General features: G+C 66.8%; 46 protein-coding genes and 1 riboswitch. Of the genes, 25 read left to right on the top strand and 21 right to left on the bottom strand.

Annotated features, from left to right (window positions below; all coding sequences use genetic code 11):
* Positions 1-82: 82 nt before the first annotated feature.
* The 3 genes from V3B48_RS17325 to V3B48_RS17315 all read right to left on the bottom strand — a co-directional run bounded on the left by V3B48_RS17325 (position 83) and on the right by V3B48_RS17315 (position 5,180).
* Positions 83-898, bottom strand: a complete 816-nt coding sequence (locus tag V3B48_RS17325; protein ID WP_121504411.1) for a hypothetical protein — start codon at positions 896-898, stop codon at positions 83-85.
* A gap of 206 nt (positions 899-1,104) precedes the next feature.
* On the bottom strand, positions 1,105-1,839 hold the full coding sequence (locus V3B48_RS17320; RefSeq protein ID WP_049421780.1) for a basic secretory protein-like protein: 735 nt from the start codon (positions 1,837-1,839) through the stop codon (positions 1,105-1,107).
* On the bottom strand, positions 1,836-5,180 hold the full coding sequence (locus tag V3B48_RS17315; protein WP_329894134.1) for a GH92 family glycosyl hydrolase: 3,345 nt from the start codon (positions 5,178-5,180) through the stop codon (positions 1,836-1,838). The genes V3B48_RS17320 and V3B48_RS17315 overlap by 4 nt, the downstream gene beginning before the upstream one ends.
* A gap of 421 nt (positions 5,181-5,601) precedes the next feature.
* Between V3B48_RS17315 and V3B48_RS17310 the strand changes: the two genes are divergently transcribed.
* The 4 genes from V3B48_RS17310 (at position 5,602) to V3B48_RS17295 (ending at position 8,895) form a co-directional block, all read left to right on the top strand.
* Positions 5,602-5,799 carry a zinc-finger domain-containing protein gene (locus V3B48_RS17310; RefSeq protein ID WP_005410967.1) on the top strand — a complete coding sequence of 66 codons (198 nt, stop codon included), beginning with the start codon at positions 5,602-5,604 and terminating at the stop codon, positions 5,797-5,799.
* A gap of 15 nt (positions 5,800-5,814) precedes the next feature.
* Positions 5,815-6,930, top strand: coding sequence for a glycosyltransferase (locus V3B48_RS17305; protein ID WP_279912275.1), 1,116 nt, complete (start codon positions 5,815-5,817; stop codon positions 6,928-6,930).
* Positions 6,911-8,242, top strand: a complete 1,332-nt coding sequence (locus tag V3B48_RS17300; RefSeq protein WP_253143935.1) for an O-antigen ligase family protein — start codon at positions 6,911-6,913, stop codon at positions 8,240-8,242. The genes V3B48_RS17305 and V3B48_RS17300 overlap by 20 nt, the downstream gene beginning before the upstream one ends.
* Positions 8,243-8,445: 203 nt before the next feature.
* Positions 8,446-8,895 (top strand): transposase, encoded by a 450-nt coding sequence (locus tag V3B48_RS17295; RefSeq protein ID WP_121504416.1) that lies wholly within the window; start codon positions 8,446-8,448, stop codon positions 8,893-8,895.
* Positions 8,896-9,041: 146 nt separating this feature from the next.
* Here the strand turns inward: V3B48_RS17295 and V3B48_RS17290 are convergent, their stop codons facing one another.
* On the bottom strand, positions 9,042-9,959 hold the full coding sequence (locus V3B48_RS17290) for an LpxL/LpxP family Kdo(2)-lipid IV(A) lauroyl/palmitoleoyl acyltransferase (RefSeq protein WP_049398382.1): 918 nt from the start codon (positions 9,957-9,959) through the stop codon (positions 9,042-9,044).
* Positions 9,960-10,019: 60 nt separating this feature from the next.
* On the opposite strand from V3B48_RS17290, the gene waaA reads away from it, so the two are divergent.
* Both waaA and V3B48_RS17280 read left to right on the top strand, forming a co-directional pair.
* A complete protein-coding gene (gene waaA / locus V3B48_RS17285; RefSeq protein ID WP_049398381.1) occupies positions 10,020-11,318 on the top strand; it encodes a lipid IV(A) 3-deoxy-D-manno-octulosonic acid transferase in 1,299 nt (432 codons plus the stop codon).
* A gap of 229 nt (positions 11,319-11,547) precedes the next feature.
* Positions 11,548-12,765, top strand: a complete 1,218-nt coding sequence (locus V3B48_RS17280) for an amino acid transporter (RefSeq protein ID WP_253143937.1) — start codon at positions 11,548-11,550, stop codon at positions 12,763-12,765.
* Between the two features lie 100 nt (positions 12,766-12,865).
* Here V3B48_RS17280 and V3B48_RS17275 read toward each other — a convergent pair whose 3' ends face one another.
* From V3B48_RS17275 to V3B48_RS17265, 3 genes are all read right to left on the bottom strand, one after another.
* Positions 12,866-14,224 (bottom strand): TolC family outer membrane protein, encoded by a 1,359-nt coding sequence (locus tag V3B48_RS17275; protein WP_049460783.1) that lies wholly within the window; start codon positions 14,222-14,224, stop codon positions 12,866-12,868.
* 16 nt (positions 14,225-14,240) lie between these two features.
* Positions 14,241-14,888, bottom strand: a complete 648-nt coding sequence (locus V3B48_RS17270; protein WP_049398378.1) for a protein-L-isoaspartate O-methyltransferase — start codon at positions 14,886-14,888, stop codon at positions 14,241-14,243.
* Between the two features lie 136 nt (positions 14,889-15,024).
* Positions 15,025-15,705, bottom strand: coding sequence for a TetR/AcrR family transcriptional regulator (locus V3B48_RS17265; RefSeq protein WP_049398377.1), 681 nt, complete (start codon positions 15,703-15,705; stop codon positions 15,025-15,027).
* A 119-nt stretch (positions 15,706-15,824) separates the two neighbouring features.
* Between V3B48_RS17265 and V3B48_RS17260 the strand changes: the two genes are divergently transcribed.
* Positions 15,825-16,955 (top strand): efflux RND transporter periplasmic adaptor subunit, encoded by a 1,131-nt coding sequence (locus tag V3B48_RS17260; protein WP_125895090.1) that lies wholly within the window; start codon positions 15,825-15,827, stop codon positions 16,953-16,955.
* A 4-nt stretch (positions 16,956-16,959) separates the two neighbouring features.
* Positions 16,960-20,121, top strand: coding sequence for an efflux RND transporter permease subunit (locus V3B48_RS17255; protein ID WP_285301548.1), 3,162 nt, complete (start codon positions 16,960-16,962; stop codon positions 20,119-20,121).
* 312 nt (positions 20,122-20,433) lie between these two features.
* Here V3B48_RS17255 and V3B48_RS17250 read toward each other — a convergent pair whose 3' ends face one another.
* Positions 20,434-21,339 (bottom strand): LysR family transcriptional regulator, encoded by a 906-nt coding sequence (locus V3B48_RS17250; RefSeq protein WP_329894133.1) that lies wholly within the window; start codon positions 21,337-21,339, stop codon positions 20,434-20,436.
* Positions 21,340-21,456: 117 nt separating this feature from the next.
* Between V3B48_RS17250 and V3B48_RS17245 the strand changes: the two genes are divergently transcribed.
* On the top strand, positions 21,457-22,230 hold the full coding sequence (locus tag V3B48_RS17245) for an SDR family oxidoreductase (RefSeq protein ID WP_121504421.1): 774 nt from the start codon (positions 21,457-21,459) through the stop codon (positions 22,228-22,230).
* Between the two features lie 164 nt (positions 22,231-22,394).
* Here the strand turns inward: V3B48_RS17245 and leuB are convergent, their stop codons facing one another.
* From leuB to ilvC, 9 genes are all read right to left on the bottom strand, one after another.
* Entirely contained in the window at positions 22,395-23,456 is a 1,062-nt protein-coding gene (gene leuB, locus V3B48_RS17240) for a 3-isopropylmalate dehydrogenase (protein ID WP_180838222.1), read from the bottom strand.
* Positions 23,446-24,024, bottom strand: coding sequence for a 3-isopropylmalate dehydratase small subunit (gene leuD, locus V3B48_RS17235; protein ID WP_125430798.1), 579 nt, complete (start codon positions 24,022-24,024; stop codon positions 23,446-23,448). The genes leuB and leuD overlap by 11 nt, the downstream gene beginning before the upstream one ends.
* A complete protein-coding gene (leuC, locus tag V3B48_RS17230; RefSeq protein WP_329894132.1) occupies positions 24,024-25,442 on the bottom strand; it encodes a 3-isopropylmalate dehydratase large subunit in 1,419 nt (472 codons plus the stop codon). The genes leuD and leuC overlap by 1 nt, the downstream gene beginning before the upstream one ends.
* A 60-nt stretch (positions 25,443-25,502) precedes the next feature.
* Entirely contained in the window at positions 25,503-26,282 is a 780-nt protein-coding gene (locus V3B48_RS17225) for a methyltransferase domain-containing protein (protein WP_329894131.1), read from the bottom strand.
* 10 nt (positions 26,283-26,292) lie between these two features.
* Complete coding sequence (locus tag V3B48_RS17220) at positions 26,293-27,879, bottom strand: 2-isopropylmalate synthase (RefSeq protein ID WP_032130450.1); 1,587 nt, start codon at positions 27,877-27,879, stop codon at positions 26,293-26,295.
* Positions 27,876-28,967, bottom strand: coding sequence for a threonine dehydratase (locus V3B48_RS17215; RefSeq protein ID WP_329894130.1), 1,092 nt, complete (start codon positions 28,965-28,967; stop codon positions 27,876-27,878). Before V3B48_RS17215 ends, V3B48_RS17220 begins: the two co-directional genes overlap by 4 nt.
* A 96-nt stretch (positions 28,968-29,063) precedes the next feature.
* Positions 29,064-29,315, bottom strand: coding sequence for an ACT domain-containing protein (locus V3B48_RS17210; RefSeq protein ID WP_014038403.1), 252 nt, complete (start codon positions 29,313-29,315; stop codon positions 29,064-29,066).
* Positions 29,299-31,035 (bottom strand): acetolactate synthase 2 catalytic subunit, encoded by a 1,737-nt coding sequence (gene ilvG / locus V3B48_RS17205; RefSeq protein ID WP_049462520.1) that lies wholly within the window; start codon positions 31,033-31,035, stop codon positions 29,299-29,301. The genes V3B48_RS17210 and ilvG overlap by 17 nt, the downstream gene beginning before the upstream one ends.
* Positions 31,036-31,074: 39 nt before the next feature.
* Entirely contained in the window at positions 31,075-32,049 is a 975-nt protein-coding gene (gene ilvC / locus V3B48_RS17200) for a ketol-acid reductoisomerase (RefSeq protein WP_032130453.1), read from the bottom strand.
* A 612-nt stretch (positions 32,050-32,661) separates the two neighbouring features.
* Between ilvC and ggt the strand changes: the two genes are divergently transcribed.
* Entirely contained in the window at positions 32,662-34,455 is a 1,794-nt protein-coding gene (gene ggt / locus V3B48_RS17195; RefSeq protein ID WP_239509230.1) for a gamma-glutamyltransferase, read from the top strand.
* Between the two features lie 549 nt (positions 34,456-35,004).
* Here ggt and V3B48_RS17190 read toward each other — a convergent pair.
* The gene (locus V3B48_RS17190) at positions 35,005-36,582 is read right to left on the bottom strand and encodes a BCCT family transporter (RefSeq protein ID WP_329894129.1); all 1,578 of its coding nucleotides are present in this window, start codon (positions 36,580-36,582) and stop codon (positions 35,005-35,007) included.
* A gap of 245 nt (positions 36,583-36,827) precedes the next feature.
* A riboswitch (TPP riboswitch) is annotated at positions 36,828-36,929 on the top strand.
* Positions 36,930-37,011: 82 nt separating this feature from the next.
* Here V3B48_RS17190 and thiC point away from each other — a divergent pair.
* From thiC to V3B48_RS17160, 6 genes are all read left to right on the top strand, one after another.
* The gene (gene thiC, locus V3B48_RS17185; protein WP_049461385.1) at positions 37,012-38,856 is read left to right on the top strand and encodes a phosphomethylpyrimidine synthase ThiC; all 1,845 of its coding nucleotides are present in this window, start codon (positions 37,012-37,014) and stop codon (positions 38,854-38,856) included.
* Positions 38,857-38,994: 138 nt separating this feature from the next.
* Entirely contained in the window at positions 38,995-39,666 is a 672-nt protein-coding gene (locus tag V3B48_RS17180; protein ID WP_032128402.1) for an ion channel, read from the top strand.
* 260 nt (positions 39,667-39,926) lie between these two features.
* The gene (locus V3B48_RS17175) at positions 39,927-42,251 is read left to right on the top strand and encodes a winged helix-turn-helix domain-containing protein (RefSeq protein WP_197616263.1); all 2,325 of its coding nucleotides are present in this window, start codon (positions 39,927-39,929) and stop codon (positions 42,249-42,251) included.
* Positions 42,252-42,366: 115 nt separating this feature from the next.
* Positions 42,367-43,266 carry a helix-turn-helix transcriptional regulator gene (locus V3B48_RS17170; protein WP_032128400.1) on the top strand — a complete coding sequence of 300 codons (900 nt, stop codon included), beginning with the start codon at positions 42,367-42,369 and terminating at the stop codon, positions 43,264-43,266.
* A gap of 49 nt (positions 43,267-43,315) precedes the next feature.
* Complete coding sequence (locus V3B48_RS17165) at positions 43,316-46,174, top strand: TonB-dependent receptor (protein WP_329894128.1); 2,859 nt, start codon at positions 43,316-43,318, stop codon at positions 46,172-46,174.
* A gap of 170 nt (positions 46,175-46,344) precedes the next feature.
* Positions 46,345-46,554: a hypothetical protein gene (locus V3B48_RS17160; protein ID WP_032128398.1), complete on the top strand. Its 210-nt coding sequence runs from the start codon at positions 46,345-46,347 to the stop codon at positions 46,552-46,554.
* 56 nt (positions 46,555-46,610) lie between these two features.
* On the opposite strand, the gene V3B48_RS17155 is transcribed toward V3B48_RS17160, so the two are convergent.
* Both V3B48_RS17155 and ppa read right to left on the bottom strand, forming a co-directional pair.
* The gene (locus V3B48_RS17155) at positions 46,611-47,732 is read right to left on the bottom strand and encodes an HDOD domain-containing protein (RefSeq protein WP_032128397.1); all 1,122 of its coding nucleotides are present in this window, start codon (positions 47,730-47,732) and stop codon (positions 46,611-46,613) included.
* Between the two features lie 152 nt (positions 47,733-47,884).
* The gene (ppa, locus tag V3B48_RS17150) at positions 47,885-48,421 is read right to left on the bottom strand and encodes an inorganic diphosphatase (RefSeq protein ID WP_005410935.1); all 537 of its coding nucleotides are present in this window, start codon (positions 48,419-48,421) and stop codon (positions 47,885-47,887) included.
* A gap of 184 nt (positions 48,422-48,605) precedes the next feature.
* Here ppa and V3B48_RS17145 point away from each other — a divergent pair, with 184 nt between their 5' ends.
* The 4 genes from V3B48_RS17145 to V3B48_RS17130 all read left to right on the top strand — a co-directional run bounded on the left by V3B48_RS17145 (position 48,606) and on the right by V3B48_RS17130 (position 53,909).
* Entirely contained in the window at positions 48,606-49,079 is a 474-nt protein-coding gene (locus V3B48_RS17145) for a hypothetical protein (RefSeq protein WP_032128396.1), read from the top strand.
* A gap of 72 nt (positions 49,080-49,151) precedes the next feature.
* The gene (locus V3B48_RS17140; protein ID WP_014038389.1) at positions 49,152-49,652 is read left to right on the top strand and encodes an RNA polymerase sigma factor; all 501 of its coding nucleotides are present in this window, start codon (positions 49,152-49,154) and stop codon (positions 49,650-49,652) included.
* A 104-nt stretch (positions 49,653-49,756) separates the two neighbouring features.
* Entirely contained in the window at positions 49,757-50,689 is a 933-nt protein-coding gene (locus V3B48_RS17135; RefSeq protein WP_164081246.1) for a FecR domain-containing protein, read from the top strand.
* A 301-nt stretch (positions 50,690-50,990) separates the two neighbouring features.
* Positions 50,991-53,909: a TonB-dependent receptor gene (locus V3B48_RS17130; protein WP_329894127.1), complete on the top strand. Its 2,919-nt coding sequence runs from the start codon at positions 50,991-50,993 to the stop codon at positions 53,907-53,909.
* A 96-nt stretch (positions 53,910-54,005) separates the two neighbouring features.
* On the opposite strand, the gene V3B48_RS17125 is transcribed toward V3B48_RS17130, so the two are convergent.
* Entirely contained in the window at positions 54,006-54,263 is a 258-nt protein-coding gene (locus tag V3B48_RS17125; protein WP_006390068.1) for a DUF2789 domain-containing protein, read from the bottom strand.
* Between the two features lie 106 nt (positions 54,264-54,369).
* On the opposite strand from V3B48_RS17125, the gene V3B48_RS17120 reads away from it, so the two are divergent.
* The 5 genes from V3B48_RS17120 to V3B48_RS17100 are packed head-to-tail and all read left to right on the top strand — an operon-like array spanning position 54,370 to position 57,322.
* Positions 54,370-54,957 (top strand): biliverdin-producing heme oxygenase, encoded by a 588-nt coding sequence (locus V3B48_RS17120; protein WP_049400694.1) that lies wholly within the window; start codon positions 54,370-54,372, stop codon positions 54,955-54,957.
* A 31-nt stretch (positions 54,958-54,988) separates the two neighbouring features.
* Positions 54,989-55,456: a YbaN family protein gene (locus V3B48_RS17115; protein ID WP_049400695.1), complete on the top strand. Its 468-nt coding sequence runs from the start codon at positions 54,989-54,991 to the stop codon at positions 55,454-55,456.
* Positions 55,443-56,171 (top strand): tonB-system energizer ExbB, encoded by a 729-nt coding sequence (exbB, locus tag V3B48_RS17110; RefSeq protein WP_285303304.1) that lies wholly within the window; start codon positions 55,443-55,445, stop codon positions 56,169-56,171. The genes V3B48_RS17115 and exbB overlap by 14 nt, the downstream gene beginning before the upstream one ends.
* Positions 56,172-56,180: 9 nt before the next feature.
* Positions 56,181-56,606, top strand: a complete 426-nt coding sequence (gene exbD / locus V3B48_RS17105; RefSeq protein WP_329894126.1) for a TonB system transport protein ExbD — start codon at positions 56,181-56,183, stop codon at positions 56,604-56,606.
* Positions 56,603-57,322: an energy transducer TonB gene (locus tag V3B48_RS17100; RefSeq protein ID WP_329894125.1), complete on the top strand. Its 720-nt coding sequence runs from the start codon at positions 56,603-56,605 to the stop codon at positions 57,320-57,322. The genes exbD and V3B48_RS17100 overlap by 4 nt, the downstream gene beginning before the upstream one ends.
* The last annotated feature ends 15 nt before the right edge of the window (positions 57,323-57,337 follow it).

The following is a 57,337-nucleotide window of genomic DNA, read 5'->3' as shown; positions in this document are numbered from 1 at the left end:
GTCCCAACCGACGCTGCGATTGCTGCGCCTCCCAGGCACGCGACCACGATCATCAGCCAGCGATTGCGTTTCGACTTTCCTTTCATTTCATTTCTCCTTTTCTTCGATTCGATATCTCGATATGCCATCGGTTCGATTCCCGTTGCTGGTCCGGTGAGAGTTGGCTCCAGAGCCGCTCGGCATAGCGAAGCCCCTTGCCGCCACTGGCCTGGCTGAATGCGCGCGCATAGGCGTGTGCGCGTGCTGCATCGCGAGGCACATGCAGGCCATCCTCAAAGGTGGCCGCAAGAAGCATCAGGGCATTGCTGTCACCCGAGTCCGCGGCTTCGTTGAGGAATCTCACTGTCGCTTCCTTGAATCGCTTGACGAGCTCTTCATCGAACATGGAGTGCTCATCGTCGAACTGATGAGACGCCAGTCCCGAGAACATCAATTTCGCAGTGGAGTCGCCGTCTGACGCCGCGTAGTAGGCGAGGTCATAGATGGAGTGTTCTGATTCAAGAGCGGAGCAGTCTGAGTCACCCAGAACGTTTTCCCGGAACTCACGCTGCTGGTCGGGAGTCAGTCCCGTCGGAATGTCTGTTTCCGCCAAGCTTGCGGCGTTTGTGCAACGCGCTATGTCCTGCGCCAGCAGAAGGGCCTGCTGGGGCGACAACGTTCGGCGAATTGCAATCAACTGAGTCCCGGCGGCGGCAACGCTTGCGGCCTGCGTCGTCTCGATCGCGGCATCTTTTCCGTTGATACGAACCCGTACGGTCTGCTGCTCTTGGGGGGCAACAGCGAGAACGCTCGGCGTGTTGCTTCTCGTCCAGATCGCGGTCGTGATCAGTGCAATGGCTGCTCCTGTCACCAGCACAACGACCGCTTTGCGCCTACCGACCTTGGTTCTGATTTTCATGCAAGCAAGGTTAGCGACCCTCGCTCAGTCACGATGTCGGTTGCTGCCGCGTGCTGTTGTGAACAGGCGCCTATCCGACTTGTCGGATTACTCCGCGTGAGATCGTAATGAGATCCCGTTGGGCAGGTCATGCCGGGCCATGCCAGGCGGGCGCGCAGCGCGGCGAAACAGGCGTTTCGCCGGGCAAGCCACGGTGCTACCTGCGGTCAGCGCTTGCCGCGCCGTGCCGGCGCCGGTGCATCCGAACGCGGCTTGGCGTACTGCGCCCACAGCGCCGGCAGTGCCTTGCCGGTGTGCTTCTGCCACAGCGCCGGTGCATAGCGGCCGTCGCGCAGGGCCTTGTCCAGTGCCAGCACCAGGCCGGGATGTTCCGCCTCCGCCCACTTCAGGAACGCACCGGTCACCCGGTAGCCGCTGTCGACGTTCTGCCCCTTCTCGACCTTCACCGGCAATGCCCAGCCAGCGGCGGCGTTGTCCATGCCGTAGCGGTCGCGCGCGTAGTCGGCGATGCCTTCCACCAGCCAGCCCGGTACCCGTGCATCGCCGTAGCCGGGATACCCCTGCACGATGTGCATCGCCTCGTGGGTGACCAGGTCGATGTCGTTCGGATGCTGCGCCAGCCAACCCGGATTGATGGTGATCGTCGCTGCCTGGTCCTTGTCGCCGACGAAGGCGATGCCGGTGTAGGCCGGATCGATCACGATGCGCACCATTGACGGCGCAGCGGGATGGAAGTCCGCACGTTCGCGCAGGTACGCGAAGAAGAACGTATCGATCACCCGCTTGCGCTGCGGTGCGGCCAGGGCGCCACGGGCGTCCTGGTAGTTCAGCGTCACGCCGTCGCGGGTCAGCTGCGTATCGAACGCCTGGGTCTGGCCGAAGCTTGAGAAGGACAGGGCAACAAGGGCCAGAGGCAGTAGACGGAAGCGCATGCAGCTCATTGTACGGTGCCGGCCGCCAGCAGTTCGATCTCCGCCAGCGGCAGCCGTGCCGGTGCCGCCAGGCGCAGGCGGTACTCGCTGTAACGACCGGGTTTGGCGATGCGGAACGGACGGGTCTGGCGGGCGGATTCGAAGTCTTCGCCGCTGCGCTGGTCGAGCACGGCCCAGCTGCCGCCACCGTTGCGCGCCTCCAGCGTCCACTCACCGCCCTGGATGCGGCCGTCACCGCTGGTCAGCGTGTACATCGTCGGGGTGCCCTCGGCCAGGCCGGTCAGCGCGATGGTTGCACCGGCGCCCAGACCCACCGTGGTGCCGGCATCGTCATCGACCAGCGCGGGCAGGGCACGGCCATCGGCCAGCGTCGCCTTCGCGCCGCTGCCGAGCAGGTCGTGCAGCAGCTGCGGGTGCTGGCCGCGCGCGGTCAACGAGCGCGGCACATCGTCCACGCCGCTGCCCCAGCGCGAGGGGCGGGGTCCCATCACGAAGTCGAGGGTCGCGCCCTTGGCGATCAGGTCGTGCGGCACCCAGGTCTTCGTCCACGGCGTACCGTTGATCTTCAGCGACTGCACGTAGACGTTCTCACGCGAGTTGTTGGCCGCGTTCACGGTCAGCACCGCGCCACCCTGCAGCTCCACCCGTGCATGCTCGAATGCCGGCGAGCCGATCACGTACTCCGGGGCGCCCATGCGCAGCGGGTACAGGCCCAGCGAGGCCAGTACGTACCATGCCGAGGTTTCACCGTTGTCCTCATCGCCCGGGTAGCCCTGGCCGATCTCGCTGCCGACGTACAACCGCGACAGGATCTCGCGCACGTGCTGCTGGGTCTTCCACGGCTGCCCGGCGTACAGGTACATCCACGGGATGTGGTGCGCCGGCTGGTTGCTGTGCGCATACATGCCCATGCGCACGTCGCGCGCTTCGGTCATCTCGTGGATGGTGCCGCCGTAGGAACCGGCCAGTGCCGGGTCCGCGGTTTCCGGCGTGGCGAAGAAGGTATCCAGCTTCGCCGCCAGCTTTTCGCGGCCGCCATACAACGCGGCCAGGCCTTCGCCGTCATGGGCGGCGGTGAAGGCGAAGGTCCAGCCATTGGATTCGGTGTAGTCGTGGCCCCACACGCGCGGATCGTAGGCCTTTGCGTCCACGCGCCAGCGACCATCGGCCTTGCGGCCCTGGAAGAAGCCTGCCGCCGGATCGAACATCGTCGCGTAACTGGCGGCGCGATGGCGGAAGTAGTCGGCCTCGGTGCTGTAGCGCTCGCGTGCGGCGGGCGCGGTCGCGCGCTTGGCCAGGGCATCGGCCATGTTGGCGATGCCAAAGTCATTGAGTGCGCCTTCCATCGTCCACGACATGCCTTCGTGCACGTCGGCACTGGCATAGCCGCGGAAGGTCGAACGGTTCATGCCCTTGCGGCCGACATGGCGGTCCGGCGGCACCACGGTCGCGTTCTTCAGCGCGGCGGCATAGGCCTCGGCCGGATCGAACCCGCCGATGCCCTTCAGCCATGCGTCGGCGAAGGCCACATCGGAGCTGGTGCCGACCATCAGATCGGCGTAGCCCGGCGACGACCAGCGTGCAATCCAGCCGCCGGCGCGGTACTGCTCGATGAAGCCCTGCACCAGCTGTCCGGCATCGTCGGGCGTGAACAGCGCATAGGCCGGCCAGGTGGTGCGGAAGGTGTCCCAGAAGCCGTTGTTGACGAATACCTTGCCGTCGCGCACGGCGGCATAGCTACGGGTCGCGCTGCCCTCGGTGTTGTCATCGCTGGCGCTGGCCTGGTTGGCGTAGCGCCACTCCGGTGCGGCGGCGCTGCCCACGTTCTCATGGCCGGAATTGGGGTACAGGAACAGCCGGTACAGGCTGGAGTACAGCGTGGTCTTCTGGTCGTCGCTGGCATCGCCGATGTCGAAACGGGCCAGGCGCGCATCCCACGCATCCTGCGCACGGCCGGCCACGCTTTCCAGCGTATCGGCTGCGGCGATTTCCAGGGCCAGGTTGTGCCGTGCCTGCTCCACCGAGATCAGCGAGGTGGCGAGGCGCATGGTCACCCGCCGGTCGCTGCCGGCATCGAACTTGATGTAACCGGTCGGTCGGCCGGTGTTGAGGCGCCCACTGCTGCGCCACGGCCTGTCGAAGCTGGCCACCACGTACATGCGACTGGCGCCGTTGGACAGCCCGCTGCGCGTATCGGTGTAGCCGGACAGTGTCTGCGTGGCAGCGTCCAGGGTCAGGCCACCGCGTGCATCGACATTGTCGAACAGCAGGTTGGCGTCGCCGCCCTCGGGGAACTCGAAGCGGAACAGCGCGGCATGATCGGTCGGCGCGATGGCGGCCGCGATGCCGTTGTCGAAGCGCACGTCGTAGCGATACGGGCGCGCGCTTTCATGGCTGCGCTCGAATGACAGCGCGCGCTTGCGACGGTCGGCCTCCGGCACGCCACGGCTGGCCGAGGGCATCACCTGGAAGGTCTGGCGGTCGCCCATCCACGGGCTGGGCTGATGGCTCAGCGCAAGCGCCTGCAGCTGCGGGCGGTTCTGTGCGTCGTTCTGTTCGTTCCAGCGGTACAGCCAGTTCAGTGCGCCGGCATCGGTCACCGGGGTCCAGAAGTTGAATCCGTGCGGTACCGCGGTGGCCGGGAAATTGTTGCCGCGCGAGAAGGTGCCGTTGGCCTGGGTGCCACGGGTGGTCAGCACCCAGTCGGAGACGCGCGCTGGCTGCTGACGTGGCACTGTGTCCAGGCGCACGTCATCGATCCAGCCCGAGACCGGTGCACCGTCGGCACTGGCCACGTCCAGTTCGATCGCCACCACTCGGCGGCCCTTCAGCGCGGGCACGTCGCCCAGCCGCACCGCCTTGCGCGCCCACTGCTGCGGATACAGCGTCTTCGAATCGCCCTGCGCGCGCGCACCGATGGCCACGCCATGCTGGTCGCGTGCAGCGCTGGCCGAAACGCGGCTGCCATCGTCCAGCAGCAGGTCCAGTGACACATAGGTCGAGGCCACGGTGTCCTTGCCGACGATCTCCGGCAGCACCAGCCACGACAGGGTGGTATCGGCCTCGATCGGCAGGTCGGTCTTGAACAGCTCGCGTCGCGCGCTGCCGCCTTCGCTGCTGTAGCGCAGTGCATGCAGGCCGCTGTAGCCCGCATTGCGCTTGGCGGCGTAAGGCGCCGCAGGGCCGTTGCCGATCGTGACCTGCAGTGCGCCTGCGGCCGGTGCCGGAGCCGGCTGGCCCGGTTCGAACGAGGTCTGCAGTCCCTGTGCCAGCACCGGCATCGCGGTAGTCGCACAGGCCAGGGCCAGGGCGAGCGGAAGCAGGGCGCGGCGTGGATCGGACAGGGTCATGCAAGGGTCTCCCGGAAGGGCAGGCGGCGGGCAGAACCCGCATCGGCGGACACCACGGACAGCATCGCTCCGCCCGCCGGGATGGCAGTGGAAGAAGCGATACCGGTCCGGTGGGGGCGGGCCATGCGATCGGGTCGGATTGGAGTGGGCCGGTTTACGACCTGGCCCGATCCTGCAACAGCCGTGGCAACCTGACAAGTGCCATTTAGTTCGATCCAAATGCGGGAAATATCGTTGTCGGTGGATTTTCGGCGTGAACCTGCAGGATCGATCGGGAATTTCCGCCGGCACCCCGTCCCGAGGTGGCATGCAAGGCCGCAGGGAATCGGCCCGGTACGCGCAAAGACCCGTTGCGGCGCAATGTCGGGGCGGCCCAGATGCTAGAATCACAGGCCTCGCAACCCGTTCATCGACATCCGCCATGAGCCATACCGCCACTGCGCCCGCCAACGCCGAGAAGCGCTACACCGTGCACCGCAGCGATCTGCCGCTGAGCTGCCCGACCCCGGAAATGGCGCTGTGGAACTCGCATCCGCGCGTGTACCTGCCGATCGAAGACGAGCCCAACGGCGAAGCGCAGTGCCCGTACTGCGGTTCCGTGTTCGTGCTGGCCGACTAAGCGGCCGCCCCTTCGATGCGCCGATTGACCGTGGTGCAGTTGCTGCCGGCGCTGCACTCCGGCGGTGTCGAGCGCTCGACCCTGGAAATTGCTGCGGCCCTGGTCGCTGCCGGCCATCGTGCGCTGGTGGTCTCCGCCGGTGGCCGCCTGGTGCAGCCGCTGCTCGATAGCGGTGCCGAGCACCTCACCCTTGATATCGGCCGCAAATCGCTGCTGACCCTGCGCCACCTGCCGACCCTGCGCCGCCTGTTCGCTGAAGTTGGCGCCGACATCGTGCATGCCCGTTCGCGGCTGCCGGCCTGGCTGGGCCTGTACGCGATCCGCGCGATGCCTGCCGCACAGCGCCCGCATTGGGTGACCACCGTGCACGGGTTGAACTCGCCCAGCCGCTACAGCGCGGTGATGACCAGCGGTGAACGCGTGATCTGCGTGTCCAACACCGTGCGCGACTACGTGCAGCGGCACTACCCGTCGGTTCCCGAAGCGAGGCTGCAGGTGATTCCGCGCGGCGTCGATGTCGCACAGTTTCCCCGCGTGGCCCGCGCCGACCGTCGGCCACGACTGGCGCTGGCAGCCGATTATCCGTGGCTGGCGCAGGTTGAGGGCCCGCTGCTGCTGCTGCCGGGGCGTGGCACCCGGCTGAAGGGGCATGCTCATGCGCTGCAGTTGCTGGCGGATGTACGCGCGGCCGGTGTGCCGGCACAGCTGTGGATGCTGGGCACCGATGAACCCGGCCGTGAAGTCTACGTGGCCGACCTGCGCCGGCAGGCGGCTGCTTTGGGCGTGACCGACGCCGTGCAGATCAGCACGCCGACCGCGCGTATCGCCCAGGCCTATGCGGCCAGCGATCTGGTGCTGCAGCTTTCGGACAAGCCCGAAGCGTTCGGCCGCACCGTGGTCGAAGCGTTGTCGGTCGGTCGCCCGGTACTGGGCTGGGACCATGGCGGCGTCGGCGAACTGCTGCAGCAGCTGCAGCCGGCCGGCGCCGTGCCGCTGGGCGATGCACGGGCGCTGGGTGAACGTGCGCTGGCCCTGCTGGCGCAGCCGCCGTCCTTGCCGACCCGCATCCCGTTTACCCTGCAGGCCATGCAGCGCGACACCCTCCGCCTCTATGCCGACCTCGCCGGCTGACCCCGCAACCCTCGTGCGCGAGGACCGCGCCGGGCGCTGGGCGCCCTGGTGGGTGCTGGCCTACGTGGCGCTGTGGCCGTTGCCGGGCGTCGCCGAAACCGTGCTGGGTCTTGGCGCGCTGTATGCCGCGGTGCGCATGATCATGCGCCGCCTGCAGCGCCGCCCGCACCTGCTGACACCCGCCGCGTGGGCGCTGACCTCGATCCTGTTCCTCGGTTACTGGCTGCCGCAGGCGTTCTCCGCCTTCGATGCGATCGATCCGGCGGCGTCGTGGACCAAGGCGGCCGCCGGCCTGCGCTACCTGCCCTTCATGTGGCTGGTGGCGATCGCCGTGGCCACGCCGGAACGCCGGCGGCTGACCTTCGGTGGCCTCGCATTGATTACCGCTGCGTGGACGCTGGATGCACTGGTGCAGGCGGTTGTGGGTACCAGTCCGTGGTTCTGGTCACTTGAGCAACTGAAGTTTGCAGTAAGCGGTCACGCGTTGTGCCCGGCCAGCGAGGCAGCATGGGTCGATCGCCTCAGTGGCGCGCTGGGGCCGTGCAACCTGAAGTTCGGCCAGGTGCTGGCCAGCCTTTCACCGTTCCTGTTGCTGCCGCTGGCGCGCCGCTTCGGCAATCCAGGGTGGGTCCTGGCTGCGGCGGCGCTGGGCTGCGTGCTGCTGCTGGCCGGCTCGCGCGCGTCGTGGATCACCTTCGCGCTGGTGCTGGCCTACAGCGGCGTGCGCCAGTTCGGCTGGAAGCGGTTGGTGCTGCTGGGGCTGGTCGCTGTCCTCGGAGCGGGTGTGCTGACCGCCAGCGTGCCGCAGCTGCGTGAGCGCTTCGCACGTACGGCGATGGCCTGGGAGGGGAGCGAACGCGGTGTCGACGAGGCGTTGTCGGGGCGCGCGCGGATCTGGGACGCCGCGGCCTGCATGATTGAAGAGCACCCGATCAACGGGGTCGGCGCGCGCGGTTTCCGCGATGCCTATCCGGCCTGCGTGTCTGGCGACGAACCGGCGGTGTGGGGCGATGCCCCGGCGTTGCATGCCCATCAGATCGTGCTGGAGATCCTGGCGGAAACCGGTGTGATCGGCCTTCTGCTGTGGTTGGCTGCGGTGGCCCAGGCCTGGCGGGCCTGGCGATACGCACCGGCCGCCGCCCGTGAGCGTGCGCGCCCGGCGATGCTGGCGCTGGCGGTCACCGTGTTCCCGCTTAACACGCACCTGGCCTTCTATTCCGCGTTCTGGGGTGGCCTGACCGTGCTGTTGGCCGCGTTGTTCGCCGGCAGCCTGTTGGCCCGCGAAACGGATGACACGCCGACGGTGGTGTGATCGTCCATCCACGCATGGCGTGGCTCTACTCCACGTACTGAACAAACGTCCCCATGGTGGATCCACGCCATGGCGTGCATGGGGCGGTCACCGAACGAACGTCGCCGTAGTAGATCCACGCCATGCGTGGATGGGGCTTTACCGACGCAAACACGCGCCAACCTCCACTAGCCGTGCCTCCGTGTGTATCGCACGCTGAGGCCATGGCCAGCCCAAGACTCCGCTACGGTCGTTACTCCTGCACCGGTAACGTCTATTCATTGACTACGGTAACCCTCGATCGTGAACCCTTCTTTGCCGATGCTTCCAACGTAGCGATTCTGGTTGAAGCACTGCGCTTCGTAGAGCGCAAGGGCGTGAGCCACAGCTTCACCTGGGTGGTGATGCCCGACCATCTGCACTGGTTGATGGAATTGCGCGGGGGAACCCTGGCCGAGTGCATGGCCCTGCTCAAATCACGCAGCAGCCGGCTGCTGAATCGGCGATTGGAGCGGCGAGGGTCGCTGTGGCAGCACGGTTACCACGATCACGCCGTACGCAGCGATGAATCCCTTCACGAGAAGGCGATGTACATCCTGGCCAATCCGGTCCGTGCGGGCTTGGCGTGCGTGATGGGGGAGTACCCGTACGCCTGGTGCCGCTGGCCGTTGTGAATCCCGGCACGGAATCGAAGAGCATCCACGCATGGCGTGGATCTACTTCAGAATGCCCCACGTCATTGAATCCACGCCATACGCGGATGAAGCCGCACAAGGCAGTAGATCCACGCCATGCGTGGATGAAGCCATCCCTCCCACCGCTACTTGTAGAAATCGCTCCGGCCGCCGGGCTGGCGCTTGAACCGCCGATGGATCCACAGGTACTGGTCCGGGGCTTCGCGCACCATCTCTTCGATGGCCTGGTTGACCCGCGTGGTATCGGCTTCCACATCCTCGCTGGGGAAATTCTCCAGCGGTGCGCCGATCTTCAGGAAGTACTTCCCGCCCTCGCGGCGGTGGAAGTACGGAATCACCGCGCAGCCGGTCATCCGCGCCAGCTGGTGGGTGGCGGTAATGGTGGATGCGGTATGGCCGAAGAACGGCACGAACACGGTGTCCTTGCCACGCATGTCCTGATCCGGCGCATACCAGAGGAAGCCGCCCTTCTTCAGGTGGCGCACGGTCGCGCGGATGTCCTCGTTGGCGAACATCGCCTTGGCATAACGCAGGCGGCCGAACTTCACCGCCCATTCGTACACCGGGTTCTTGTGCTTGCGGTACATGCCTGAAAGATCGACGTAGTCGCACAGCAGGCGGCCGCACATCTCCAGGGTCATGAAGTGGCCGGACACCAGCAGCACGCCGCGGCCTTCGGCCTGCATCTGCCGCAGATGCTCGAGGCCTTCGATCTTCACCTGCGGGCGGATGCGGTCGATGCTGCCCCACCAGGCGCGGATGCACTCGAGCACGCCCACGCCCAGCGCGTCGAAGCTGTCGCGCACCAGGCGCTGGCGCCAGGCTTCGTCCTTCTCCGGGAAGCACAGCTGCAGGTTGACCTCGGCGGCGCGACGGCGGCTGCCGAGCAGGCGCCAGCTGATCCAGCCGACGCCCCGGCCGAGCGCACGCTGCAGCATCCACGGCAGGCGGGCGATGGCGAAGGCGCCGAGCATGGCGGCGAACATCGGCCAGTTGCGGGGATCGCGCAGCGACGGGCGGACGGCGGTGGTGGCATCTGACATGGCGCCATTCTACCAACCCGGCTGCGTGTCTTTCCCGGGGGGCTCCCGTATCCTTGCCGCATGCGTAAAGACCCTGTCGAATGGATCCTGCGCGGCCTGTACTCGGCCGTGCTCTACATCCTGCTGCCGATCACCGTGTACCACCTGGTCTGGCGCGGTTTCCGGGTCCGTGAATACTTCCGGCGCTGGGACGAGCGTTATGCCTCGTATCCGCAGCCGACCGGCCAGCCGCGGGTCTGGCTGCACGCGGTCTCGGTGGGCGAGGTCAATGCCGCCGCGCCGCTGGTGAATGCCCTGCGCCAGCAGCGTCCGGACATCCGCTGGGTCATCACCACCATCACCCCGACCGGTTCGGAGCGCGTGCGCGCGCTGTGGGGAGACGCGCTGGACCATGTGTATCTGCCGTACGACGTACCGGGCAGTGTCAACCGCTTCCTCGGCCATTTCCAGCCCAGCCTGGCACTGATCCTGGAAACCGAGCTGTGGCCGAACATGCTGTTCGGCTGCCGCGACCGTCGCATCCCGGTCTACATCCTCAACGCCCGCCTGTCCGCGCGTTCGCTGCGCGGTTACCGGGTGCTGGCGGCGCTGATCCGCCGTGCGCTGCGCACGGTCACCTGCGTGGCCGCGCAGTCGCAGGACGACGCCGAGCGCTTCGTGCAGCTGGGTGCTGCGCGTGAACAGGTGCAGGCGCTGGGCAACCTCAAGTTCGATATCGCCACGCCGGATGTGCAGGGCTTCGTCGAGCAGTTCCACGCCTGCGTGCCCGCCGGGCGCCCGGTGTGGATCGCGGCCAGTACCCACGATGGTGAGGAGCAGGCGGTGATCGACCTGCATCGGCGCCTGCGCCAGCAGCACCCCGACCTGTTGTTGCTGTGGGCGCCGCGGCACCCCGAGCGCTTCCCGAAGGTGGAGGCGCTGGCGCGCGAGCAGGGCTGGAACGTGACGACCCGTCGCGCGAAGCAATGGCCGGAGGCCGGCACGGATGTATTCGTCATCGACACCCTGGGTGAGCTGATGCCGTTCTATGCCTGCGCGCAGGTCGCTTTCGTCGGCGGCAGCCTGCAGCCGATTGGTGGCCACAATCTGCTGGAACCGGCGGCGATGGGCACTGCCGCTGTGACCGGTCCGCACCTGCACAACTTCGCCGAGATCTCACGGCGCATGCGTGAGGCCGGTGCCTTGCTGATCGGCGAGGACGTGCAGGCGGTAGGTGACCTGCTGCAGCACCTGCTGGGCGACGCAGCGGCGCGCGAGGACATGGCCCGTGCTGGATGCACGCTGGTCAGCAATGGCCGCGGTGCCCTGCAGCGCACGTTGGCGCTGGTCGCGCCACATCTGCCGCCGCCGCGCAGCTGAGCCGGGCAGCAACACCGCCAGGGCGGACACTACGTGGACCGACTGACGTGATCGACTGCATCAATTCTGCTTAGCAACCGGATTCCTGTCGCAGCAGGACCGGATGCGTGGCTGCGAACGTGTTTGTGGTCACATCGCGATGCGCACGGTACGGATTCTGATACCGCCCTTTGGCGCAGGCTGCCAGCCTGCTGTCGACCGCGCATGGGCGGAATCAAGAGGGCTTGCGATGGACAGCGACAACCGCCGTGGCCGGCACGCGCTGCTGGGAATGGATCACTTCGCGTTGGTGGCGTTGACCCTGTTGCTGGGGGGCAGCGTGATCGCCCTGGTCGGCCAGTACACCGCCGCCCAGGCCGGCCCGGCCATCGTACTGAGTCTGCTGCTGGCCGCACTGGGCACAGCGCCGATGCTGTATTGCCTGCACGTGCTGAACCAGCAGCAGCCGGAAGCCGATGGCCTGTACGGCCCGCTGCGGGCCGCTTGGGGCCCGGCAGTCGCGCGCCTGCTGGGTGCTGTGCTGCTGCTGGAGCTGGTGGTGACCAGCGCCGGCGTGGCGCAGTCCATGGCGGGCCACGCGCGTGCGGTGTTTGCCAGTCGCGGTATTGAAACCGGCAGCGCATTGCCGGATCCGGTGATGGCCGTCACCAGCCTGCTGGTGCTGGGTGCGTTCGTGTTGCTGCCTCCGCGTCGCATCGCGCTGATGGTCTGCGTGCTGTTGACGGCAAAGATCGGTGTAGGGCTGTTGCTGCTGGCGCTGGCGGTCCGCCATGTGCACTACGCGAACTGGATTCCGTGGCTGCCGGACGCCACCGCGCCCTATCGGTTCGGACCTGGCGGTGTGCTGGCGGCAAGCGTGCCCTTGCTGGCGGTGTTTGCCAGTGTGGGTCTGGCATTGGGGTTTCCTGGGCGTGGCCCGCAGGTGCGTGCGCAGTCACCAGGGCTGCTGGCGGCCGCGCTGCTGCTGGCAATGCTGCTGCTGATCGTGCTGGCGGCGTTGCAGGCCGGCCTGGTCGAGTTCCCGGCATTGGCCAGTACGCGGCCGTTGTCGGTGGCATTGCAGGGCCATCCGCAGTTGCAGTGGCTGCTGCCGTTGCTGCCGCTGGCGGGCATGGCCGGGTTGGCAGCACTGCTGCTGGTGCTGTTGTCGTTGGCCACACATCTGGCAGCGCAGCTCTGGCCTGTGGCCGCGGATGAAGCGCCCGGGTTCCGGACGCGGCTGATACCGGTCACCGTGGTGCTGGCGGCGCTGCTGGCGTTGGGAACACCCGTCGATGCATTGCCGGTGCTGCCGGGCCCGGCCACCCTGCTGGTGATGGCGGCTTTGTGCCTGGCAGCACTGCGTGTGCGCGCGCCTATGCCGGGGGCTGCGATGGTGCTTGCGCCCCTGGCCGCGGCGCTGTGCGTGCTGGCCGCAGTGGAGCGGGCAGGCGCGTGGCCGGGCTGACGGCCGGCGGATCTGCGCCATGCCTGGGTGGGGCCGTACGCGCTGCCCACAAAAAAGCCACCCTCCCGGGTGGCTTCTTCGTTGCCGGCAGGGCGACGACTCAGTGCGTGGTCGTCGACGGGTTGCCCGCGTCCTGGGTCAGCAGGCGGTTCACGTCCTGCAGCTCGGCCACGTCCAGCGCACCCAGCGACTGGCTCAGCAGCAAGCGGTTCTGCAGGAAGGTGTAGCGGGCCTGTGCATAATCCAGCTGCGCCGAGAACAGGATGCGCTGGTTCTGGATCACGTCCAGCACGGTACGGGTACCGACTTCCAGGCCGACCTGCGACGCGTCATACGCGCTCTGCGCCGAGACCACCGCCAGGCGGCGGGCTTCCACTTCGCTGATGCCCTGCACCAGAGTCTGGTAGGCATTGCGGGTGTTGCGGTCCAGGGCACGCTTCTGCTGCTCGTAGCCATCCTGGGCGATGTCACGCTGGGCCAGTGCCTGGCGCACGCCGGACTGGGTGGCGCCACCGGCGAAGATCGGCACGCTCAGGGTCAGCCCGATGCTGTTGGTGCGTGCATCCGGCGACAACGAGCCGGCACCGGTGCTGTCACCCCAGGTTGCGCTCTTGCCCCAGCTGCCGCCCAGCGACAGGGTCGGGTAATGGCCGCCACGAGCGGCCTGCACGCCAGCCTCGGCGGCGCTGACCTTCAGTTCCTGGGCCTTCAGCGCCGGATTCTGGTTGGTGGCCTGGTGCACCAGCTCATCGATGTTGCCACGGTTGGCCGGCACTTCCGGGCGGAAGTCCGCCGGCAGGCCGCGCAGGTTGACCACCGGCTGGCCGGTCAGTTCGGTCAGGGCCTGGTAGTTATCGGCCAGGGTGTTCTGCGCAACGATGGTGTTGGCACGCGCCTGGTCGTACTGGGCGCGTGCTTCGTGCACGTCGGTGATCGGCGCCAGGCCCACTTCCAGGCGCTTGTCGGCGAAGTCGAACTGCTTCTTCGCGGCCGCTTCATTGGTCTGTGCGGCGTTCAGCGATTCGATCGCCACCAGCACGTTGAAGTAGGCCGCCGAGGTGCGCACGATCAGGCTGTCGTTGGCCGAATCGAGGGTGAAGTCCGCCGCCTTGCTCAGCTCGCGCTGCGAACGCAGGTTGTTGATCTGGGTCCAGTTGAACAGCGTCTGGCTCCCTTCGATCGTGTAGTTGCGGCGCTTGCTGGTCACGGTGCCGGAGTTGGCGTCATGGTCCGCCTCGCTGCGCGAGCGGTTCAGCGTGGCCTGGCCGTTGATCTGCGGCAGCAGGGCAGCGCGGGCCTGCACGGCGCCTTCCTTGTCGTACAGCCGGGTGGATTCGGCGGCGGACAGCTGCGGATCGCCATTGCGCGCCATTTCGTAGACCTGCAGCAGGTCGGCGGCATGGGCGGACAACGGCAGCAGGGCAGTGGCCAGCGCAACAGCGAGGGATCGGCGGATCATTGCGGCTTCCTTGGACTCAGAGGTGGAACTGGGGGGCCGGGGCGGCACCACGCAGGTAATCAATATCGGTCTCGAACAGGGACTCGGTGCTGCCGTCGGCCTTGACCAGCAGGGCCTCCATCGCCGGCGAACGGCCATGGATCACGAACAGGCGACCACCCGGACGCAGCCACGAGGCGAACTGTGACGGCACCACGTCGACCGCACCAGTGACACAGATCACGTCAAAGCGGCGTTCGGTCTGCCAGGACAGGGCGTCGGCCACTTCCACGCGGACGTTGGTGCCCAGGCCGGAAGCGTCCAGGCGGGCACGCGCGGCGGCGGCCAGTTCCGGGTCGATCTCCAGGCTCAGCACGTCGCGCGCCAGCGCGCCGATGCAGGCTGCCAGGAAGCCGCTGCCGGTGCCGATTTCCAGCACTTCGTCACCCGGCTGCAGATCCAGTGCCTGCAGGGTACGGCCCTCGATGACCGGCTTCATCATCTTCTGGCCATGGCCGATCGGGAGTTCAACATCGGCATAGGCCAGTGCCCGGTGTGCATCGGCGACAAAGGCCTCGCGCGGCAGGCGGGCCAGGACGTCGAGCACCTTGATGTCCAGCACGTCCCAGGGACGGATCTGCTGTTCCACCATCAGTTCGCGGGCGTGGGCGTAATCAATCGTCATGAGGTTCAAATCCAGCGCAGTGGGCCGGCCATTTTACCGGTGCCGGAGGCCGGCGGCGCGCCCAGAGCATCAGCTGCCGGGTGGCCGGGGTCGCAGTGCCGGAAGTCATCGCGACCTCCGGTTCGTTCAGTTTTGGTTATCCGGCCGTCCCGGCCCCTCTTGGCGCGTAGGCGCGCAGGAAGAAGTCGATGCTGGCGGTCACATGGGCAAGAGGGTCGCACTCCACCGGTGACAGTGGCATGCCGCACATCATATGCATGTGCACTTCGCCCTTGACCAGGGTAAGGAACTGCTGGCCAGCCAGGTAATAGTCGGGGATGTCCAGTTCGCCGCGTTCGCCGCGCGCGCGCAGGAAATCGGCCAGGGCCTCGCAGGTACGTTCCGGGCCGGCCTGCCAGAACAGCTCGCGCAGGCGTTCGTCGGTCTCCGGCGCCATCATCATGCGCTGGATCGAGATCGCTGCGTCGGAGGTGATCAGCTCGAAGAAGGCCAGGCCGATGCCGATCAGCTGGTCGCGCAGGGGGCCGTCCGCGTCGGCCACGAACAGCGCATCAGGCAGCATTTCAATGCATTTTGACTGCACGGCCTCGGAGAACAGGGTCTCCTTGTCGCCGAAGTGGCTGTACACAGTCAGCTTCGAGACGCCGGCCTGAGCGGCGATGGTGTCCATGCTCACGCCGGTATAGCCCTGTTCGATGAACAGTGCCTTGGCTGCTTCAAGGATCGCCGCGCGCTTGCCGAGGTCCTTGGGACGCCCGGGTCCGGCGGCCTTGGCAGCGGGCTTGGCCGACGGCTTGCGGGAAGTGGGAGAACTCATCGCGACAATACTAGACCAAGCGGTTCGATATTTATACTATACCGGCCGGTTTATTAAATTGGGCCGGCAGTCGCGGCTCCCCCCTTAGTTGCAACCCTGCGTTTTCAGGACGTTGACCGATGAAGATCGTGCGCTGGATGGGCGGTATGGTGTGGGTGGCTGCGCTGGCAGCCTGTTCGGGACAGGAACAGGCGCCACAGGCGGCCGTACCGGTGCTGGTGGTTCACCCCGGCGAACAGGCCGGGCAGGCCCCGGCGGCGTTCCCGGGCACGGTGCGTGCCCGGCAGGAAAGCCCGCTGTCGTTCCGCGTCGGTGGCAACCTGGTCAAGCGCCATGTCGATGCCGGGCAGCGGGTCAAGAAGGGCGATGTGCTGGCCGAGCTGGACGTGGCCGACTTCGCGCTGCAGGCCCGCGCCTCGCAGGCGCAGCTGGCTGCGGCCGAAGCCGATCTGGTACGTGCCCGCGATGACCTCAAGCGCTACCAGGTGCTGGCCGACCAGCAACTGGTCAGCCGCTCGCAGCTGGACCAGCAGTCCGCCGCCTTCAAGGCCGCGCAGGGCCAGGCCAACGCCGCCCGCGCCAACCTTGATGTGCTGCGCAACCAGGCCGATTACGCCCAGCTGCGCGCACCGGCCGACGGCGTGATCGCCAGCCGCGAGGCCGAGGCCGGGCAGGTGGTGTCGGCCGGCCAGACCATCTTCAACCTGGCCGCCGATGGCGGGCGCGAAGTGCTGATCGACCTGCCCGAGGCCACCATCCGCGACTATGCGGTGGGCCAGCCGGTCGAGGTGGAGCTGTGGAACCGTCCTGGCCAGCGCCTGCCGGGCACGATCCGCGAGATCGCCGCCGCCGCCGATCCGCAGGCACGTACCTACGCGACCCGGGTCAGCCTGGCCGCCGATGCGCTGGCCGATGTCGAACTGGGCCAGAGCGCACGCGTCTACAGCAGCGCCGGCCGCCACGGCACCCTGCAGCTGCCGTTGGGCGCGCTGCAGCGTGGCGCCAATGGGGCCGCCAGCGTCTGGGTGGTCGATCCGGCCAACAGCACGCTGAAGTCCGCAGCGATCACCACCGGGGCTTACGGCAGCGAAACGGTGCCGGTGCTGTCCGGTGTGGGCGCGGGCGACTGGGTGGTCGCCGCGGGTGGCCATCTGCTGCGTGCCGGCCAGCCGGTGATTGCCGTGGATCGGCAGAACCGCCCGGTGCTGAAGCCGGCCGCGCCGGCCACTGCCGCCAAGGCCAAGGAGTAAGCCGGTGCGCCGCTTCAATCTTTCCGAGTGGGCGCTGGCCAATCGTCCACTGGTGCTGTTCGCGATGCTCGCCTTCGCCTTGATCGGCGCGTGGTCGTACAAGCATCTGGGCCAGTCCGAGGATCCACCGTTCACCTTCAAGGCGATGGTGGTGCGTACGCTGTGGCCGGGTGCTACCGCCGAGCAGGTCTCGCGGCAGGTGACCGAGCCGATCGAGAAGGCGCTGATGAACACCGGCGAGTACGAGTTCATCCGCTCGTATTCGCGCCCGGGTGAATCGCAGGTCATCTTCATGGCGCGCGACAGCCTGCGCTCCAAGCAGATTCCGGATCTGTGGTACCAGGTGCGCAAGCGCGTGGGCGACATCCGGCCGACGCTGCCGCGCGAGATCGTCGGCCCGTTCTTCAACGATGAGTTCGGCGACACCTACGGCAACATCTATGCGCTGACCGGCAAGGGCTTCGACTACGCGGTGATGCGTGATTACGCCGACCGCATCCAGCTGGAGCTGCAGCGCGTGCCCGACGTCGGCAAGATCGACCTGGTCGGCCTGCAGGACGAGAAGGTGTGGATCGAGCTGTCCAACACCCGCCTGGCCACGCTGGGCGTGTCGATGCAGCAGGTGCAGCAGGCACTGGCCGACCAGAACGCGGTCACCGGTACCAGCTTCTTCGAGACCGCCACCGATCGCGTGCAGCTGCGCGTGACCGGCCAGTTCAATGACATCGACGCCATCCGCCAGTTCCCGATCCGCGCTGGCGACCGCACCGTGCACCTGGGCGACATCGCCGAGGTCAAGCGCGGCTTCGCCGACCCGGCGTCGCCGAAGATGCGCTTCATGGGCGAGGAGGCGATCGGCCTGGCCGTGGCAATGAAGGACGGCGGTGACATTCTCAAGCTTGGCGCCAACCTTGATGCCGAGTTCGAACGCCTGCAGAAGACCCTGCCGGCCGGCATGCAGCTGCGCAAGGTGTCCGACCAGCCGCAATCGGTGGAGGAGTCGGTCGGCGAGTTCGTGCAGGTGCTGACCGAAGCGGTGGTGATCGTGCTGCTGGTCAGCTTCTTCTCGCTGGGCCTGCGCACCGGCCTGGTGGTGGGCGTGACCATTCCGCTGGTGCTGGCGATGACCTTCTTCGTCATGCACTACTTCGACATCGGCCTGCACAAGATCTCGCTGGGCGCGCTGGTGCTGGCGCTGGGCCTGCTGGTGGACGATGCGATCATCGCGGTGGAGATGATGGCCACCAAGATGGAACAGGGCTACGACCGCCTGCGTGCGGCCAGTTTCGCCTGGGAATCGACCGCGTTCCCGATGCTGACCGGCACCCTGATCACGGCGGCCGGCTTCCTGCCGATCGCCACCGCCGCATCGAGCACGGGTGAGTACACCCGCTCGCTGTTCCAGGTGGTGACCATCGCACTGGTGGTGTCGTGGATTGCCGCAGTGCTGTTCATCCCGTACCTGGGCGACAAGATGCTGCCGGACCTGTTCAATCCGCAGCCGCCGAAGCCGGGCAGCCTGTCCGCGCGCTGGCTGGCCAAGCGCCAGCAGTGGGCCGACCGCTATCCGGCGCTGGCCAACCTGATCGCACCGCCACAGCACGGGCACGACCATGATCCGTACCAGCGCCCGTTCTACCGCAGCTTCCGCCGCTTCCTGGATGCCTGCCTGCGTCATCGCTGGTGGGTGATCGCCGCGACCATCGGCCTGTTCGTGTTCTCGCTGATGATGTTCCGCTTCGTGCCGCAGCAGTTCTTCCCGGATTCGACCCGGCCGGAACTGATGGTGGACATCGAGCTGGCCGAGGGCGCGTCGCTGCGCTCGACCCAGGCCCAGGCCGAGAAGCTGGAGAAGCTGCTGTCCAACCGCGAGGGCATCGCCAACTATGTGTCCTACGTGGGCACCGGTTCGCCGCGCTTCTACCTGCCGCTGGACCAGCAGCTGCCGGCCACCAACTTCGCCCAGTTCGTGGTGCTGGCCAAGGACATCAAGTCGCGCGAGAGCACCCGTGACTGGCTGCTGCATGAGGTGATCCCGAAGTTCCCGGACGTGCAGATGCGTGTGACCCGCCTGGAGAATGGTCCGCCGGTCGGTTACCCGGTGCAGATGCGCATCTCCGGCGAGCACATCGAGAAGGTGCAGGCGATCGCACGCCAGGTCGAGGCCAAGGTGCGTGAGAACCCGCACGTGATGAACGTCAACCTGGACTGGAGCGAGCCGAGCAAGGTGGTGCGGTTGGTGATCGACCAGGAGCGTGCGCGCGCGCTGGGTGTGAGCAGTGCCCAGGTCAGCCAGTTCCTGTCCAGCTCGCTGGCCGGGCAGTCGGTGAGCGTTTATCGCGAAGGCAACCGCCAGATCGAGATGCTGCTGCGCGGGCCGGCCGATGAACGCAACCAGCTGGAGCTGCTGTCCAGCCTGTCGATGCCGACCGCCAACGGCGGCAGCATCACGCTGTCGCAGGTGGCGACGATGGAGTACGGCTTCGAGGATGGCATCATCTGGCACCGTAACCGTCTGCCGACGGTGACCGTGCGCGCCGACATCAGTGATGGCATGCAGCCACTCGACGTGGTGCATCAGATCCTGCCGACGCTGGATGGCATCCGTGCCGAGCTGCCGAATGGCTACCTGCTGGAAACCGGCGGTACCGTGGAGGATTCGGCACGTGGCCAGAACTCGATCAAGGCCGGCATGCCGCTGTTCCTGGTGGTGGTGGCCACGCTGCTGATGCTGCAGCTGCGCAGTTTCTCGCGTGCGGCGATGGTGCTGGTGACCGCGCCGCTGGGCATCATCGGTGCGACCCTGTTCCTGCTGCTGTTCCGCGCGCCATTCGGCTTCGTGGCGCTGCTGGGCACGATCGCGCTGGCGGGCATGATCATGCGCAATTCGGTGATCCTGATCGACCAGATCCAGCAGGACATCGATGCCGGGCATGACCGCTGGCATTCGATCATCGATGCGACTGTGCGCCGTTTCCGCCCGATCGTGCTGACCGCGCTGGCGGCCGTGCTGGCGATGATTCCGCTGTCACGCAGTGCGTTCTATGGCTCGATGGCGATTTCGATCATGGGTGGCCTGATCGTGGGCACGGTGCTGACCCTGGTGTTCCTGCCGGCGCTGTACGCCGCGTGGTTCCGGGTCAAGCCGGACGAATCCGGGGCGTAATGCCCCGGGTTCGGCGGCCACTGCCCTGGTAGGTGCCAACCTTGGTTGGCACTGATGCGTGCATCCACGCATGGCGTGGATCTACCGCAGCGGGTCTTGGCCCTGGTAGGTGCCAACCTTGGTTGGCACTGATGCGTGCATCCACGCATGGCGTGGATTTACCGCAGCGGGTCTTGGCCCTGGTAGGTGCCAACCTTGGTTGGCACTGATGCACGCATCCAAGCATTGCGTGGATTAACCGCAGCGGGTCTTGGCCCTGGTAGGTGCCAACCTTGGTTGGCACTGTTGCACGCATCCACGCATGGCGTGGATTTACTGCAGCTGCAGGCCGCTCCGCAGCACCGGCAGCAGCCATTCGATGAACACCTGCACGCGTTGCGCGCGGTGCTGCCGATGCGGTTGCAACAGGGTCACCGGCAGCGGTTGCGCCACGTGCTGTGGCATCACTTCCACCAGCGCACCGGATTGCAGTTCGGCCTGCACGTCGTAGCGCGGAATCTGCAGCAGGCCGAGCCCCGCCACGCAGCACGCGATCGAGGCCTCGGCGCTGTTTACCCGTACCCAGCCAGGCATCGGCAGCGTGCGCAGCTGGCCACCGTCCTGCCATTCCCACGGTTCCACCCGCGCCGTGGTCGGCGATGCGTAGTTCACCGCGCGGTGCTGCTGCAGGTCGGCAGGATGCTGCGGTACGCCGTGTTCGCGCAGGTAGGCCGGCGCGGCGACGTTGACGAAGTCGAGCTGTCCCAGCATGCGGGCCACCAGGCTGGAGTCACCCAGCCGGCCGACCCGCAGCACCGCATCACAGCCGTCTTCGATCAGGTTCACCGCGCGGTCGGTCATGCCCAGGTCCACTTCAACCTGCGGATGGCGCGCGAAGAAGTCGGGCAGGGCCGGGGCGAGGATGCGGCGGCCGATCCGGCTGGGCACATCGATCTTCAGCAGGCCCACCGGCTGCGCATCGTCTTGCCGGAACAGCGATTCGGCGTCTTCAACCTCGGCGATCAGGCGCAGGCAGCGGGCATGGAACACGTCCCCATCATGGGTGGTGGACACCCGACGGGTCGATCGCTGCAGCAGGCGGGTGCCGAGCCGCTGCTCCAGCTCGGCCACCGCCGCGGAAACGGTGGAGCGGGGCAGGCCGAGCTGGTCGGCGGCGCGGGTGAAGCTGGCGCACTCCACCACCCGGGTGAAGATGCGGAAGCGATCGATCCGGTCCATTGTTCGCCTATTCTGGAAAGTTAAGTCAATGTGGCGGGCTTTATCCGCATTTTCTGCACGATATCGTCGTCAGGGCAGGGTTGCCACCCCGGGCAGCCCCCTCCTGAGACAAACGCCATGACCGACCATTCCCTCAAGGGCAAGACCGTGCTGATCGCCGGTGGCGCCAAGAACCTGGGCGGCCTGCTGGCCCGCGACTTCGCCAGCCAGGGCGCCAAAGCCATCGTCATCCACTACAACAGCGCCGCCACCCAGGCCGATGCAGAAGCAACCGTTGCCGCCGTGCAGGCGGCCGGCAGCAAGGCGGTGGCCCTGCAGGGCGACCTGACGTCGGCGGCAGCGATGGAGCGCTTGTTCGCCGATGCCGTGGCCGCGGTCGGCCGTCCCGACATCGCCATCAATACGGTCGGCAAGGTGCTGAAGAAGCCGCTGCTGGAGATCAGCGAAGCGGAGTATGACGAGATGAGCGCGGTCAACGCCAAGGCTGCCTTCTTCTTCCTGAAGGAGGCCGGCCGCCACGTCAACGACGGTGGCCGCATCTGCACCCTGGTCACCTCGTTGCTGGGTGCGTTCACACCGTTCTATTCCAGCTATGCCGGCACCAAGGCGCCGGTGGAGCATTTCACCCGTGCGGCGTCGAAGGAGTTCGGTGAGCGCGGCATCTCGGTTACCGCGATCGGCCCTGGTCCGATGGACACGCCGTTCTTCTATCCCGCCGAGAGTGCCGATGCGCAGGCGTATCACAAGACCGCGGCCGCACTGTCGGCATTCACCCGCACTGGCCTGACCGACATCGCCGACATCGTGCCGTGGATCCGCTTCCTGGTGACCGATGGCTGGTGGATGACTGGGCAGACGATTCTGGTCAATGGTGGGTACACCACCAAGTAACGCAGCCACGCAAGGCGTGGCTCTACTGCGGTGGTGGGTGCCAACCTTGGTTGGCACGGATGGCGCATCCACGCATGGCGTGGATCTACAGTAGAGCCACCCCATGGGTGGCTGCGCACAATGTCCAAAGGGAGGGGCGCCACGCATGGCGTGGCGCTATCGGATCAGTTGAGCTTCGCCAGCACCGCATCTGTCGCAGCGGCGGTACTCACCGCCTGGCCCTTGGCGGCCAGATCGGCGGTGAACACGCCATCGTCCAGCACGGCGTGGACGGCAGCTTCCACCGCAGCAGCCTCGGCTTCCAGGCCCAGCGAATGGCGCAGCAGCATCGCGGCGCTGAAGATCGTCGCGTACGGGTTGGCGATGCCCTTGCCGGCGATGTCCGGGGCCGAACCGTGGATGGGCTCGTAGATACCGACCGCACCGGGTTCGCCCAGCGAGGCCGACGGCAGCAGGCCCAGCGAGCCGGCCAGCATCGACGCCTCATCGGTGAGGATGTCGCCGAACATGTTCTCGGTGACGATCACGTCGTACTCGCGCGGCTTGGCCAGCAGGTGCATCGCCATTGAATCGACCAGCTGGTGCTCCAGCGCAACGTCCGGGAACTCCTCGCGGCCGATGCGCGCGGCCACGTCACGCCACAGGCGCGAGGTTTCCAGCACATTGGCCTTGTCCACCGAGGTGACCTTGCCGCGACGCTGTTGCGCCAGACGGAACGCACTGCGCAGCACGCGCTCGATCTCGGCTACGGTGTAGCGGCACAGATCGCTGGCGCTGTCGGCGTCGCGGGTCTTGTCGCCGAAGTAAATGCCGCCGGTCAGCTCGCGCACCACCACGAAGTCCACCCCCTGCAGCAGCTCGGCCTTGATCGGCGAGGCGTGCAGGGCGGCTTCATGGGTACGCACCGGGCGCAGGTTGGCATACAGGCCCAGCGCCTTGCGGATCGCCAGCAGGCCCTGCTCCGGGCGCACCTTGGCATTCGGGTCGGACCACTTCGGGCCGCCGACTGCACCCAGCAGTACGGCGTTGGCGGCCTGGCAGGCGGTCAACGTAGAGGCGGGCAGTGGCTCGCCATGGCGATCGATGGCGACGCCACCGATGTCGTGCTCGCTGAAGGTGAAGGTGTGGTTGAAGCGTTCGGCGACGGCCTTCAGGACGGCGACTGCCGCGGCGGCCACTTCCGGGCCAATGCCATCACCGGGCAGGACAACAATTTCAGCGTGCATGCTCACTCTCGTAGCGTTCGATTTCAGGGACACGGCCCAACAGATACCCCAACTGGTCGACACCTTCCAGCAGGCAGGTCTGCGAGAAGCCATCCAGCGGGAAGGAATAGACGCGACCATCGGGCGTGCGCAGTTCGCGCGCGGCCACGTCGATGGTCAGCTCGTCGTCCGGGCGCTGCATCAGCGCCTGCACATCGGCCTCGTCCAGCACGATCGGCAGCAGGCCGTTCTTCAGCGCGTTGCCGCGGAAGATGTCGGCGATCTCGCTGCTGACGATGGCACGCAGGCCGAGGTCGGTCAGCGCCCATGGTGCATGCTCGCGCGAGGAACCGCAGCCGAAGTTGCGGCCCGCCAGCAGGATGCTGCGGCCGGCGTTGTGTGGCTGGTTGAAGGCGAAGTCGGCCACCGGGGAACCGTCGGCCTGCCAGCGCCAGTCATTGAACGCGTTGCGGCCGAGGCCGGCACGTTCGGTGGTGGACAGGAACCGCGCCGGGATGATCTGGTCGGTGTCGATGTTGGTCTGCGCCAGTACCACGCTGGACGAGGTCAGGGTACGGAAACCGGCCATCACGCCACCTCCTGTGCGAACAGTTCGCGGGTATCGGCGACGTGCCCGTTCACCGCGGCCCAGGCGGCGCTCATCGGCGAAGCCAGCAGCGTGCGCGAACCGGGGCCCTGGCGGCCTTCGAAATTGCGGTTGCTGGTGCTGACGGCCAGCTGGCCGGGGGCGACCAGGTCACCGTTCATGGCGATGCACATCGAGCAGCCTGGCTCGCGCCATTCTGCACCGGCCGCGCGCACGATCTCATGGATGCCCTCGGCCTCGGCCTCGCGCTTGACGATCTCCGAACCGGGCACCACCAGCATGCGCACCCGGTCAGCGACACGACGGCCGCGCAGCACCTGCGCCACTTCGCGCATGTCGCTCAGGCGGCCGTTGGTGCACGAACCGACGAACACCACATCCACCGGCGTGCCGGCCAGCGCCTTGCCGGCCTGGAAGTGCATGTAGTCCAGGCCCTTCTGTGCGGCGGCATCGTTGGCCGCCGGAATCGGCGCATCCACCGCGATGGCGGTGCCCGGGTGCGTGCCCCAGGTCAGGGTCGGGCGGATGTCGGCAGCGTCGATGCGCACTTCGCTGTCGAAGCGCGCGCCCTCATCGCTGCGCAGCTGCTGCCAGCGGGCAACGGCGGCATCGAAGTCGGCGCCCTTGGGGCCGCGCGGAGTGTTGGCGACGAAGTCGAAGGTGACCTGGTCGGGGGCGACCATACCGGCGCGTGCGCCGGCCTCGATCGACATGTTGCACAGGGTCATGCGCTGTTCCATGTCCATCGCTTCGATGGTGCTGCCACGGAATTCGATCACGTGGCCGGTGCCGCCGTTGACGCCGATCACGCCGATGATGTGCAGGACCACGTCCTTGGCGCCGACGCCCGGCGCCAGCGGGCCGTCGACGGTGATCGCGAAGGTCTTCGCCTTGCGCTGCAGCAGGCACTGCGTGGCCAGCACGTGGCCGACCTCGCTGGTGCCGATGCCGAAGGCCAGCGAACCGAACGCACCATGGGTGGAGGTGTGGCTGTCGCCGCAGACGATGGTCATGCCGGGCTGGGTGAAGCCCTGCTCGGGCGCGATCACGTGGACGATGCCGCGGTTGTCCGAAGCCATGTCGAACAGCTCGATGCCGTGCTCTGCGCAGTTGCGTGCCAGCGTGGCGACCTGTGCCTCGGACGCCGCGCTGGCGTAGGGCAGCGTGCCATCGGCGGCAGCCGGCAGGGTCGGCGTGGAGTGGTCCATCGTCGCCTTGGTGCGATCCGGGCGGCGCGGCGACAGGCCGCGCTCGCGCAGTTCGGTGAACGCCTGCGGCGAGGTCACCTCGTGGATCAGGTGCAGGTCGATGTACAGCACGGCGGGCGCGCTGTCGGATTCGGGAACCACCACGTGGGCGTCCCACAGTTTGTCGTACAGGGTGCGGGGTGCGGAAGTCATGCGTGTGCCTGGCAGAAGTACGAAATAGCGGACATCAGGAAAGATAGCGAAAAGGTCAAGTCAGCGGCGACGGGCAAGCACCCGCAGCCGCACGTAGTCGGCCAGCGGCTGACCGCCGGCGTTGCGCGGCAGCTCGGCCAGCAGAACGGTGGCGGCCTCGCGCACGGTGGCGCGTGCCTCGGCTGGCAGGTCGTCCAGCAGCGGTGCGGCGAATACCCGCAGCCAGCCGGCCACGCCGGTCGGCAGTGCGGTCGGTCGCGGCGTGCACTCGATCAGCTGCACCTGGAAGCCATGCTGGCGCAGGCGGTCGGCGTAGGCATCGGCAGTGGGGAAGTACCACTGGAATGCGCTGGCGCCGTGGCCATGGGCCGCGCGTGCAGCCTGCACCGCCGCGATGATCGTGGCCACGTTGCCATGGCCGCCGAACTCGGCAACGAAGCGGCCACCGGGGCGCAGGGCGCGGCGCACACCTTCCATCACCCGGTCGGGGTTGCTCATCCAATGCAGCGCTGCGTTGCTGAATACCGCATCGAACTCACTGTCGAACGACAGCGCGTGGCCATCCATCACCTGCGCATCGACGCCGCGCGCACGCGCGGCGATCACCAGCTCCGGCGAGGCATCCACGCCGTGGATGTGTGCGCCGCTGAGCGCCAGCTCAGTGCTGAGCACGCCATCGCCACAGCCCAGGTCGAGGATGCGTTCACCGGTGCGCGGGTCGAGCAGGCGCGATACCGCGCCGCCGAGCAGCGGCACGAAGCCGGCGTCGATCGCATAATCCTGGGCGTTCCACTGCTGGCCAGCGGCGCTGGCCGGGGTGGGGGTGTCGAAGGCGCTCATGGCGGGGTCCTCAGGCGGTGGCGGGGGTGGCAACGTCGGTGTTGCTGTGGGCGGCAGCCTGGCGCTGGCGCAGCAGGCGGTTGGCCACATCCAGCCAGGCCAGCGCGGAGGCTTCGATGATGTCCTTGCTGGTGCCGGTGCCGTCGTACTCCACGCCCTCGTGGCGTACGCTCAGATTGGCTTCGCCGCGCGCATCGGCGCCGATGCCGACGCTGTGCACGTGGTAGCTGTCCAGCATCAGCTGCACGCCGGTAGCGGCCGACAGCGCGCCGAACAGCGCATCGACCGGGCCATCGCCCTGCGCGGTCTCGGCCACGCGGTTGCCGTCCGGGTCGGACAGTTCGACCAGTGCATTGGCGCGGCTGCCGACGTCGCTGATGGTCATCGACGCCAGGCGATAGCCCTGCGCGTTGGAGCCACCCTGCATCAGCGTCTGCAGGTCGGCATCGGTGACCACGCGCTGCTGTTCGCACAGGCCCTTGAACTGCTCGAACACCAGCTTCAGTTCGTCTTCGTCCAGCCAGAAGCCCAGCGCACGCAGGCGCGCTTCGACGGCGGCGCGGCCACTGTGGCGGCCCAGCACCATCTGCGAATCCTCCCAGCCCACGTCTTCCGGACGCATGATTTCGTAGGTGCCGCGGTGGCGCAGCATGCCGTGCTGGTGGATGCCCGATTCGTGGGCGAAGGCATTGGCACCGACGATGGCCTTGTTGCGCTGTACCGGCATGCCGACCAGACGCTGCAGCAGCTGCGAGGTGCCGACGATGCGCGGGGTGTTGATCGAGCTGTCCTGTTCGTAGAAGGCCTGGCGCACCTTCAGCACCATCGCGATCTCCTCCAGCGAGCAGTTGCCGGCGCGCTCGCCGATGCCGTTGATGGTGCACTCGACCTGGCGCGCGCCGCCTTCGATGGCGGCCAGCGAGTTGGCCACGGCCAGGCCCAGGTCGTTGTGGCAGTGCGCGCTGAAGATCACATTGGCGGCATTCGGCACGTCGGCGACGCCGGCGATGACCTGCTGGAACATCGCGCGGATCTCTTCCGGCGTGGTGAAGCCGACGGTGTCGGGCAGGTTGATGGTGGTGGCGCCGGCAGCGATGGCCACGCGCGCGACTTCGATCAGGTAGTCCAGCTCGGTGCGGGTGGCATCCTCGGCCGAGAATTCGACATCGTCGATATAGGACCGGGCCAGCGATACGTGCTTGCGTACCGACTCCAGTACCTGCTCGCGGGTCATCCGCAGCTTGTGCTCGCGGTGCAGCGGGCTGGTCGACAGGAACACGTGCAGGCGCGGGTTGGCAGCGGCCTCCAGCGCACGTGCCGAGGTTTCGATGTCGGCCTGCAGGCAGCGCGACAGCACCGCCAGGGTCAGGCTCGGGCGGCGCAGTTCGCGGCCGATCAGTGCCATCGCCTCACGGTCGGACTGCGAGCTGGCCGGGAAGCCGGTCTCGATGATGTCCACGCCCAGTTCGTCCAGCGCACGCGCCATCACCAGCTTCTGCGGCGGGCTCATGCTGCAGCCGGGGGACTGCTCGCCGTCACGCAGGGTGGTGTCGAAGATGCGGATGCGCGGGGTGGTAATTCGTTCGATGGTGGTCACAGGGAAATCTCCTCGACAGCGGGTGCGACGGCTTGCAGGGGGGAAGGGGAAGAGGTGGGGGAAGCGATGGCGCTGGCCTTGGCGGGCGAGCGCGGTGTTTCGCTGCGCCGTCGCCGTGGTTTGCGTGGCGGGCGCGGGCGGATGTCGGTGAGCAGGCCGGCCAGGACGCCGGCATCGATGTTGCCGCCGGAGACCACCGCACACTTGCGGCGGCCGGCGACGCGGCGGCCGGCGGCCAGCGCCAGCGCACCGGCGCCCTCGGCGATGATGTGTTCTTCCAGTGCCAGGCGGACCAGGGTTTCGCGCAGTTCGGCTTCGCGCACGATCACCACATCGTCCAGCAGCGAGGTGCACAGGCGGCGGGTCAGGAAGCCGGGAATCTTCACCCGCACGCCGTCGGCCAGCGAAGCAACGGGGGCGATCTCGCGCACGTCACCGCGGATCGCGCGGGCCATCGAATCGACGCCTTCCACCTGCGCGCCCACCACGCGGACGCCCTGCGATTTCAGTGCCAACGCAACGCCGGAGGCCAGCCCGCCGCCGCCGATCGGCACGATCACCACGTCCGGCGCGTGTGCGGCCAGCTCGATGCCGACCGTGCCCTGGCCGGCGATCACGTCGGCATCGTCGAACGCGGACAGGAAGCGGTAGCCGTGGCGTTGTGCCAGTTCGACCGCGAAGGCGTAGGCCTCGTCATAGCTGGTGCCGTGCTGGCGCACGGTCGCGCCCCAGTGGGCGACGCCGGCGATCTTGGTGGCGGGCGCGCCATGCGGCATCACGGTGATGACCGGCACGTCCAGGCGGTAGGCCGCCCACGCCACGCCCTGGGCATGGTTGCCGGCCGAGGCGCAGATCACTGGCCGGGTATCGCCGCGCTCGCGGCCGGCCAGCAGCGCATTCAATGCGCCGCGTACCTTGTAGGAACCGGTGCGCTGCAGGTTCTCCAGCTTCAGCCAGGTACCGAAGCGTTCGGCATGGTGCAGCGGGGTGGGCGGCAGGAAGCGGCGCAGACGAGCCTGCGCCGCCAGTACGTCGGCGACGCTTACGTCGCCGACATCACTTTCCTGGCTGGTGTCAGCGGCCGGCATGGGCCACCAGCGCAGTGCAGAAGACCGCCGCATGTGGGCACGGGCGGCGGAGAAGACGCCTCCGTACCGGCACCGTGGTCGCTACGGTACGGGTGTTCATACGGATGCTCCTTCCACGGCGGTGACCTGCACGGACACGCAGTCGTAGATCTTCTCGATCTGCCGGCACAGCGTTTCCGCCGGACGCTGGCCATCCACCACCAGCTGCAGGTGCCAGCGGCCATCGTCGGCGGCCACCGGCGCACCACTGATCGCACGCGGCGCGAAGCCACGGCGTTCGGCCATGCCGATCACGCGCAGCAGCGCGCCTTCGGCCGGGTGCAGCACCAGGTCAAGCCGGTATTGCATTGGGGGTCTCCTGGCGGGCATGGGCGGGGTTGCTTTCCAGCATCGTGCTGTTGGCGGTGTTCGGCGGCACCAGCGGCCACACGTTGGCGCGTGCATCGATGGCCACGTGCAGCAGCGCCGGGCCTGGTTCGGCCAGCAGTGCGGCCAGGCCGCCTTCCACGTCGTCGCGGTTGTCGATGCGGGTGGCGGCGATGCCGAACACCTGTGCCAGTGCCACGAAGTCCGGGTTGTCGGACAGGTCGATCTCGCTGTAACGCTCGGCGAAGAACAGCTCCTGCCACTGCCGCACCATGCCCAGCGAACTGTTGTCCAGCAGCACGATTTTCACCGGCAGGCGGCAACGCGCGATGGTGGCCAGCTCCTGCACGTTCATCATGAAGCTGCCGTCGCCGGAGACCAGCACCACGGTGCGCTCGGGGCAGGCGAACTGCGCACCCATCGCGGCCGGCAGGCCGAAGCCCATGGTGCCCAGCGCGCCACTGGTCAGATGATTGCGCGGGTGGTTGAAACGGCAGTGCTGGGCGACCCACATCTGGTGCTGGCCGACATCGCAGGCGATCACCGCATCGGCCGGTGCCAGCTCACTCAGGCGCTTCAGCAGGGCCGGTGCGTAGATGTGCTGGCCCGGCGCGTCGTAGCGTGCGGCGAAGCGATCGCGATGCTGTGCACAGCGCTTGCGCCATGCGTCCTGGTGGGCCTTGGGGGAGGGGAAGGCCGCACGCAGGGCGCGGATGGCATGGCCGACGTTGCCGGGCACGGCGACGTCGGCGCTGCGCAGCTTGGAGATCTCGTAGGCGTCGGCGTCGATGTGGACGACGCGGGCGAACGGTGCGAACTCGGCCAGCTTGCCGGTGGCACGGTCGTCGAAGCGCGCACCCAGCACCAGCAGCAGGTCGCTTTCCTGCACCGCCATGTTGGCCGCGCGGGTACCGTGCATGCCCAGCATGCCCAGCGACTGCGGGTGGTTGGCCGGCAGTGCGCCCAGCCCACGCAGGGTCATCACCGTGGGGATGGCACTGGCCTCGACGAAGTCGCGCAGGTCCTGCACCGCGTCGCCCAGCGCGATGCCCCCACCGGCGTAGACCACCGGCTTTTCGGCGGCTGCCAGTGCGGCGATGGCCTCGGCGATGGCCGCTTCGGCCGGCGCAGGCGGCGGCTCGATGCTGCTCGGCACGTGCGCTGGCAGATGACTGGCATCGGCCAGCTGCACGTCCTTGGGCAGGTCGATCAGCACCGGGCCGGGCCGGCCTTCGCGGGCGATGCGGAACGCATCGGCGACCACGCGCGGCAGGTCATCGACGCTGCGCACCAGCCAGCTGTGCTTGACGATCGGCATCGTCAGGCCGAACACATCCAGTTCCTGGAAGGCGTCGGTGCCCAGCAGCGGCGTGCCGACCTGACCGGTGATGCAGACCATCGGTACCGAATCCAGCATCGCATCGGCAATGCCGGTGACCAGGTTGGAGGCGCCCGGGCCGGAGGTGGCCACGCAGACACCCACCTGGTTGCTGGCGCGGGCAAAACCGTTGGCGGCCAGCGCCGCGCCCTGCTCATGGCGTACCAGGATGTGCTTCAGCGACGAATCCACCAGCGCGTCGTAGAACGGCATGATGGTGCCACCGGGATAGCCGAACAGCGTGCGGACGCCTTCGGCCTCCAGCGCCTGGGTCAGCCAGCGCGCGCCGTTGGGCGGCGCGCTGCGATGTGTCGAAGAGTTCATGGGGGAACCTTGCAAAGCGGGTGGGGGAGGGCCGCGCGGTTACGCGGCCTGTCCTTGCAACCAGACCATCTTGGCGCGCAGTTCCTTGCCTACCTTTTCGATCGGGTGCTCCAGGTCGGCCTGCTTGAACCTGTTGTAGTTCGGCAGGCCCGCTTCGTACTCGGCCACCCAGTTCTTGGTGAAGGTGCCGTCCTGGATGTCCTTCAGCACTTCCTTCATGCGTGCCTTGGTGCCGGCGTCGATCACCCGCGGGCCGCTGACGTAGTCGCCGTACTGCGCGGTCTCGGAGATGAACTCCAGCATGCGCGAGATGCCGCCTTCGTAGAACAGGTCCACGATCAGCTTCAGTTCGTGCAGCACTTCGTAATAGGCGATCTCCGGCTGGTAACCGGCTTCGACCAGGGTTTCGAAACCGGCCTGCACCAGTGCCGAGGCACCGCCGCACAGCACCGCCTGCTCGCCGAACAGATCGGTCTCGGTCTCTTCCTTGAAGGTGGTCTGGATCAGGTTGGCGCGAGCGCCGCCGAGGCCGGCCGCATAGGCCTGCGCGTGCTGCGCAGCCTTGCCGCTGACATCCTGGTAGACCGCCCAGATGCACGGTACGCCGCGCCCGATCTCATACTCACGACGCACCAGCGCACCCGGGCCCTTCGGCGCAACCAGCACCACGTCCAGGTCGGCGCGCGGCTCGATCATGCCGTAGTGCACGTTCAGGCCATGCGCGAACAGCAGGCAGGCGCCCTGCTTCATGTTCGGCGCCAGCACGTCGTTGTAGAGCTTCTTCTGCACCATGTCCGGGGTCAGCACGGCGACCAGGTCGGCGTCTTTCACCGCTTCAGCGGGCGCGATCACGGTGAAGCCATCGGCCTGCGCCTTGGCTTCGGTCGGGCCGCCCGGACGCAGGCCTACCACCACATCGAAGCCGGATTCACGCAGGTTCAGCGCGTGGGCGCGGCCCTGGCTGCCGTAGCCGATGACGGCGATCTTGGTCTGGGGCAGGTCGTTGGTGCTCATGGGGGAGGTTCCTTGCGGTGGGAAGAAAAAAGAACGGCCGGTCGTCGAGGTGACGTGCCGGCCGGTCAGGGGAAAGCGGTGGAGGAGGCGCCGCGCGTTGCACAGGCACAGCCACCACGAGGCGTCGCGGTGGTGCAGGTCCGGGTTGTGCGATCGGCGTTGTGCATGGTGGTTGCGTCTGAAACCAGGTTCTGAAATGAAAAAACCCGCACCGGGGCGGGTGCGGGTTTTTGAAGAGTTCCGGTGTGTTTGTTGCTTACACGCTGGCTCGTCCCGCACCTGTTGGTTGGGTAATAAGTACGAGCACAAGAATCGAACGCAGCGAGGCGGCGCCGGTGTCGGCGGCTTCGATGTGGGTTCGCGGTGGCGTGTTGTGATGCAACATGTGATCGAGATAAACACAGCCGTTTCGGCGCTGTCAACCCTCGCAACGGATTTTCCATCGGTTTCCGCTGCATCCAGCGCAATCGCTTGCGGCACAAGGATGGTTGCCGCTGAAAGTGTTTCGGTGAACCCGAATTCACTCCTTTCAGGGCAGTTTTTGCGCGGAATTCGGCGGATTTTCGCCTTGGTGGGGGCGGACCTTCCGCACCCACCCCAGGATCAACGTCCATGACCTCTGCCCGATACCGCATGCAGGCCGCAGCGGCGAAGATCGAGGGACCACCCTTCCATCGGAACCCGACCGTGTCCCGACGCCTTGCCCGTTCCCTGCTGGCCGCTGCTCTACTGGCCGCTGTGCCCGCACTGTCTTCTGCCGCCGACCGCATCACCGGCCACACCTTTGCCACCCGTTCGGAGGTGATCGCCCCGCATGCGATGGCCGCCACCTCGCAGCCGCTGGCCACCCAGATCGCGCTGGACGTGATGAAGGGCGGTGGCTCGGCGGTGGACGCGGCGATTGCCGCCAACGCCGCGCTCGGCCTGATGGAGCCCACCGGCAACGGCATCGGGGGCGACCTGTTCGCCATCGTCTGGGACCCGAAGACGCAGAAGCTCTATGGCTACAACGGTTCGGGCCGTTCGCCGAAGTCGCTCACCCTGGCCGAGTTCCAGCGCCGTGGCCTGAAGGACATCCCGGCTACCGGCCCGCTGCCGGTCTCCGTGCCCGGCGCAGTCGATGGCTGGTTCGCGCTGCACGACCGCTTCGGCCGCAAGCCGATGGCCGACAACCTGGCGCCGGCGATCCGCTACGCCCGCGAGGGCCATCCGGTGGCCGAGGTGATCGCCTACTACTGGGACCGCTCGGTGCCCAAGCTGTCGCAGTACCCGGGCTTCAAGGAACAGTTCACGATCAACGGCCATGCCCCGCGCAAGGGCGAGATGTGGAAGAACCCGAATCTGGCCAGCACGCTGCAGAAAATCGCCGACGGCGGTCGTGATGCCTTCTACAAGGGCGATATCGCCCGCACCATCGGCGACTACTTCAAGGCCAACGGCGGCTTCCTGAGCTACCAGGACATGGCCGACCACCACGGTGAGTGGGTCGAACCGGTCAGCAGCAACTACCGTGGCTACGACGTGTGGGAGCTGCCGCCGAACAGCCAGGGCATCGCCGCGCTGCAGATCCTCAACGTGCTGGAAGGCTACGACTTCTCGAAGATCCCGTTCGGTTCACCGGAGCATGTGCACCTGTTCGTTGAAGCGAAGAAGCTGGCCTTCGCCGACCGCGCGCGCTTCTATGCCGACATGGCGTTCCAGCCGGCGCCGGTGCAGAAGCTGATTTCCAAGGACTACGCCGCACAGCGCCGCGCACTGATCTCGATGGACAAGGCGCTGAAGGAAGTGCAGCCGGGCACGCCGAAGCAGCTGGAAGAAGGCGACACCATCTACATGACCGTGGCCGACGCCGACGGCATGATGGTGTCGCTGATCCAGTCCAACTACCGCGGCATGGGCAGCGGTATGGCGCCGCCGGGGCTGGGCTTCATCCTGCAGGATCGTGGCGAGATGTTCGTGCTGCAGAAGAACCATCCCAACGGCTACGCGCCGGGCAAGCGTCCATTCCAGACCATCATCCCGGGGTTCATCACCAAGGGCGGCAAGCCGTATGCCAGCTTCGGCGTGATGGGCGGCGCGATGCAGCCGCAGGGCCACGCGCAGATCGTGATGAACCTGGTGGATTTCGGCATGAACCTGCAGGAAGCCGGTGATGCACCGCGCATCCAGCATGAGGGCTCGACTGAACCGACAGGTCAGGCCACGGCGATGACCGACGGTGGTGAAGTGAATCTGGAAACCGGCTTCCCGTATGAAACGGTGCGTGCGTTGATGCGCAAGGGGCATCGCATCGTGTTCGCCGACGGTCCGTATGGTGGGTATCAGGCGATCATGCGTGATCCGGAATCCGGCGTTTACTACGGTGCGTCTGAGAGTCGAAAGGATGGGCAGGCGGCGGGGTATTGAGGTTTCCCGGCCACCGGGCGCAGCCCCCTCTGCGGTGGATTCCGTAAAGCTGGGTTTGGCCGGGCGGGTGGATTGTCTGGGGGCCGCTGCAAGTACGTCCATGTAAGCTCGGTCGCCGCATCCATGCGGCTCATGCCCCCAGCCAATCCACCCGCCCGGCCACGGACAGTTTCCTGTGGCTGCCACCGCAGGAAGAGAAAGAAGAAGATCAAGAGCAAAGGCAATGGCAACAGCCGCGTGCTGTGAGTAGGGGGCGGATCCATTTTCCGGAGGAAAACGAATCCGACCCCTTCTTGTTTTCCGATACACCTCATCCACGCATAGCGTGGAAAACCCACCGCCACCGGGAAACTGTCGGAGGCGGGGAGGGGGCAGATGGCGGGACCGTCCACGGCATGGATGCCGTGGCCGAGCCTACAGGGACGTACTTGCGGCGTGTCCCGCCATCTGCCCCCTCCCCGCCAAGCAAGCAGCAACCCAGAGCCGCTCTGGCTTTTGAATCTGCACTTGCTTGAAAGAAGCGGTGCAGCCGCAGGCTGCAAAACCCACTCAATCCTGATCGTGCGCGCGCGCCGCCTCCGCCTGGGTCTCCTCCTGCGCCGCCATCTCCCGTGCGATCCACGCATCGATCATGTGCCGCTGGCGCTGCGCCTGCCGCCGCTCCCGCGTGTACTCCTGGTCCAGCACCCGGTACAGCGACACCATCACCAGCACCATCAGCAGCGCGAATGGCAACGCCGCAATCGTGATCATGCCCTGCAGTGCATCCAGGCCACCGGCCAGCAGCAACACCGCTGCGATCAGCGCCACCGCGATGCCCCAGGCCAGCTTGCGCTTCAACGGCGGATCGCCTGCCTCGTCAGTGGACATGCTGGCCAGTACCAGCACCGCCGAATCGGCTGATGTCACGAAGAAGATCATCAGCAGCACCAGTGCGATGCAGGAAAGCAGCAAGGGCAGCGGCATGCTGTCAAACAGGGTGAACAGCACCGTTTCATAGCCATTGCCCAGCGCCTGCACCAGGTCGGCGTGGCCGAAGATCTGCGCCCACAGCGCAGTACCACCAAACACCGCGAACCAGAAGAAGCCCAGCACCGTGGGTGCCAGCACGACGCCGATGACGAACTCGCGGACGCTGCGCCCACGCGAGATGCGCGCGATGAACGAGCCGACGAACGGGGCCCAGGAAATCCACCACGCCCAGTAGAAGATGGTCCAGTCCGCTACCCATGTGCTGCCCGAGAACGGCGACATGCGCAGGCTCATCGTCACCAACTGGTTGAGGTACGACCCCAGTGTGGTGGTGAACGTATCGAAGATGAATCCGGTCGGGCCCAGCACCAGTACGGTGGCCGCAAGAAGCGCGGCCAGCGCAAGGTTGAAGTTGGACAGCCACTTCACCCCGCGCTCGACTCCGCTGGCGGTGGACGCCATGTACAGCACGAACGCGATGGCGATGATGGTCAGCTGCAGTGGCACACCCGCGTGCAGGCCGAACACGCGTTCCATGCCGGCAGCGATCTGGATGGTGCCGAAGCCCAGCGTGGTGGCCACGCCAATGGCAGTGGCAACAACCGCGGCGATGTTGACCACGCGTCCGATCCAGCCGCGATGGTGCCGGCCGATGATCGGTTGCAGCATGTCACTGACCAGTCCACGGCCATTGCGGTTGAACTGGAACCAGGCCATCGCCAGGCCGATCAGCGCGTAGATTGCCCATGGATGCAGGCCCCAATGGAAGAATGCATAGCGCATCGAAGCCCGCGCCGCGTCCATGCTCTGCGGTGCGAGGCCTTCCGGAGGCTTGGTGAAGTGGGAAATCGGCTCGGCGGCGCCCCAGAACACCAGGCCGATGCCCATGCCGGCGGCGAACAGCATCGACATCCAGCTGGCGCGCGAGAACTCCGGCTCGGCATCTTCACCACCGATGCGCAGGTTGCCGAAGCGACCGAATGCCAGGTACATCAGGAACGTCAGTGCCAGGAACACGACCAGAAGATAGAGCCAGCCGACACTGCGGATGACATCGGCCAGTACCGACTGCACCACGGTATTGAAGGGGCCGGGTGCAACACCGGCAAGCAGCACCAGAAGCAGAACCAGTGCGATGGAAACGCGAAACACCATGAAGGAGCTTCTCCGATCAAGGGATTGAGGGGAGCGAGCAGAGCTTGCTGCGAGGGGCCGGCGACATGCAGCACAGACCGGGCAGGGGCCGCGGAGGCGGCGGGGAAACACCGGCCGCAGCGGCACGATGCGCGTGCACGTTACTGAATGCGATGTCACGGTTCTGTTAATACAGAAACAGCAGATCCACGCCGTGCGTGGATGGAACCACCAGGAGCTGCAGTGCGTTCTATGCTCTAATGCACACCAAGAAGCGGGGGTACCGCGGCCATGTGGCCACGGTTGAGACAGTCCCTTGGAACCTGATCCGGCTCATACCGGCGTAGGGAAGCTTTGCAGTGCAGCCATGCCCGGACTCCGCCCAAGGACCGTCCGGGCGCGGCAGCAGTGCGCCGCCGCTTCGTCCCTGACCTTCCTGGACGATGCCCGATGAACGCACAGCTCTCCGCCCTGCAGCAACAGGCCCAGCAACTCTCCGAATCCGTGACCCGGCCCATTCCCGGCTCGCGCAAGATCCACGTGCCCGGTTCACGCCCGGATCTGCAGGTGCCGATGCGCGAGATCGCGCTGACCCGCACGCCGACCTTGTTCGGCGGCGAAGAGAATGCACCGGTGACCGTTTACGACACGTCGGGCCCGTACACCGATCCGGAGGTGCGCATCGATCTGTCCGCTGGTTTGCCGGCACTGCGTCGCGGCTGGGTGGAAGAACGCGGTGATACCGAGCGGCTGGAAGGACTGAGCTCTTCGTTCGGTCGCGATCGCGAGCATGACCCGAAGCTCGATGCGGTGCGCTTCCCCGCGCGCAGCCTGCCTCGCCGTGCGCGTGCAGGTGCCAACGTCACCCAGATGCACTACGCGCGCCGCGGCATCATCACGCCGGAAATGGAATTCGTCGCCATCCGCGAGAACCAGCGGCTGGACGCGATCCGCGATGCCGGGCTGCTGCAGCAGCACCCGGGCGAGGCGTTCGGCGCTTCGATCCAGAAGATCATCACCCCGGAGTTCGTGCGCGACGAAATCGCCCGCGGCCGTGCGGTGCTGCCCAACAACATCAACCATCCGGAAAGCGAGCCGATGATCATCGGCCGCAATTTCCTGACCAAGATCAACGCCAACATCGGCAACAGCGCTGTTTCCTCGGGCATTGCCGAGGAGGTGGAGAAGCTGGTGTGGGCGATCCGCTGGGGCGGTGACACGGTGATGGACCTGTCCACTGGCAAGCACATCCATGAGACCCGCGAGTGGATCATCCGCAACTCGCCGGTGGCGATTGGTACCGTGCCGATCTACCAGGCGCTGGAGAAGGTCGACGGCCGCGCCGAGGCGCTCACCTGGGAAATTTTCCGTGACACGCTGATCGAACAGGCCGAGCAGGGCGTGGATTACTTCACCATCCACGCTGGCGTGCTGCTGCGCTATGTTCCGCTCACCGCCAAGCGGGTCACCGGCATCGTCAGCCGCGGTGGCTCGATCATGGCCAAGTGGTGCCTGGCACACCACAAGGAGAACTTCCTCTACACGCATTTCGAAGACATCTGCGAAATCATGAAGGCCTATGACGTGACCTTCTCGCTGGGTGACGGCCTGCGCCCGGGCTGCATCGCCGATGCCAACGACGCTGCGCAGTTCGGTGAGCTGGAGACGCTGGGCGAACTGACGAAGATCGCCTGGAAGCACGACGTGCAGACCATGATCGAAGGCCCCGGCCACGTGCCGATGCAGCTGATCAAGGAAAACATGGACAAGCAGCTGCGCGAGTGTGGCGAAGCGCCGTTCTATACGCTGGGCCCCCTGACCACCGACATCGCACCGGGCTACGACCACATCACCAGCGCGATCGGTGCGGCGATGATCGGTTGGTTCGGTACGGCGATGCTGTGCTACGTGACGCCGAAGGAGCACCTCGGCCTGCCCAACCGCCAGGACGTACGCGACGGCATCATGGCCTACCGTATCGCCGCGCATGCGGCCGACCTGGCCAAGGGACACCCCGGCGCGCAGGTGCGCGACAACGCGCTGAGCAAGGCGCGCTTCGAGTTCCGCTGGGAAGACCAGTTCCATCTCGGGCTGGACCCGGAGAAGGCCAAGGAATTCCATGATGAGACCCTGCCGAAGGATGCGCACAAGCTGGCGCACTTCTGCTCGATGTGCGGCCCGCACTTCTGTTCGATGAAGATCACCCAGGACGTGCGCGACTACGCCGAGGCCGGCATGAAGGAGAAGTCGAAGGAGTTTCGCGCCGCCGGCGCCGAGGTCTATCACCAGGGCTGACGTGTAACGGGTAGTGCCGGCGGCTGGCCGGCATTCCGTCGTGCGTGGGACCGGGGAGAGTGCCGGCCAGTGGCCGGCACTACCGCTCATCACGCCGCTCCCGGCTATCCTCCGCCCATCACCTTGGGGAAGGACGCCATGCCCGTTGCCATCACCACCCGCTGGCTGGCCATTGCCCGCCGCCATCCTTCGGCCTGGCTGCTGGGTGCCCAGTTGATCGCGGTGCTGCTGTATCCCGCACTTGATGACACCGCCGGCGGCCGTGCGGCGCTGGGCATGTTCGGCATGGCGGTACTCGGCCTGGCGCTGTGGGTGGTCCAGCGCAGTCCGCTGGGCACCTGGCTGGCACTGCTGCTGGCCATTCCTTCGGTGGTGTTCTCGCTGGCCGGCGCACTGCTGGATCGCAGTGCGCTGCTGACCACCGCGCAGCTGCTGGAAAGCCTGCTGTACTTCTATACGGCCGGTGCGCTCATCGCCTACATGCTCCAGGACCATAAAGTCACCCGCGATGAACTGTTCGCAGCAGGTGCGACATTCACGTTGCTGGCGTGGGCCTTCGCGTTTGCTTTCGCCGTGTGCCAGCAATGGTATCCGGGCAGTTTCCAGGGCACCGGTGGTGGCGCGCAGCGCACCTGGATGGAGCTTCTTTATCTGAGCTTCAGTTTGCTCTCGGGTGTTGGCTTGAGCGACGTTGTGCCACTGCATCCGCAGGCGCGCGCCTTGGTGATGCTGGAGCAGTTTTCAGGCGTGATGTACGTAGCTTTGGTGGTTTCGCGACTGGTTGGATTGACCATGCTGCGGCGCATGTGAAAATGAACGCCAGATAAAAATTTCGCGCCCCGCAGGGCGCGAATGGTGCAGCAAATTATGTGAATGCGTCGGCGAGAGAGAGCCTGGATGTCGACCACGCGATAGGCGAGGTAACCCGCATAGGCTAGTATTCGCCCGCTTCATTGTTTTTGCGGTATGCGCCGATGCTTTGTGCGGAGTCTGGCTTTTTGCTGTTCCCAGGACGGGAGGGTATCGAAGGCAAACGCTGCCCCGGACCTGTCTCTACTGTGTAGCGGAAAATGAACAGCAGTGAAAACCAGCCCCCCGGATTCGATCGGATCCGGATAGGAGAGTGCACTGTCACTCTGTCCTCGCGCGAAGTCGAGGTCGTCGGTGCGCGTCGCCCGCGTCGGCTGACGCCGAAGGCGCTGGGCGTGCTGCGTGTGCTGCTGCGCCAGCCGGGGCGTGTTGTCACCCGCGATGAACTGTTCGCGGAAGTCTGGCCGGACACGCTGCCGACCAATGATGTGCTTACCCAGGCCGTCACCCAGCTGCGCAAGGCGTTCAGCAACGACGACGACAACGGCCAGGCCTATATCGAGACCATCGCCAAGACCGGCTATCGCCTGCTGGTGCCGGTGCAGGTACTGGACGATGTCGAGCCGGCGCCGCCCGCGGGAGCCGATGACGAAATCGTGGACATGCAACCGGCGATGGCCATCGCCGAGGTGATGCCGCCACACGTGCAGGCATCGCGCCGCCGCTGGCGCCACGTCCGCCGGCGCGTACTGCTGGTGCTGGGCGTGCTGATGCTGGCCACGGTGGTGGTGCTGACCGCGCTGCTGCTGCGGCGGGCACCGGCCAGCAGTTCAGCTGTGGACGCGGCCGTGGAGAACGGCACGCGCGTGATCGGCAGCCCGCAGCGTCCCTATCGGTTGATCACCGCGACCAGCGGCTTTGAAACCTATCCCACGCTTTCACCCGATGGTTCATTGGTGGCCTATGAGGGCGCCAACGAAGACGGGCAGGGCGGTGGCGCGATCAAGGTGCAGACCTCCGGCAACGCGCCTGCGCGGCAGCTGCTGGCTCCGCCGGCCGGCTCGGTCGATCGCTTCCCGAGCTGGTCGCCGGATGGACGCGAGATCGCCTTCGCGCGGTTCAGCAACAACGGCGGTTGCCAGGTGCTGATCGCCAGCGCGACCGGTGGTGCCCTACGCCAGGCCACACGGTGCGATGGCACCGAGCTGCTCAGTTTCGACTGGACGCCGGACGGCCGTGGTCTGGTGTTCGGCAGCATGGTGGGGCGCTATGCCCATCGCGGCATCCGCAAGCTTGATCTGGCCAGTGGCCAATGGGAGGCGCTGGACTACGGTGTCGCCGAGGATGACTTCGACTATGCGCCGCGCTACTCGCCTGATGGCAAGTGGCTGGTATTCGTGCGCAATCCGCAGCTGGGCGACCTGTGGCGCATGCCGGCCGCGGGTGGCACGCCCGAGCAGCTGACCAACGAGGCCGCTGAACTGCGTGGCTGGGCCTGGTTGCGTGATGGCCGGACGATCGTGTTTGGACGCCGTGTCGACAGTGAGGTGCGCCTGTATTACCTGGACGTCGAGAGCCGCACGCTGCGCGACGCCGGGCTCGACGACGCACAATGGCCGGCGACGGCGCGCCGCGCGGGGATGCTGGCCTTCGTTCACCGCCGCGCGCAGTTCGGCATCTTCAAGGTGCCGATGGAGGGCGGTTCACCCCCGCAGCGCTTGTTTGCATCCAGTGGTCGGGATGGGCAGCCGATGGCGGCGCCGGATGGACGCCAACTGGTGTTCACGTCCGATCGTTCAGGCAGCTTCGCGCTGTGGTGGGCGGACATGGAGCGCCCCGATTCGCTGCGGCCTATCGAAGGATTGCGGCCTGAGGCACGTCAGGCACCGGACTGGTCGGCCGACAGCCGGCGGTTGCTGGTGGTCGGGCGCGACGAACACGGACGCACGGTGGTCTATGAGATCGCACCGCGTGACGAACGCGTCCAGCCGTTGCCGGTACCGTCGGAGCAGCCGCTGCAGGCACTGTACGGCGCAAACCCGGACCAGCTGCTGGTAGTCGAGCGCGATGACCAGCAACAGACGCGGCTGAGCCTGTTTGATCGAAGCGTGCAGCCTTGGCGCCGCCTTGCCAGCATCGAGGGCGTGTCTCAGGCGCGGTTCGATCGCAGCAGCGGGCGAGTGCTGTTCACCCGCCTGGCGGCAGGTGGCCTGTGGTCGGTGGATGCGGCGCTGGCGCCAGGCAGCGTGCAGCAGATCAGCGATGACCAGCCCAGCCGGTGGCGGTACCGGGCCTGGACCGTGGCCGGCAACAGTGCGATCGGCTATCTCGGTACGTCCACCCGCTGCGGTACGACACTGGTGCTGATCCAGGCCGGGCGCGAGGAACCGGAACGCTGCCTGGATGCGGAACGCCTCAGTGCCGGCAACGGGCTGAGTGCCGGCGCCGATGGGCGCACCCTGTTCGTGGCAATGGCGGTCAGCGACGGTGCCGACATCGGTGTGATGCGTTTGCCCGAGCGCTCGCCGACGCTGCTTCCGGCGTTCTCCAAGTTGTTGTTGTTCAACGGAAATGGGCCTTCGTAATTTCTTCGTGGCGACCTCGCCGCGAATTCGTGGCGATCTCGTCTGACTTTCCTGACGTGGTGCCGCCTGATTTGGCAAAACGGAGGCCTGTACTAGGCAAATCCGTGGTGCCCCCATGCGTCAACTCTCGCTGGCCGATCGCGGCCAAACCGTCTCTCTGGACCGGTCGCTCGACGATGCTGCGCCGACCTGCCTGGGCGTGGCCCGGCTCGGCAGCCTGCAGACCGCAGGCAGCAGCTTCACTGTGTGGATGCAGGTGCGCGGCAGCTCCTGGGTGGAAGCCAAGGAAGGACGCTTCCGCTTGCGCCAGGGCGAGTGGATCGCCTTCGAGAAGGAGTCGCGGCCGCTGGTGCAGGCCGGTCGCAACGGCTTGTGCGTTGGCCTGAACCTGACGGTCGAAGCGCTGCGCGTGCTGGCCGAGATGGCCGATTGCGGTCTGTATGCCGGGCGTGGCCGCATGAACCGTGGCGATGCCCGCGTTGCGCTGCGCCTGTGGCGCGATGCGCTTGCCAGTGGCCAGCCGGCACAGGCACTGCGCCCGCTGCTGCTGCACCTGGCGGGCCTGCAGCGTGGGCTGGCCGACAACGTGCAGCGTTGCCCGGGGCGCTCGCGCAGCCGCAAGCGCCAGGTGTTCGGCCGCATGCAGCGCGCCCGCCTGTACCTGGAAGGCAACAGCCACCGCGTGGTGCGCATCGGTGAACTGGCCGAGCTGACCAACTTCTCCAGCTGGTATCTCTCCAAGACCTTCCAGAGCCTGTACGAGGAAAGCCCGCAGTCGCTTTCGGCGCGGCTGCGCCTTGAGCGCGCTGCCGACCTGCTGCGTGACACCGACATGATGGTCGGCGAAGTTGCTGCAGCCAGTGGCTTCGACAACTGCTGCAGCTTCGCGCGTGCGTTCCGCGCCCGCTACGGCCAGTCCGCATCGCGCTTCAGGGAGAACGGCGGCTTGCTGCCGCCACAATCTGCAAAGTCTCCGGTTGGTTCGCGCAAATACAGCGCTGCAACGCAATCGTAACGTGCTGGGGTGTTTTAACACGCTGCTAACACGTACCTTGGAGAGATAGATGAACGTTCGTAATCCCGCAGTGCGGCTGGGCCTTCTGCCGGCTGGCATTGCGTTGGCGCTGACGCCCGCCTTTGCTTCTGCACAGGAAGCAAAGGATGCGACCACCCTGGATCGCATCGAAATCACGGGCTCGCGCATCCGCGGCGCCTCGATGGAGACCCAGCAGCCGGTCCTCACCCTGAGCCGTGAGAACCTGGAAAAGCAGGGCTACACCACCGTCGCCGATGTCCTGCAGAACCTGACCTCGGCAGGTTCGCCGGCCATTTCCCGTGCGGACTCGCTGTCCTCCGGCGAAAACGTTGGCGGCTACTACGTCGACCTGCGCAACCTGGGCGCGCAGCGCACCCTGGTGCTGATGAACGGCAAGCGCCTGGGCGCGACCACTGCCGGCTACCAGGATCTGAGCCAGATTCCGATGGCCGCCGTCGAGCGCATCGAAGTGCTGAAGGATGGCGCCTCCGCCATCTACGGTTCGGACGCCATCGCTGGCGTGGTCAATGTGATCACCCGCAAGCGCTTCGACGGTGCTGAAGCCAGCGTCTATGTCGGCCAGTACGGCCGCGGCGACGGCGACACCAACACCTACTCGTTCACCCTCGGCTCCGAAGGCGAGCGTGGCGGCGTGACCCTGTCGGCCGAATACTCCAAGCAGGATCCGGTGTGGGCGAAGGATCGTTGGTTCAGCCGCGACGGCGGCCTGGGCCCGAACACCACCTCCGGTGATTGGAGCCCGCTGAGCCAGAACAGCACCTGGTGCGACCCGCGCGTGTGGGGCGACTGCAAGCCGCGCGCTGCAGGCCAGCCGCAGCCGGAGTGGATGACCCTGAATCCGGGCGGTGACCCGAAGAATGCGGCCGACTACCACCTGCTGACCCCGGCCGAGTACTCCAATGCCAACCAGCAGATGATGGTGCAGACCGGCATCGAGCGTAAGTCCGTGTACGTCAACGGCAGCTATGATCTGGCCGACTCGATCACCTTCAATGCTGACGTGCTGTACAACCAGCGCACCACCGACCAGCAGATCGCGGGTTACCCGTACCAGTCGCTGTCGTTCGGTACCCCGCTGTCGAAGGACAGCGCGTTCAACCCGATCGGTCAGGACGTCGAGTTCCGTCGCCGCCTGTGGGAAGTGCCGCGTACCACCAAGAGCGACCTCAAGACCCTGCGCTTCGCGCCGAGCCTGAGCGGCTTCTTCGAATTCGCTGGCAAGACCTGGGATTGGGACGTCGGTGCGCTGTGGAACCGCAACGAGCTGACCAAGACCGGCTACGGCGACATGAGCCTGATCGCATCCGAGCAGGCACTTGGCCAGTCGTTCATCAATGGCCAGGGTGTTGCCCAGTGCGGTACTTCTGCCAAGCCGATTCCGCTGAGCCAGTGCCGTCCGTGGAACCCGCTGCTGCCGTATGGCGTCAACGGCCAGGGCTCGCTTGCCGACCGTGATCTGCAGAACTTCCTGTTCCCGACCTACACCGACACCGGTGTGACCAAGACCACCAGCTACACCGCCAACCTGTCCGGTTCGCTGTTCGAGCTGCCGGCCGGTGACCTGGGCGTGGCCATGGGCTACGAGCACCGCAAGGAAGAAGGCCGCTTCGTGCCGGACGCCTTCCGTCAGTCGGGCCAGTCGACCGGCCTGGCGTCGACCACCACCTCGGGTAACTACTCGCTGGATGAGTTCTACCTGGAACTGAACGTGCCGATCCTGTCGGACCTGCCGTTTGCCAAGGAACTGACCTTCAACGTCGCCAGCCGCTACTCCGACTACAGCAACTTCGGTGACACGATCAACTCGAAGTTCGGCCTGGTGTGGCGCCCGATCGAAGAGCTGCTGGTCCGCGGTACCTACGCAGAAGGCTTCCGCGCGCCGACCGTCGACGATCTGTACGGCGGCACCAACTCGAGCTTCGAGCGTTACACCGACCCGTGCGGTTCGACCTCGCCGGGCAACGTCGCTGGCAATGCCGCCTGCGCCGGGGCTGGCGTGCCGGCCAACTACGTGCAGGTCGGCCAGGGCTTCGCGCCTTGCAGCACCTTCCCGTGCGCAACCCCGGACCAGTTCGTCAGCGGTTCGAATTCGGCTCTGAAGCCGGAAACCTCCAAGAGCAAGACGGTTGGCCTGGTCTGGAGCCCGCGTTGGGTGCAGGGCCTGGACATCTCGCTCGACTGGTACCGCTACGAGCTGAAGAACATGATCATCGCTGACAGCGTTGATCGCATCCTGCGTGACTGCTACGTGCTGGGCAACGCAGCTCGCTGCGAAGGCGTCACCCGTGCCGCCGATGGCCATATCGAGGCGCTGACCTACGGCCTGGCCAACCTCGGCTCGATGGAGACCGAAGGCTACGACCTGGGTGTCAAGTACCGCCTGCCGGAACTGTCGATCGGCAAGTTCAGCATCGACTGGCAGACCAGCTACCTGGCCAAGTACGACGAAGCCGGCCAGAACAAGAAGGGTGAGAACATCACCATCGGTCGCGTTGGTGAGCCGGGCCTGTTCCGCGTCCGTTCGAACCTGGGCGTGAACTGGGAGCTGGGTGACTTCGGTGTCAACTGGACTGCTCGTTACTACTCGGGCATGAAGGAAAGCTGCATCGACGACGCTTGGTGCGACGCCCCGAACCACTACGCCAATGGTGAGCCGGATCCGCTGCGCCACACCGGCTCCAACACCTTCCACGACGTGCAGGTCAGCTGGAAGGCTCCGTGGGATGCCACCATCGCCCTGGGTGCGAACAACGTGTTCGATCACCGCGGTGCGCTGCAGTACTCGGCGCCGAACTCGAGCTTCGCCTACTACGGTGGCTTCGACGTCGGTCGCTTCCTGTACATGAAGTACACCCAGCGCTTCTGATCGTTCGAAGTGCGATAGCAATACCGGGAGGGCGGACCGCAAGGTCCGCCCTCTTTTTTTGTAGGGGAATTCCGAAATGTCGTGGAAGGTGAGCAGAGTCACGTTCCTGTCGTGTCGTAATCAACACAGTTGCTGGGTCCACTTGCGGACACTTGCACATGGAGAGAGCGATGAAGAGCACGCTGTTGCACAAACTGTCTGCTGCTGCACTGATCTATGCGACATTGGTGGGTGCGGTGTTCGCCCAGACCGGTGGCGTCTGTGGGGGCGGGCTGTACTGCGAAGAGCTGCGCCAGCAATGCCTGGCTGCAGGCAATTCGAAGGTCATGTGCGATCTGCAGTATCGCCACTGCGTGCAGGACGCCTGCGGCGCGCGCTGATGCAAAAAAAGGCGCGCCTTTGGGCGCGCCTTCGAGGTTGTTCCTGCGTTGACAGCTCAGGCCTCGCTGGGTACCAGTCCCATCAACGCATTGGCATGCTCGCGCCACTGCGGCAGCCTGTTGAGTACACCTGCGCGCTGCAGGTAGTCCTCATCCACCGGATCGCCGTTGACCAGCGCCAGCGCCACATGCACCGCACCGGTCACCCAGAAGCTGCGCGTATTGGCGCGCTGCGGCTGCAGGTGGAAGGCAACCGCTTCGATGATCGGCATCGGCAGGCCCCACAGGCCCAGCAGGTAGGCGCCGGCCTCGGCATGGCCGGGGCGGGTGTCACCGGCCAGCGACGGTTCGCTACGCTCGTTGCGTACGCCGGGCAGCAGCAGGCCGATGTCGGCCAGCAGGGCGGCGGTCGCGCCCAGTTCGGCACTGGATTCGGGCAGCAGGCGCGCGGCCAGGCGCGAGGCGAGCAGGGCGCGCTGCTGCAGCGAATTGCGTTCGGCGGTGGACAACGTGGGTGCGGAAAACACCTCGCTGGCCAGCACCAGGTCGCGCAGCGTCGACAGGCCCAGGCGGGTCACGGCCGTGCGCAGGTCAGCGATGGTGCGTCCCTGGCTGAAGAACGCCGAGTTCGACAGCTGCAGCACCTTCGCGGCAATGGCCGGGTCGGCCGCCACCAGCTTGGCGACGTCGGCGCTGTCAGCGTCGTCGTCATGCTCCAGCGCCTGGGTCAGGCTCAGGTACAGGTGCGGCGGCGAGGGCAGCTTCTCGATACGGCCGATGGCATCGCGCAGGCGTGGGCTGTCCAGTACTTCGCGCAGCTCTTCCAGGCTGGTCAGCGCTTCCAGCAGCACTTCCGGTGCCAGTGGCAACGGCAGGAAACGGTGAGCGACACCGATCAGGCGTGCCGGCGGCGGCCGGTTGCCGTGCTGGGCATCGATCAGCGCGATGCGGATGGTTTCCGGGCGCAAGGTCCGGATCTGGCCCAGCAGCGTGGTGGCATTGAGATCCGGCAGCTGCGGGCAGACGATCACCGCATCCACGCCCTGCGTGGCCACCGCAGTCATCGCGGTCTGGCCATCGGTGGCGGTCAGCGGCTGCCAGTCTTCCCCAAGATCGGCAATGAATTCGGTCAGCTCGGCCGGCAGGCTGGCTGCATCCCCAACAAGCAGAATACGCACGACACATTCCCCTGGCTGTCTCGACGATGGATGTCGACGACGTGTGAAGTGACGCAATTTACCTAATACGGCGGCACGTGTGATGTGCCGTCGTCATGAAACGTGACCCGCATCGCTCCGGCGGGGTGCCGCCGGAGCGATCCGGTTCAGGCTCAGGCCTTGCTGTCGAGATGGCGCTGGTGCGCCTCGATCAGGATCTGCTTGGCCTCAGCGGCGCCGCCCCAGCCGTCGAGCTTGACCCACTTGCCCTTCTCCAGGTCCTTGTAGTGCTCGAAGAAGTGGCCGATGCGCTCCAGCCAGTGGCTGGACACCTGGGCGATGTCTTCGACGTGGGCATAGCCACTGAAGATCTTCGACACCGGCACGGCCAGGATCTTCTCGTCGCTGCCCGCCTCATCGCTCATCTTCAGCACGCCGACCGGACGGCAGCGCACGACCGAGCCCGGCACCAGCGGCAGCGGCAGCACCACCAGCACGTCGGCCGGATCGCCGTCGCCGCACAGGGTGCTCGGCACGTAGCCGTAGTTGCAGGGGTAGCGCATCGGGGTGGACAGGATACGGTCGACGAAGATCGCGCCGGTTTCCTTGTCCACTTCGTACTTCACCGGCTCCGAGTCCTTCGGGATCTCGATGATGACGTTGATTTCTTCCGGCGGGTTCTTGCCGGGCGAGACGAGTTCCAGACCCATGGTCGTGCTCCAGGTGGGGGATATAGACGGATAGCCCCCCATTTTATGCCTTTGCCGGGCGCTGTGCAGAGGGAGGGGCCGACGGCGCTGTGGGGCGGGGGCCTACCCGGCAGGCCGGGATTGGCTGATGGGGGCGGCCGGCATGGGAGCGCAGGCTGGTCCAACCTTCCCAAGGAGTCTGCCCATGAACGTGTCTGCCCTGTCGTTTGGCCTGACCTGCATGTTGCTGGTTGCGCCTTTGGCCCAGGCGTCCCCTTATGTCGACCTGATCGACTACCCGCACCAGGAGGCCAACTGGGACCGCTTCTTTGCCCTGGAAGGCCGTTTGCAGCATGGCTTCGATGCCATCTGTGGCGACACCTTCTGCGAGGGCGAATACAGCGATATCCGCGCCCTGCGCCTGCGCTGTTCGGTGGATGCGGTGCGGGGAACCGTGCATGAATGCCTGTGGGCATTCGCCGCCAGCGATCTGGAGGTGTCCCGCAACGATGGCGCGATCGTGGCCCGGCAACCGACCTGGTTGTGCCGCCTGCCGCTGGTGGCAGGAACCCCGGTGGAAGCCTTCCATGCCGCGCTCGCCGCGCGCAATCCACTGCATGACCCGCTGCCGGGGACCTCGCAGAGCGTCTATGACGGGCTGACCGGGTGCATCCATTGATGCGAACGTGACTGATTCTCATTAACGGAGTAGCATGCGCGGCGCCTTCCGTCTGTCGTCCCGGTTCCGCGCATGTCCTCCAATGCCGCCTCCCTCACCGAACTGCTGATCCGCGAGCGGCCCGCGCTGCTGCGCCGGGTGCAACGCATCCTGGGGGGCGACAACGGCGCCGAGGACGTGATCCAGGCGGTGTGGTTCAAGGCACGTGGCGTCGATGACAGCCAGGCCATCGACAACCCGCGCGCCTATCTGTACCGGTTGGCCGCCAACCTGGCCACCGACCATGGCCGCGAATCGACCCGGCGCAACCGTCTGCTGGCCGACCACTACCTGTGGGGGCCGGACGAGGTGATCTCGACCGAAGAGCAGGCGATGGCACAGGACGAGCTGCAGCGGGTGCTCGACGCGGCGGGACACCTGCCGGAGCCGACCCGCACCATCTTCCGGCTCAACCGCCTGCAGGGCCTGACCCAGGCCGAGATCGCCCGCCGTCTGGGTGTGTCGGTGACTACCGTCGAGAACCATGTGCGCACCGCGCTGCAACGCCTGGCCTGGGCGCGCAGCGGCCGATGATCGCCCCGGCTTGGGGCTGGCCCTCGCTGAAACGTCTTGATCACTGGACCGTGGATGCGGTCTAGTTCCTCCGCCCGCGCTTGAATGCGCCTGTCCGCCAGCCGATGAGCCCGCCGAACACGCTGCCCGCCGCCAATGACGATGCCCTGGCCGAACAGGCCCGGGGCTGGATCGCGTGGCTGGCCTCGGGTGACATCGGCGAGGGGCGCATGCATGAGTTCGAACGCTGGCTGGCACAGCCGGGGCACCGTCGGGCCTTCGAGCACGAGCGCGCGCTGTGGCGCAGCGTCGGACCACGCCCGCAGGCCCGGCCCGCCGAGCGCCGGCGCCCGCGGCGGCTGCGCTGGGCAATGGCCGCTGCAGCTGCGCTGGCGGTGCTGGTGGCATGGCCGGAGGCCTGGTTGCGGCTGCAGGCCGACCATCGCAGTACGCATGTCGTGCAGAACGTGCAACTGCCCGATGGCAGTCGAGCCGTGCTGGATGCGGACAGCGCGATCGCCGTGCGGTTTGATGCCGATGCACGCCGGATCGAGCTGCTGCGCGGGCGGGCCTGGTTCGAGGTCAGCCCGGATGCCCAGCGGCGTTTCAGCGTGCTCGCGGGCAATGGTGTGGTCGAGGACATCTCGACCGCGTTCTCCGTCGCACGCGACAACGATCAGGTGGAAACCCAGGTCGGACAGGGCAGGGTGCGCGTGGCCAGCCCGGCCGACGGTGGCTGGACCTACCTGCAGGTGGGACAGCGCGCGGCCTATGGCGAGCGCAGTGGCGTGACGCGTCTGGGAGATGTGGCGGCCGACAGTGTCGGCGCGTGGCGGCAGGGTGAACTGCTGCTGGAGCAGGCCAGCGTCGCCGAGGCCGTGCAATGGGTCGGGCGCTATCGCGCTGGCCCGACCTTCGTGCGTGGCGATCTGTCGCAGCTGCCGGCCGTCAGTGCAGCATTGCGCATCGATCGCCCGGAACAGGCGCTGGACGCGTTGGCGGCAACAGCAGGTCTTCGGGTTACTCGTCTTCCATTCGGCGTCGCCATCGTGCAGTAGATCCACGCCATGCGTGGATGACCGTCCCTGTGCCGACCAACGGTCGGCACCCACCACTGCAAGCAGCCGACCAATGGTTGGCACCCACCACTGCAAGCAGCCGACCAATGGTTGGCACCCACCGCGGCAACCAGCCGACCCACGGTCGGCACCTGCCGCGGCCGCAAATCGCTCTTGGGGTTGCCGCGCTTTCATCCGTCTTACTCCGCGAACGTACCCGCCGCCGCCAGTACGTCGCCGTGTCCGCCCGTGTTGCGGATGTCGCCGCGCCCGCGGCACCGATTACCTGACAGGTTCCCCCATGTTCGATCTCCATCGTCCGGGCCGCATGCCGCGCCCGTCCCGCCTGTGCATCGCCCTGCTGGCGGCCGGCCTGGCCAGCGCCGCGCCGTCCGTACTCGCGCAGGATGCCAGCGGTGACCACGCTGCCGTGCAGCGCTTCGATATCCCCGCGCAGCCACTGGACGAGGCGCTGCGCAGCTACATGCGCCAGTCCGGCGTGCAGGTCGTGTACCCGGCCACCCTGGCCCGGGGTGTGACCTCGCGTGCGGTCAGCGGCAGCCTGTCGGCCAGCGAGGCGTTGCAGCACCTGCTGCAGGGCAGTGGCCTGGCGGTGCGCCGGGTCAGTGCCGATGCGGTGACCCTGGAAGCGGCAGCGTCGGCGCAGGCTGACAGCGGTGTGATCGTCACCGATACGCTGAGCGTGGCCGGCGACCGTATCGACAGCGGCGCAACCAGCGACGAGGCGCGGCTGCTCGACGGCTATCGCAGCGTCGGCTCCACCACCACGCTCAACCGCACGCACCTGGAGCGATTCCGCGGTACGTCCAACGGCGACATCGTCAAGGGCGTGGCTGGCGTCACCGCCGGTGATCCGCGCGTGGGCAACGGCTTCGACGTCAACATCCGTGGCATCCAGGGCCAGGGCCGCGTGCCGGTGATCATCGACGGTGGCCAGTCCAGCATCGATACCTACCGTGGTTATGCCGGCCAGTCGCAGCGCACCTACCTCGACCCGGACCTGATCTCCAGCCTGACCATCACCAAAGGCCCGAGCCTGCAGGCCAACGCCTCCGGTGGCATCGGCGGCGTGGTCGAGATGGAGACGCTGAAGATCGGCGACGTGCTGCGCGAAGGCCGGGACTTCGGCGTGCGCGTGCGTGGCGGCCTGGCCAACAACAGCGCCAACAACCTGCCTTCCTACAGTGCCGCGCCGCGCAACGATCGCAGCGCCACCGGCAGCCAGTTCTTCAACGTGGCCGCTGCGGGACACTGGGATCGCTTCGATCTGGTTGCCGCCTACGCCTACCGCGACAACGGCAACTACTTCTCCGGCAAGCATGGCTACGATGACTTCCCGCAGACCCGGCGCACGCTGGCGCCGCTGAATCCGCCGCGTACCGAGGTCTTCAATACCTCGGCGCGCTCGAAGTCGGCGCTGCTCAAGGGCACCTGGCGCATCGACGATGCACAGACCCTGGAAGCGGGCTACCGCCGCTACGAGGGCACCGCCGGCGAGATCATGGCCTCGCAGATCATCCGTGTGGATCGTGACCGCATTCCGCAATGGGACCCGGGCCACGTCGACATGGACAGCTACACCCTGCGCTATCGCTTCAACCCGGACAGCGAGCTGGTCGACCTGCGCGTCAACGCCACGTACACCGATACCGACAGCGTGATGTACAACAGCCTGACCGGCATCACCCCCTGGTACTTCGATCGCCGCACCGAGTGGTACGACGCGCCCAGCTTCAGTGGCGACCCCGGTTACAAGGATGCCTACCGCAATCCGCTGCGGCAGAAGCGCTTCGGCCTGGATGCCAGCAACACCTCGAAGTTCGATACCCACGCCGGTGCATTCACCCTCGACTACGGCCTGTCCTACAGCGATGAGGACATTGCACCGGGCAGTTCGGGGCCGGTCATGCACGATGACCTGATCAACAACCGCTTCCTGCGCAACGCCGAGCGCAAGGAATACAGTGCCGTGGCCTCGCTGAAGTGGCAGCCAGATGAGCATTGGGAACTGCTGGCGGGCGGCCGCTGGAACCGCGTGGATGTGCACGACCGCAACCGCCTGGCCACGCCCGATGCCTACGAGGTGCAGGGCCAGTACCGCTACACCGAGCTGCTCAATGGCAACCCGGCGCTGCCGTCGTGGCGGGCCAAGCGCATCGCGCTGCTGAACTGGTATCCGGACGCCAACGGCAATTTCACCCAGGAATCGCTGCTGGCTTCACCGTACAAGAAGGGCACGGTGGGTGACATCGGTGGCTGGAACTTCTACGACGCCGGCAAGGCGCAGGACCTGGAAGTGCCGGTCAGCTGGAGCTGGTCGCAGCCGATCCGCCGCCGCGACACCGCGTTCTCGCCGACCGCCAGCGTGGCCTACCGCTTCAGCGAAGACACCATGGTCTACGTGAAGTACGCCGAAGGCACCAAGCTGCCGAGCCTGTTCGAGACCACGCTGGGCCTGTTCACCGCCGCCAAGCCGGTGGGCGAGCTGAAGCCGGAGCGTGCGCGCAGCTGGGAGATCGGTGCCAGCACCATCCGCTACGATCTGTTCACTGCCGGCGACCGCCTGGCGCTGAAGCTGGCGTACTTCGATACCCGCATCGACGACCTGATCACCCGTGACTACCGCACGCTGTCGGCAGGCCTGATCCGCAACGTCGACCAGTTCAAGGTCTCGGGCATGGAGTTCCAGTCCAGCTATGACAGCGGCAAGGTATTTGCCGATCTGTCCGCGCACTATTACTTCAAGGCCAAGACCTGCGCGCCGGACATCGCCGCCGAGCGCCGTGCCTATGGTGCGCAGCGCAGGAACGATGAGCTGGCCAACACGCCCAACTGCGTGGACGGTGGCTTCGAGGGCTCGTACACCAACACCCAGAACCCGCCGCGCTACATGGTCAACCTGACCCTGGGCTCGCGCCTGTTCGACGAGCGCCTGACGTTCGGCACCCGCGTGGTCCACAACGCCGGCCCGATCAGCAAGCTGGACAAGGACTGGAACGTGGGCCTGTCGGCGATCCAGCAGCTGTACCGGCCGACCACCCTGGTCGACCTGTTCGCCAGCTGGAGCTTCAACGACCAGCTGTCGGTGGAGGCGGGCGTGGACAACGTCACCGACCGCTACTACCTGGATCCGCTGGCGCTGGGCGTGATGCCGGCCCCGGGCCGTACCGCGAGGCTGGCGCTGACCTGGAAGTACTGATCGTCGGGGTCGGATCCCTTTCCTGCAGAAAGGGCTCTGACCCCAGCGGGAGACAACGGTAGCGCCGGGCCATGCCCGGCGCCTTCCTCCAGCCGGTTACAGCCCGGTCGCCGCCTTCACCGCATCTTCGTGCAGCGACTCGTTCAACTCATCCACCACCGTGGTCCATGCCGCATCGGCCTGCAGTGATTCGGACAGGAACTGGCGCTGGGCATCGTTCCAGTACGGCGCTTCGACCACTTCCACATCGGTGGCCAGCTGGTGTTCGCGGATGAAGCGGGCGATGCCCTCGGCGCTGGCGTCCAGGCCCAGCTGCAGGAACAGGTTGGTCATGCGCGGTTCGGTGGTGATCATCGTCGGTTCCTGCGGGAAGAAGGGATACGCCATTATCGGTGCACATGGCCTTGGGGAAAGCCCCGTGGCGAACGTCTACAGCAGGACGACCCCCTTGGCATCCCCCATGAACGCACACATCGCCCCTGAAGACAGCCGCAGCCTGCGGCTCAAGGCCGCCACCCGCGACAGCCATGGCGCGCTGGACAAGCGCATCATGGCCGGCGACATCTTCGCCGACCGCAGCAACTTCGCCCGTTTCCTGCGCGTGCAGTACCGCTTTCATCGCAGCATCGATGCGCTGTATGCCAACCCTGCGCTGGATGCACTGCTGCCGGACCTGGGTGAGCGCCGCCGCCTGACCCAGGTGGCGCGCGACCTGCAGGATCTGGAGCAGACCCTGCCGGGGGCCGACATCGCGGCGTTGCCGTCCGATCTGGAGCTACCCGCCGCATTGGGGTGGCTGTATGTGGCCGAAGGCTCCAATCTCGGCGGCACCATTCTGTACAAGATGGCTGCCAAGCTCGGCCTGGATCGTGATTTCGGCGCCCGCCACCTGGCCGCACACCCGGATGGCGCGGCGCGCCACTGGCGTGAATTCACCGCTGCGCTGGATGCGGTGCCGCTGAGCGCCGAGCAGGAGCAGCAGGTGATCGATGCGGCCGATGCAGCGTTCCGCAGCGTGCACGGTCACGTTGAAGTGGAATTCGCCTGATGCACGCCTCCCGCCTATCGGCGCAACGCTGATGCGCTGGCTCTGGTTCGCGCTGGGCTGGCTGATGGTCGGCCTCGGGGTGATCGGCGCGCTGCTGCCGGTGATGCCGACCACCATCTTCCTGATCCTGGCCGTGGGCTGCTTCGCGCGCAGTTCGCCGAAGTTCGAGCAACGCCTGCTGGCGCACCCGCGCTACGGCCCGTCACTGCGGCTGTGGCGCGAGCAGGGCGCGGTGTCGCGCAAGGGCAAGGCGTTTGCCAGCGCCGGCATGGCGGTGGGCTTCGCGCTGTTCTGCTGGGGCGCACATCCGTCCTGGCGGCTGCTGCTGGGCGTGGGCCTGTTCTTCGCGGTCAGCGCCGGCTACGTGCTCAGTCGGCCCGCACCGCGGCTGGAGCCCAACCCGGTCGTGGAAGTGGACGACGCCAATGATCCGCGCTCGGCACGCCGCCGTGCAGCGACCCCTGATGCTGATGGAAAACGAGACGATGCTGCCTGCTGACCTGGCCCCCGTGGCTGCTCCTGCACTGACCCCGTGGGGCATGTACCTGGCCGCCGATGTGGTGGTGAAAACGGTGATGATCGCGCTGGCACTGGCGTCGCTGGCCACCTGGACCGTGCTGCTGGCCAAGGGGTGGGAGCTGGCCCGGCAGGGCCGGCAGCTGCGTGCAGCGCGCGCGCTGCTGCTGCAGGCGCCGAGCCTGCCCGGCGGGAGCGTGGAGGCCAGCCTGCAGCAGGGCACCGCACTCGCCATGCTGGACGCAGCGCGCACCGAACTGCGCCTGTCGCAGGAACTGGATAGCCGCGACGGCATCAAGGAGCGCGTGGCCTCGCGCCTGGACCGCATTGAACTGGAAACCGCGCGCGTGCAGCGACGCGGCATCGGCGTGCTCGCCAGCATCGGCGCGGTGGCGCCGTTCGTCGGCCTGTTCGGTACGGTGTGGGGCATCATGAACAGTTTCATCGGCATCGCCCAGAGCAACACCACCAACCTGGCGGTGGTTGCGCCCGGCATCGCCGAGGCTCTGCTGGCGACCGCGCTGGGTCTGGTCGCAGCGATTCCCGCCGTGCTGGTCTACAACCACTTCAGCCGTGTGCTGGCCGGCCTGCGGGGGCTGCTCGGCGATCTGTCGGCGGCCGTGCAGCAACTGGTCTCGCGCGATCTCGATCGTGCCGTTCCGCGTACCGCAGCGGCGCCGCTGCGTGCGGTGCACTGAGGCGCGACGATGGCGATCAGGACCGCGTTCGACCGTGACGATACGCCGGAAGAAGCGCATGAGATCAATGTCACGCCCTTCATCGACGTGATGCTGGTGCTGCTGATCATCTTCATGGTGGCCGCACCGCTGGCCACCGTGTCGGTGCCGGTGCAGCTGCCGGCCAGCAATGCCAGTGCCACGCCGCCGGAACAGGCACCGGTGTACGTGACCGTCCAGGCCGATCTGTCGCTGCGCGTTGGTGAACAGGCCGTGGCGCGCGACAGCCTGGCGGCTGCATTGCAGGCGGCCACTCACAGTGACACCACGCAGCGCATCTTCCTGCGTGCCGATACCCGTGTGCCCTATGGCGAACTGATGGCCACGCTGGATGCGCTGCGCGCGGCCGGCTACCTGAAGGTGGCGCTGGTCGGCCTGGAGCAGGGCGCACGATGAGTGGACTGCGGCGCTGGGTGACCAGCCTGGCGATCGTGCTGCTGGTGCATGCGCTGTTGATCGGCGCGGCCTGCTGGTGGGCGGCCCGTGCGCCGGCGCTGACGGCTGCGGTTCCGCCTGCGGCGCTGATGCTGGAACTGGCGCCGATGGCACAGGCACCGCCGGTGCCGCCGCGCGATGTCGCGACCGGGCCGCTGCAGCAGCAACAACAGCGGCAGGCGCCGACGCCGGCCGTGCGTGAACAACCCAAGGCGCCGGTGCAGCCGCAGGGTGACCTGCCGCCGCCGCGTACACCGGAGCCGACGCCGTCGCCGGACACCGCTGACGCCAATGTCGCGCAGACCAGCGCACCGCCGCAGGTGGCGGCTGATGCGGCCACACGCTACACCGCACCGCAGACCACGGCGGGTGAGCGCAGTCGTGCCGAGGCGACCTGGGAAGGACGCCTGCTCGGGCACCTGCAGAAACACCGCCGCTATCCGCGCCAGGCCGAGCGGCTGCGCCAGCAGGGTGTGGTCTACGTGCGCTTTGCGGTTGCCCGCGATGGCGCGGTCTCGGGGTTGAAACTGGGCCGCAGCAGTGGCTTCGCGCTGCTTGACCAGGAGACGCTGGACACCGTGCAGCGCGCCAGCCCGGTACCGGCGCCGCCGGCCGACGTGGCCGGCGACCTGGTGGAAGTGATGGTGCCGGTGTCGTTCTTCCTGCGCGGGCGGTGACCTTGTAGCGTCGAG

This window comes from Stenotrophomonas sp. SMYL20 (genome assembly GCF_036320045.1).
GTDB classification, from domain to species: domain Bacteria; phylum Pseudomonadota; class Gammaproteobacteria; order Xanthomonadales; family Xanthomonadaceae; genus Stenotrophomonas; species Stenotrophomonas maltophilia_A.
This window is presented reverse-complemented; position numbering and strand designations above follow the sequence as displayed.

What these genes read in the sequence shown, in the direction of transcription:
- V3B48_RS17325 (WP_121504411.1), bottom strand. Translation starts at nt 898, where the DNA reads ATGAAAATCAGAACCAAGGTCGGTAGGCGCAAAGCGGTCGTTGTGCTG.
- V3B48_RS17320 (WP_049421780.1), bottom strand. Translation starts at nt 1,839, where the DNA reads ATGAGCTGCATGCGCTTCCGTCTACTGCCTCTGGCCCTTGTTGCCCTG.
- V3B48_RS17315 (WP_329894134.1), bottom strand. Translation starts at nt 5,180, where the DNA reads ATGACCCTGTCCGATCCACGCCGCGCCCTGCTTCCGCTCGCCCTGGCC.
- V3B48_RS17310 (WP_005410967.1), top strand. Translation starts at nt 5,602, where the DNA reads ATGAGCCATACCGCCACTGCGCCCGCCAACGCCGAGAAGCGCTACACC.
- V3B48_RS17305 (WP_279912275.1), top strand. Translation starts at nt 5,815, where the DNA reads ATGCGCCGATTGACCGTGGTGCAGTTGCTGCCGGCGCTGCACTCCGGC.
- V3B48_RS17300 (WP_253143935.1), top strand. Translation starts at nt 6,911, where the DNA reads ATGCCGACCTCGCCGGCTGACCCCGCAACCCTCGTGCGCGAGGACCGC.
- V3B48_RS17295 (WP_121504416.1), top strand. Translation starts at nt 8,446, where the DNA reads ATGGCCAGCCCAAGACTCCGCTACGGTCGTTACTCCTGCACCGGTAAC.
- V3B48_RS17290 (WP_049398382.1), bottom strand. Translation starts at nt 9,959, where the DNA reads ATGTCAGATGCCACCACCGCCGTCCGCCCGTCGCTGCGCGATCCCCGC.
- waaA (WP_049398381.1), top strand. Translation starts at nt 10,020, where the DNA reads ATGCGTAAAGACCCTGTCGAATGGATCCTGCGCGGCCTGTACTCGGCC.
- V3B48_RS17280 (WP_253143937.1), top strand. Translation starts at nt 11,548, where the DNA reads ATGGACAGCGACAACCGCCGTGGCCGGCACGCGCTGCTGGGAATGGAT.
- V3B48_RS17275 (WP_049460783.1), bottom strand. Translation starts at nt 14,224, where the DNA reads ATGATCCGCCGATCCCTCGCTGTTGCGCTGGCCACTGCCCTGCTGCCG.
- V3B48_RS17270 (WP_049398378.1), bottom strand. Translation starts at nt 14,888, where the DNA reads ATGACGATTGATTACGCCCACGCCCGCGAACTGATGGTGGAACAGCAG.
- V3B48_RS17265 (WP_049398377.1), bottom strand. Translation starts at nt 15,705, where the DNA reads ATGAGTTCTCCCACTTCCCGCAAGCCGTCGGCCAAGCCCGCTGCCAAG.
- V3B48_RS17260 (WP_125895090.1), top strand. Translation starts at nt 15,825, where the DNA reads ATGAAGATCGTGCGCTGGATGGGCGGTATGGTGTGGGTGGCTGCGCTG.
- V3B48_RS17250 (WP_329894133.1), bottom strand. Translation starts at nt 21,339, where the DNA reads ATGGACCGGATCGATCGCTTCCGCATCTTCACCCGGGTGGTGGAGTGC.
- V3B48_RS17245 (WP_121504421.1), top strand. Translation starts at nt 21,457, where the DNA reads ATGACCGACCATTCCCTCAAGGGCAAGACCGTGCTGATCGCCGGTGGC.
- leuB (WP_180838222.1), bottom strand. Translation starts at nt 23,456, where the DNA reads ATGCACGCTGAAATTGTTGTCCTGCCCGGTGATGGCATTGGCCCGGAA.
- leuD (WP_125430798.1), bottom strand. Translation starts at nt 24,024, where the DNA reads ATGGCCGGTTTCCGTACCCTGACCTCGTCCAGCGTGGTACTGGCGCAG.
- leuC (WP_329894132.1), bottom strand. Translation starts at nt 25,442, where the DNA reads ATGACTTCCGCACCCCGCACCCTGTACGACAAACTGTGGGACGCCCAC.
- V3B48_RS17225 (WP_329894131.1), bottom strand. Translation starts at nt 26,282, where the DNA reads ATGAGCGCCTTCGACACCCCCACCCCGGCCAGCGCCGCTGGCCAGCAG.
- V3B48_RS17215 (WP_329894130.1), bottom strand. Translation starts at nt 28,967, where the DNA reads ATGCCGGCCGCTGACACCAGCCAGGAAAGTGATGTCGGCGACGTAAGC.
- V3B48_RS17210 (WP_014038403.1), bottom strand. Translation starts at nt 29,315, where the DNA reads ATGCAATACCGGCTTGACCTGGTGCTGCACCCGGCCGAAGGCGCGCTG.
- ilvG (WP_049462520.1), bottom strand. Translation starts at nt 31,035, where the DNA reads ATGAACTCTTCGACACATCGCAGCGCGCCGCCCAACGGCGCGCGCTGG.
- ilvC (WP_032130453.1), bottom strand. Translation starts at nt 32,049, where the DNA reads ATGAGCACCAACGACCTGCCCCAGACCAAGATCGCCGTCATCGGCTAC.
- ggt (WP_239509230.1), top strand. Translation starts at nt 32,662, where the DNA reads ATGACCTCTGCCCGATACCGCATGCAGGCCGCAGCGGCGAAGATCGAG.
- V3B48_RS17190 (WP_329894129.1), bottom strand. Translation starts at nt 36,582, where the DNA reads ATGGTGTTTCGCGTTTCCATCGCACTGGTTCTGCTTCTGGTGCTGCTT.
- thiC (WP_049461385.1), top strand. Translation starts at nt 37,012, where the DNA reads ATGAACGCACAGCTCTCCGCCCTGCAGCAACAGGCCCAGCAACTCTCC.
- V3B48_RS17180 (WP_032128402.1), top strand. Translation starts at nt 38,995, where the DNA reads ATGCCCGTTGCCATCACCACCCGCTGGCTGGCCATTGCCCGCCGCCAT.
- V3B48_RS17175 (WP_197616263.1), top strand. Translation starts at nt 39,927, where the DNA reads ATGAACAGCAGTGAAAACCAGCCCCCCGGATTCGATCGGATCCGGATA.
- V3B48_RS17170 (WP_032128400.1), top strand. Translation starts at nt 42,367, where the DNA reads ATGCGTCAACTCTCGCTGGCCGATCGCGGCCAAACCGTCTCTCTGGAC.
- V3B48_RS17165 (WP_329894128.1), top strand. Translation starts at nt 43,316, where the DNA reads ATGAACGTTCGTAATCCCGCAGTGCGGCTGGGCCTTCTGCCGGCTGGC.
- V3B48_RS17160 (WP_032128398.1), top strand. Translation starts at nt 46,345, where the DNA reads ATGAAGAGCACGCTGTTGCACAAACTGTCTGCTGCTGCACTGATCTAT.
- ppa (WP_005410935.1), bottom strand. Translation starts at nt 48,421, where the DNA reads ATGGGTCTGGAACTCGTCTCGCCCGGCAAGAACCCGCCGGAAGAAATC.
- V3B48_RS17145 (WP_032128396.1), top strand. Translation starts at nt 48,606, where the DNA reads ATGAACGTGTCTGCCCTGTCGTTTGGCCTGACCTGCATGTTGCTGGTT.
- V3B48_RS17140 (WP_014038389.1), top strand. Translation starts at nt 49,152, where the DNA reads ATGTCCTCCAATGCCGCCTCCCTCACCGAACTGCTGATCCGCGAGCGG.
- V3B48_RS17135 (WP_164081246.1), top strand. Translation starts at nt 49,757, where the DNA reads ATGAGCCCGCCGAACACGCTGCCCGCCGCCAATGACGATGCCCTGGCC.
- V3B48_RS17130 (WP_329894127.1), top strand. Translation starts at nt 50,991, where the DNA reads ATGTTCGATCTCCATCGTCCGGGCCGCATGCCGCGCCCGTCCCGCCTG.
- V3B48_RS17125 (WP_006390068.1), bottom strand. Translation starts at nt 54,263, where the DNA reads ATGATCACCACCGAACCGCGCATGACCAACCTGTTCCTGCAGCTGGGC.
- V3B48_RS17120 (WP_049400694.1), top strand. Translation starts at nt 54,370, where the DNA reads ATGAACGCACACATCGCCCCTGAAGACAGCCGCAGCCTGCGGCTCAAG.
- V3B48_RS17115 (WP_049400695.1), top strand. Translation starts at nt 54,989, where the DNA reads ATGCGCTGGCTCTGGTTCGCGCTGGGCTGGCTGATGGTCGGCCTCGGG.
- exbB (WP_285303304.1), top strand. Translation starts at nt 55,443, where the DNA reads ATGCTGCCTGCTGACCTGGCCCCCGTGGCTGCTCCTGCACTGACCCCG.
- exbD (WP_329894126.1), top strand. Translation starts at nt 56,181, where the DNA reads ATGGCGATCAGGACCGCGTTCGACCGTGACGATACGCCGGAAGAAGCG.
- V3B48_RS17100 (WP_329894125.1), top strand. Translation starts at nt 56,603, where the DNA reads ATGAGTGGACTGCGGCGCTGGGTGACCAGCCTGGCGATCGTGCTGCTG.